This window comes from Streptomyces sp. NPDC050658, assembly GCF_044457025.1.
GTDB lineage: Bacteria > Actinomycetota > Actinomycetes > Streptomycetales > Streptomycetaceae > Streptomyces.
This window is the reverse complement of the sequence record NZ_JBITGM010000001.1, coordinates 1,191,344-1,249,014: the sequence shown is the minus strand read 5'-3', so window position 1 is coordinate 1,249,014 and position 57,671 is coordinate 1,191,344. Positions and strand designations below refer to the sequence as shown.

Annotated in this window: 45 protein-coding genes, 1 tRNA gene and 1 pseudogene (2 of these 47 running past the window's edge); 27 read left to right on the top strand and 20 right to left on the bottom strand. The window is 71.5% G+C overall.

Annotation, left to right across the window (positions count from 1 at the left end):
• Positions 1–276: the 5' portion of a glycoside hydrolase family 3 protein gene (locus ACIBKX_RS05535; RefSeq protein ID WP_363271831.1), read on the bottom strand. Its footprint begins 1,560 nt before the window's first position; 276 of the gene's 1,836 nt are visible here — the first part of the coding sequence; the start codon lies at positions 274–276; its stop codon lies beyond the left edge, outside the window.
• Positions 277–651: 375 nt separating this feature from the next.
• A complete protein-coding gene (locus ACIBKX_RS05530) occupies positions 652–1,605 on the bottom strand; it encodes a LysR family transcriptional regulator (RefSeq protein WP_363271830.1) in 954 nt (317 codons plus the stop codon).
• A 92-nt stretch (positions 1,606–1,697) separates the two neighbouring features.
• Here ACIBKX_RS05530 and ACIBKX_RS05525 point away from each other — a divergent pair.
• A pseudogene (locus ACIBKX_RS05525) lies at positions 1,698–2,648 on the top strand (EamA family transporter); the annotation flags it as partial.
• On the opposite strand, the gene ACIBKX_RS05520 reads toward ACIBKX_RS05525, so the two are convergent.
• The 3 genes from ACIBKX_RS05520 to ACIBKX_RS05510 form a co-directional block, all read right to left on the bottom strand.
• On the bottom strand, positions 2,548–3,351 hold the full coding sequence (locus tag ACIBKX_RS05520) for a sugar phosphate isomerase/epimerase family protein (RefSeq protein ID WP_363271829.1): 804 nt from the start codon (positions 3,349–3,351) through the stop codon (positions 2,548–2,550). The pseudogene ACIBKX_RS05525 and the gene ACIBKX_RS05520 overlap by 101 nt on opposite strands.
• 169 nt (positions 3,352–3,520) lie before the next feature.
• Positions 3,521–4,468, bottom strand: coding sequence for a bifunctional helix-turn-helix transcriptional regulator/GNAT family N-acetyltransferase (locus tag ACIBKX_RS05515; RefSeq protein WP_363271828.1), 948 nt, complete (start codon positions 4,466–4,468; stop codon positions 3,521–3,523).
• A gap of 205 nt (positions 4,469–4,673) precedes the next feature.
• Positions 4,674–5,732 carry a LacI family DNA-binding transcriptional regulator gene (locus ACIBKX_RS05510; protein WP_363271827.1) on the bottom strand — a complete coding sequence of 353 codons (1,059 nt, stop codon included), beginning with the start codon at positions 5,730–5,732 and terminating at the stop codon, positions 4,674–4,676.
• Positions 5,733–5,869: 137 nt separating this feature from the next.
• On the opposite strand from ACIBKX_RS05510, the gene ACIBKX_RS05505 reads away from it, so the two are divergent.
• The 5 genes from ACIBKX_RS05505 (at position 5,870) to ACIBKX_RS05485 (ending at position 13,089) form a co-directional block, all read left to right on the top strand.
• Positions 5,870–7,045 carry a Gfo/Idh/MocA family oxidoreductase gene (locus ACIBKX_RS05505; RefSeq protein WP_363271826.1) on the top strand — a complete coding sequence of 392 codons (1,176 nt, stop codon included), beginning with the start codon at positions 5,870–5,872 and terminating at the stop codon, positions 7,043–7,045.
• Positions 7,042–8,148 carry a dihydrodipicolinate synthase family protein gene (locus tag ACIBKX_RS05500; RefSeq protein ID WP_363271825.1) on the top strand — a complete coding sequence of 369 codons (1,107 nt, stop codon included), beginning with the start codon at positions 7,042–7,044 and terminating at the stop codon, positions 8,146–8,148. Before ACIBKX_RS05505 ends, ACIBKX_RS05500 begins: the two co-directional genes overlap by 4 nt.
• Positions 8,145–8,975, top strand: a complete 831-nt coding sequence (locus tag ACIBKX_RS05495) for a sugar phosphate isomerase/epimerase family protein (protein WP_363271824.1) — start codon at positions 8,145–8,147, stop codon at positions 8,973–8,975. Before ACIBKX_RS05500 ends, ACIBKX_RS05495 begins: the two co-directional genes overlap by 4 nt.
• 336 nt (positions 8,976–9,311) lie before the next feature.
• Positions 9,312–11,618, top strand: a complete 2,307-nt coding sequence (locus ACIBKX_RS05490) for an ATP-dependent RecD-like DNA helicase (protein WP_363271823.1) — start codon at positions 9,312–9,314, stop codon at positions 11,616–11,618.
• Between the two features lie 181 nt (positions 11,619–11,799).
• The gene (locus ACIBKX_RS05485; protein WP_363271822.1) at positions 11,800–13,089 is read left to right on the top strand and encodes a citrate synthase; all 1,290 of its coding nucleotides are present in this window, start codon (positions 11,800–11,802) and stop codon (positions 13,087–13,089) included.
• Between the two features lie 474 nt (positions 13,090–13,563).
• Here ACIBKX_RS05485 and ACIBKX_RS05480 read toward each other — a convergent pair whose 3' ends face one another.
• The 5 genes from ACIBKX_RS05480 to ACIBKX_RS05460 form a co-directional block, all read right to left on the bottom strand.
• Positions 13,564–15,807, bottom strand: coding sequence for a heavy metal translocating P-type ATPase (locus tag ACIBKX_RS05480; RefSeq protein WP_363271821.1), 2,244 nt, complete (start codon positions 15,805–15,807; stop codon positions 13,564–13,566).
• A gap of 99 nt (positions 15,808–15,906) precedes the next feature.
• On the bottom strand, positions 15,907–16,233 hold the full coding sequence (locus ACIBKX_RS05475) for a heavy-metal-associated domain-containing protein (protein WP_363271820.1): 327 nt from the start codon (positions 16,231–16,233) through the stop codon (positions 15,907–15,909).
• Between the two features lie 164 nt (positions 16,234–16,397).
• Positions 16,398–16,595 (bottom strand): MarR family transcriptional regulator, encoded by a 198-nt coding sequence (locus ACIBKX_RS05470; RefSeq protein WP_363271819.1) that lies wholly within the window; start codon positions 16,593–16,595, stop codon positions 16,398–16,400.
• 497 nt (positions 16,596–17,092) lie between these two features.
• On the bottom strand, positions 17,093–18,064 hold the full coding sequence (locus ACIBKX_RS05465; RefSeq protein ID WP_363271818.1) for a helix-turn-helix domain-containing protein: 972 nt from the start codon (positions 18,062–18,064) through the stop codon (positions 17,093–17,095).
• A gap of 12 nt (positions 18,065–18,076) precedes the next feature.
• Positions 18,077–18,976, bottom strand: a complete 900-nt coding sequence (locus ACIBKX_RS05460; protein WP_363271817.1) for a sugar phosphate isomerase/epimerase — start codon at positions 18,974–18,976, stop codon at positions 18,077–18,079.
• Positions 18,977–19,148: 172 nt separating this feature from the next.
• On the opposite strand from ACIBKX_RS05460, the gene iolC reads away from it, so the two are divergent.
• The 8 genes from iolC (at position 19,149) to ACIBKX_RS05420 (ending at position 30,782) form a co-directional block, all read left to right on the top strand.
• On the top strand, positions 19,149–20,078 hold the full coding sequence (gene iolC / locus ACIBKX_RS05455; RefSeq protein WP_363272045.1) for a 5-dehydro-2-deoxygluconokinase: 930 nt from the start codon (positions 19,149–19,151) through the stop codon (positions 20,076–20,078).
• Positions 20,075–20,974: a deoxyribose-phosphate aldolase gene (locus ACIBKX_RS05450; RefSeq protein ID WP_363271816.1), complete on the top strand. Its 900-nt coding sequence runs from the start codon at positions 20,075–20,077 to the stop codon at positions 20,972–20,974. The genes iolC and ACIBKX_RS05450 overlap by 4 nt, the downstream gene beginning before the upstream one ends.
• Positions 20,975–20,983: 9 nt before the next feature.
• Positions 20,984–21,799 (top strand): 5-deoxy-glucuronate isomerase, encoded by an 816-nt coding sequence (gene iolB / locus ACIBKX_RS05445; RefSeq protein WP_363271815.1) that lies wholly within the window; start codon positions 20,984–20,986, stop codon positions 21,797–21,799.
• A 16-nt stretch (positions 21,800–21,815) separates the two neighbouring features.
• Positions 21,816–23,741 (top strand): 3D-(3,5/4)-trihydroxycyclohexane-1,2-dione acylhydrolase (decyclizing), encoded by a 1,926-nt coding sequence (gene iolD / locus ACIBKX_RS05440; protein ID WP_363271814.1) that lies wholly within the window; start codon positions 21,816–21,818, stop codon positions 23,739–23,741.
• 55 nt (positions 23,742–23,796) lie between these two features.
• Complete coding sequence (gene mmsA / locus ACIBKX_RS05435) at positions 23,797–25,299, top strand: CoA-acylating methylmalonate-semialdehyde dehydrogenase (protein ID WP_363271813.1); 1,503 nt, start codon at positions 23,797–23,799, stop codon at positions 25,297–25,299.
• A gap of 161 nt (positions 25,300–25,460) precedes the next feature.
• Positions 25,461–28,112 (top strand): alpha/beta fold hydrolase, encoded by a 2,652-nt coding sequence (locus ACIBKX_RS05430; RefSeq protein ID WP_363271812.1) that lies wholly within the window; start codon positions 25,461–25,463, stop codon positions 28,110–28,112.
• Positions 28,109–28,963: an ABC transporter permease gene (locus ACIBKX_RS05425; RefSeq protein WP_363271811.1), complete on the top strand. Its 855-nt coding sequence runs from the start codon at positions 28,109–28,111 to the stop codon at positions 28,961–28,963. The genes ACIBKX_RS05430 and ACIBKX_RS05425 overlap by 4 nt, the downstream gene beginning before the upstream one ends.
• 106 nt (positions 28,964–29,069) lie before the next feature.
• Positions 29,070–30,782 carry a von Willebrand factor type A domain-containing protein gene (locus tag ACIBKX_RS05420; RefSeq protein WP_363271810.1) on the top strand — a complete coding sequence of 571 codons (1,713 nt, stop codon included), beginning with the start codon at positions 29,070–29,072 and terminating at the stop codon, positions 30,780–30,782.
• 6 nt (positions 30,783–30,788) lie between these two features.
• On the opposite strand, the gene ACIBKX_RS05415 is transcribed toward ACIBKX_RS05420, so the two are convergent.
• The 3 genes from ACIBKX_RS05415 to ACIBKX_RS05405 all read right to left on the bottom strand — a co-directional run bounded on the left by ACIBKX_RS05415 (position 30,789) and on the right by ACIBKX_RS05405 (position 34,286).
• Positions 30,789–32,495: a hypothetical protein gene (locus tag ACIBKX_RS05415; protein WP_363271809.1), complete on the bottom strand. Its 1,707-nt coding sequence runs from the start codon at positions 32,493–32,495 to the stop codon at positions 30,789–30,791.
• Between the two features lie 78 nt (positions 32,496–32,573).
• Positions 32,574–33,791: an acyl-CoA dehydrogenase family protein gene (locus ACIBKX_RS05410; RefSeq protein ID WP_363271808.1), complete on the bottom strand. Its 1,218-nt coding sequence runs from the start codon at positions 33,789–33,791 to the stop codon at positions 32,574–32,576.
• A 12-nt stretch (positions 33,792–33,803) separates the two neighbouring features.
• Entirely contained in the window at positions 33,804–34,286 is a 483-nt protein-coding gene (locus ACIBKX_RS05405; protein ID WP_363271807.1) for an SCP2 sterol-binding domain-containing protein, read from the bottom strand.
• 181 nt (positions 34,287–34,467) lie between these two features.
• Between ACIBKX_RS05405 and ACIBKX_RS05400 the strand changes: the two genes are divergently transcribed.
• The 3 genes from ACIBKX_RS05400 (at position 34,468) to ACIBKX_RS05390 (ending at position 39,025) form a co-directional block, all read left to right on the top strand.
• Complete coding sequence (locus tag ACIBKX_RS05400; protein WP_363272044.1) at positions 34,468–35,070, top strand: TetR/AcrR family transcriptional regulator; 603 nt, start codon at positions 34,468–34,470, stop codon at positions 35,068–35,070.
• A gap of 213 nt (positions 35,071–35,283) precedes the next feature.
• A complete protein-coding gene (locus tag ACIBKX_RS05395) occupies positions 35,284–37,206 on the top strand; it encodes an AMP-dependent synthetase/ligase (RefSeq protein WP_363271806.1) in 1,923 nt (640 codons plus the stop codon).
• Positions 37,199–39,025 (top strand): GMC family oxidoreductase, encoded by a 1,827-nt coding sequence (locus tag ACIBKX_RS05390; protein ID WP_363271805.1) that lies wholly within the window; start codon positions 37,199–37,201, stop codon positions 39,023–39,025. Before ACIBKX_RS05395 ends, ACIBKX_RS05390 begins: the two co-directional genes overlap by 8 nt.
• Here the strand turns inward: ACIBKX_RS05390 and ACIBKX_RS05385 are convergent.
• Positions 39,011–39,826 carry a response regulator gene (locus ACIBKX_RS05385; protein ID WP_399375671.1) on the bottom strand — a complete coding sequence of 272 codons (816 nt, stop codon included), beginning with the start codon at positions 39,824–39,826 and terminating at the stop codon, positions 39,011–39,013. The genes ACIBKX_RS05390 and ACIBKX_RS05385 overlap by 15 nt on opposite strands.
• Positions 39,827–40,506: 680 nt before the next feature.
• On the opposite strand from ACIBKX_RS05385, the gene ACIBKX_RS05380 reads away from it, so the two are divergent.
• Complete coding sequence (locus ACIBKX_RS05380; RefSeq protein WP_363271804.1) at positions 40,507–41,181, top strand: DUF998 domain-containing protein; 675 nt, start codon at positions 40,507–40,509, stop codon at positions 41,179–41,181.
• On the opposite strand, the gene ACIBKX_RS05375 is transcribed toward ACIBKX_RS05380, so the two are convergent.
• From ACIBKX_RS05375 to ACIBKX_RS05365, 3 genes are all read right to left on the bottom strand, one after another.
• Positions 41,159–41,884 carry a hypothetical protein gene (locus tag ACIBKX_RS05375; protein WP_363271803.1) on the bottom strand — a complete coding sequence of 242 codons (726 nt, stop codon included), beginning with the start codon at positions 41,882–41,884 and terminating at the stop codon, positions 41,159–41,161. The two genes, ACIBKX_RS05380 and ACIBKX_RS05375, sit on opposite strands and share 23 nt — an antisense overlap.
• A gap of 246 nt (positions 41,885–42,130) precedes the next feature.
• A complete protein-coding gene (locus ACIBKX_RS05370; protein WP_363271802.1) occupies positions 42,131–42,988 on the bottom strand; it encodes an LAETG motif-containing sortase-dependent surface protein in 858 nt (285 codons plus the stop codon).
• A gap of 175 nt (positions 42,989–43,163) precedes the next feature.
• A complete protein-coding gene (locus ACIBKX_RS05365) occupies positions 43,164–44,609 on the bottom strand; it encodes an MFS transporter (RefSeq protein ID WP_363271801.1) in 1,446 nt (481 codons plus the stop codon).
• Positions 44,610–44,734: 125 nt separating this feature from the next.
• On the opposite strand from ACIBKX_RS05365, the gene ACIBKX_RS05360 reads away from it, so the two are divergent.
• Positions 44,735–45,094, top strand: coding sequence for a metalloregulator ArsR/SmtB family transcription factor (locus tag ACIBKX_RS05360; RefSeq protein WP_363271800.1), 360 nt, complete (start codon positions 44,735–44,737; stop codon positions 45,092–45,094).
• A gap of 139 nt (positions 45,095–45,233) precedes the next feature.
• Positions 45,234–46,004, top strand: coding sequence for a methyltransferase domain-containing protein (locus ACIBKX_RS05355; protein ID WP_363271799.1), 771 nt, complete (start codon positions 45,234–45,236; stop codon positions 46,002–46,004).
• A 95-nt stretch (positions 46,005–46,099) separates the two neighbouring features.
• Here ACIBKX_RS05355 and ACIBKX_RS05350 read toward each other — a convergent pair.
• Positions 46,100–46,172 (bottom strand) — tRNA-Arg (locus tag ACIBKX_RS05350).
• Between the two features lie 306 nt (positions 46,173–46,478).
• Here ACIBKX_RS05350 and ACIBKX_RS05345 point away from each other — a divergent pair.
• The 7 genes from ACIBKX_RS05345 (at position 46,479) to ACIBKX_RS05315 (ending at position 55,363) form a co-directional block, all read left to right on the top strand.
• Positions 46,479–48,125, top strand: coding sequence for a dynamin family protein (locus ACIBKX_RS05345; protein WP_363271798.1), 1,647 nt, complete (start codon positions 46,479–46,481; stop codon positions 48,123–48,125).
• A 5-nt stretch (positions 48,126–48,130) separates the two neighbouring features.
• Positions 48,131–50,026: a GTPase gene (locus ACIBKX_RS05340; RefSeq protein ID WP_363271797.1), complete on the top strand. Its 1,896-nt coding sequence runs from the start codon at positions 48,131–48,133 to the stop codon at positions 50,024–50,026.
• Between the two features lie 235 nt (positions 50,027–50,261).
• Positions 50,262–50,681, top strand: a complete 420-nt coding sequence (locus tag ACIBKX_RS05335) for a single-stranded DNA-binding protein (protein ID WP_363271796.1) — start codon at positions 50,262–50,264, stop codon at positions 50,679–50,681.
• 311 nt (positions 50,682–50,992) lie between these two features.
• Complete coding sequence (locus ACIBKX_RS05330; RefSeq protein WP_399375644.1) at positions 50,993–52,456, top strand: Cys-Gln thioester bond-forming surface protein; 1,464 nt, start codon at positions 50,993–50,995, stop codon at positions 52,454–52,456.
• Positions 52,457–52,588: 132 nt separating this feature from the next.
• Positions 52,589–54,253, top strand: coding sequence for an energy-dependent translational throttle protein EttA (ettA, locus tag ACIBKX_RS05325; RefSeq protein WP_363271795.1), 1,665 nt, complete (start codon positions 52,589–52,591; stop codon positions 54,251–54,253).
• Between the two features lie 7 nt (positions 54,254–54,260).
• The gene (locus tag ACIBKX_RS05320) at positions 54,261–54,698 is read left to right on the top strand and encodes a thioesterase family protein (protein WP_363271794.1); all 438 of its coding nucleotides are present in this window, start codon (positions 54,261–54,263) and stop codon (positions 54,696–54,698) included.
• Positions 54,695–55,363, top strand: a complete 669-nt coding sequence (locus ACIBKX_RS05315) for a hypothetical protein (RefSeq protein WP_363271793.1) — start codon at positions 54,695–54,697, stop codon at positions 55,361–55,363. The genes ACIBKX_RS05320 and ACIBKX_RS05315 overlap by 4 nt, the downstream gene beginning before the upstream one ends.
• Before the next feature lie 106 nt (positions 55,364–55,469).
• Here ACIBKX_RS05315 and ACIBKX_RS05310 read toward each other — a convergent pair whose 3' ends face one another.
• The gene (locus ACIBKX_RS05310) at positions 55,470–56,450 is read right to left on the bottom strand and encodes an ABC transporter ATP-binding protein (protein ID WP_363271792.1); all 981 of its coding nucleotides are present in this window, start codon (positions 56,448–56,450) and stop codon (positions 55,470–55,472) included.
• Positions 56,447–57,671 carry the 3' portion of an FtsX-like permease family protein gene (locus ACIBKX_RS05305; RefSeq protein WP_363271791.1) on the bottom strand. Its footprint extends 1,538 nt past the window's final position, so the window shows 1,225 of its 2,763 coding nt (coding positions 1,539–2,763); its start codon lies beyond the right edge, outside the window; it ends in the stop codon at positions 56,447–56,449. The genes ACIBKX_RS05310 and ACIBKX_RS05305 overlap by 4 nt, the downstream gene beginning before the upstream one ends.

Genomic DNA, 57,671 nt, shown 5'->3' with positions numbered 1-57,671 from the left:
GGCGACGGCCTCGGCGGCGGTGCGGACGCCGAGTTCCCTGAGGTTGGCGTCGATGTCCGCCTGGTCGGGCTCGGTGGCGGAGTGGCCGTACACATGCATCACGAAGAGCTGGCCGACCTTCTCCTCCAGGCTCATCCGGGAGATGCGCTCGCGGAGCCTCCGGTCACGTTCGCGGTCGCCGCTGCCCGCCGCGTGCGCGGAGGGTGCGGCCAGGGCCGTCGCGGCGACGGCGGTGGCGGCGAGGAGGGTGCGTCTGGAGGCGTTGCGGTGGGACATGTGTGCTCCTTCGGGGACGGATGCCGGACCGGAGCCGGGCCGTGGCCCGGTGGCAGCCGGGCTGGGGAAACCGGCTGAAGGAAACTTCCCGAGTGCCACGGATATCCCGAAGATTTCTGCCGGTCAAGTGATCCGGCGGCCACTGTGGAGGTGGGAGGGGCCGTCACCGGTGCTGTTGGAGGGGGGCGCACCGGTGACGGCATGCTGCCGGCCGCGGGCGGCGGAGAGGGTGGTCAGCGTTCGCAGCCAGCAGCGATGCCGACACCGCCTCGCGGAGACTCACCCGGCAGCACGCCCGTTGGACGGTGGCGCCTTCTCGTGGGTTCCCGGCCGGGGGCGTATTTCCGGAAAGTGGTACGCCCGTGAGAGCTGGGCTCAGTGAGCCGCTTCGGGGGCAGCTCCGGAGCGCGTTTCCGGGGTCGCTTCGGACGTCGCTTCGGGCCAGTGCGCCTGGAGCGTCCGTACCGTCTCGGCGATGGCGGGCCGCCGCGACGCCCCGGCCCGCCACAGCGCGTACAGCCGCCGCACCGGCACCGGATCGAGCCGCACGGTGACCGCGCCCGCCGGGATCGGGCCGCGGCCCAGGCGCGGGATGAGCGCGATGCCGAGCCCGGCGGCGACCAGCGCGACGAGCGTGGGGTTCTCCTCCGCCATGTGCGCGATGTCCGGTTCGCAGCCCGCCTCGCGCAGGGTGCGGACCAGCCACTCGTGACAGACGAGCCCCGGCGGCTGGGTGATCCACCGCTCGCCCTTCAGCTCCTCGCGGCGTACGGCGGCGCGCCCCGCGAGCGGATGCCCCGCCGGCACGACGAGGTCGCAGAAGTCGTCCCCGATGACGGCCTGTTCGACGCCGGGAGGCGTGGGGAGCGGCGCGATGTCCCAGTCGTGCACGACGGCCAGGTCCACCGCGCCCTTGGCCACCAGGTCGACGGAGAGATGCGGGTCGATCTCCGAGAGGCGGGCGTCGAGGGCGGGGTGCCGCCGGGCGAGATCCGCGAGTACGCCGGGCAGCAGTCCGCGCGCGGCGGAGGCGAACGCGACGACGGTCAGCCGCCCCGCGGGCACCCCGCGCCGCTCCTCCAGCTCGGTCTCGGCCCGCTCGACGATGGCCATCAACTCCCGTGCGGTCTCGGCGAGATGCCGCGCTTCCTCGGTGAGCGCGACGCCCCGCCCGCGCCGCTCCAGGAGCGTGGTGCGGGTCTCCCGCTCCAGCTTGGCGATCTGCTGCGAGACGGCGGAGGGCGTGTACCCGAGCGCGGTGGCTGCGGCGCCGACGGTGCCGTGCACGGACACGGCGTGCAGGGCGCGGAGGCGGGCGAGGTCGAGCATCGGAGAACCCCCCCATTCATTAGCGTTGCTACATCCCATCATGCAGAGATCCGTGCTGGTCCTACACGGTCGTGCCGGGTGATCCTCGACGCATGCGACCCGTCCACGTCTGCCTCGCCGTCCTCGTCGCCGCCGTATGGGGCGCCAATTTCGTCGTCATCGAGCTGGGGCTCGACCACTTTCCGCCGCTGCTCTTCTCCGCCCTGCGGTTCCTGGTGGCGGCGCTGCCCGCGGTGTTCTTCGTGGGGCGGCCCAAGGTGGCCTGGAAGTCGATCATCGGCGTCGGGCTCGTCCTCGGGGTCGCCAAGTTCGGGCTGCTCTTCATCGGGATGGACGCCGGGATGCCGGCCGGGGTCTCCTCGCTGGTGCTGCAGATCCAGGCCGTGTTCACGGCCGTCTTCGCCTTCGCGGTACTCGGTGAACGGCCGGGCCGGGTGCGGGTGCTCGGCATGGCCGTCGCGCTCGCCGGTATCGGTGTCGCCGCCGTCGACGAGGGGGAGTCGGGGCCGCTCACGGCCTTCGCGCTGCTGATCGCCGCCGCGGCCTGCTGGGGCGCCTCCAACGTCCTGACCCGCAAGGCGTCCCCGCCCGACTCCCTCAACTTCATGGTCTGGGTGAGCACGGTCCCGGTGCTGCCGCTGCTCGCCCTCTCGCTCCTCTTCGAGGGCCCGTCGCGCGACCTCGAGGCTCTCCGCTCCCTGGACTGGCAGGGCGCCGGGATCATCGTCTACGTCGCGTGGATCACGACGGTCTTCGGCTTCGGCGCCTGGGGTTATCTGCTGCGCCGCCACCCGGCGTCCACGGTCGCGCCCTTCTCCCTGCTCGTCCCGGTCTTCGGCATGTCGGCGGCGGCCCTGTTCCTGGGCGAGTCGGTGTCCGGGCTCGGCTGGTGCGCCGCGGCGCTCCTCGTGGGCGGCGTCGGGCTCACCTCCTTCGCCGGGGTCAGGTCGCGCGGTTCAGCAGCCGGGACAGGAACTCCCGTCCGGGGCCCAGGAGTTCGGGAAGCGGCGCCGCCGCCTCGTACCACCGCTTCTCGTACTCCCAGCACAGCCAGCCGTCCCGGTGCTCCCCGCTGAGCAGGACGTCCACGGAATCGGCGAGCGGCAGCACGCCGTCGCCGAGCGCACAGGGAGTCGTGTCGGCCGCCGACGCGATGTCCTTCACCTGGACGTAGCCGAGGTAGGAGGCGAGCGCCGCATAGCTCTGCGCGGGAGTCTCGCCGCCGAGCCAGGTGTGCATCACGTCCCACAGCGCGCCCGCGTTGCGGTGCCCGACCGCGCCGAGCACACGGGTCGCAGCGGCGCCGGTGCGGTGCGAGTCGTGGGTCTCCAGGAGGATGCGTACGCCGCAGTCCGCGGCGTACTCGGCGGCGGTACCGAGCCGCCGGGCCGCCGTCGCGTCGGCCTCCTCGGCGCTCTGCTCGGTGCCGCCGCCGGGGAAGACGCGGACGAACGGGGCGCCGAGGTCGCGCGCGAGGCCGAGCAGGGTCCGTATCTCGGCGAGCACGGGACCGTCCTCGCCGGGCGCCGCCACGCGCGCGTACCCGGCGACACCGAGGATCTCGACGCCGGCGTCCTTGAACCGGGCGGCGGCGTCGGCCCGTTCGGTCAGCCCGATCCCCGGATGCACCGGCTCTTCGGGGTGCGCGCGCAGCTCGACGCCGTGGAAGCCGTGGGTGGTGGCGAGGCCCAGCACTTCGGCGAGCGGCAGTCCGGGCACGCCGAGGGTGGAGAAGGCGAGTTTCATGACGCAGACCCTAGGGCCTGTCCGGCGGATCTGGCCGACTCCTGTGGGCGGTGCCTCGTCTCTGCCGCAGATGCGCGTGCCAGGCCGCCGCGTCCCGGGCCGCCGCGTCCCAGGCGAGATCCGCCGGACAGGCCCTGGGCACATCTCATGCCGGAGACCTGGACACATCTCACGCCGGTGAGCCCAGATGCAGCCGCCAGTCCTGCCCGACGAGGTCCGCGCCGAACGAGCGGTGCGGCTTCTCGGCGAGGAGGACGAAGCCGTGCCGCTGATAGATGCCGCGGGCCGCGCTCAGCACGTCATTGGTCCACAGAACCAGCTCGCGATAGCCGACGCCCCGCGCGAACTCGACGCAGGCGGCGACCAGTTGGTCCCCGATGCCGTGCCCCCGCGCGTCCGGTTCGACGAGCAGCAGCCGAAGCCGCGCCGTCCCCGGCGCCTCGTCCCGTACGCACATCACGCATCCCACGGGCCGCCCCTCCAGCTCGGCGATCCACACCCGCTCCAGATGCGGGTCGTGATCCTCCGCGAAGTCGGCGACGATCCGGGCGACCAGACCTTCGTAGTCGGCGTTCCACCCGAACTCGGCGGCGTACAGCGCGGCGTTGCGCTGCACGATCCACCCGAGATCCCCGGCCCCGGGCTCCCGCAGTACCGCCCGCGCGGCCTCTTCGCCTTGGTCCCGCGCCAGGATCTCCCGCACGGTCCGCATCGCCTCCGCGAGCCGGGGCCGCTCGCCCGCCGGGACGGTCGAAAGCAGCGAACCGACGGCCTCCCTCGACCGCTCGTCGAGCAGATCCGCGGCCTCCCGCCCCTTCGCGGTGAGCGTGATGCGCTGACGCCGCGGATCCCGCTCGGACGGCGCCCGCTCGACCAGCCCGCCCTTCTCGAACTTGCCGAGCAGACGGCTCAAGTACCCGGCGTCAAGCGAGAGTTCGGCCCGCAGATCGGCGGCGTCGGTGCGGGGCGAGTGGGCGAGTTCGTAGAGCACACGGGACTCGGTGAGGGTGTACGGCACGTACAGATGGCGGCTGTAGTCGAGCGCGCCGATGAGGTTCGTGTAGAAGCGGTTGAAGGCGCGGATCTCTTGGACGGGCGCATCGGAGGCGTACGGCATCGCGGATCACTCCGGAGGTCATCTGGGCACATCACCTTTGACTGAGTCAACGGTACGCCGCGCCTCCCATGACCGCCATGCCCGCGGGAGGTCAGTCCAGGTCGCCGGCCTTGGGGAACCCGTCGGTCGCGATGGTGATGTCACGCCCGGCGAGCGGCGGGACCAGGTTCTGGCCGAAGGGGACCGCCACCTCGTCCGCCAGGCCTCACCGACACGGCGGCGCAGTGGACCCCCGCACCATCAGCTCCGCCCCGATCGTCGCCACGCCCCCCGGCGGCGGCTCCTCCGAACCCGTGGCCAGGCGACCCGCTCGGGCGCCCGCCTCGTGGAGCGGGAGGCGGACCGTCGTCAGGGCCGGGACCGCGTCCACCGAGAAGGGGAGGTCGTCGAAGCCCGCCACCGAGATGTCCTGCGGGATGCGCAGGCCGCGGTCGCGCAGGGCCGCCGACGCGCCGAGGGCCACCGTGTCGTTGGCGGCCACGATCGCCGTCAAGTCGGGGGAGCGGCGCAGGAGTTCGACCGTGGCCTCGTAGCCGGACTGGCGGGTGTAGGGGCCGTGGACGGTCAGGGCGGTCTGGTCGCCGTGGTCCCTCCCGGACGCCGCGAGCGCCTCCCGGTGGCCCTCCAGGCGGTGGCGGGTCGTCGTCCGTTCCGCCGGGCCCGCCACGTAGCCGATCCTGCGGTGTCCCAGGGTCAGCAGGTGCTCGGTCAGGCGCCGGCCGCCGCTTCGGTTGTCGAAGGTGAGGGTGGCGAGCGCCGCGTCCGTGTCCGCGAGCGGCGGCCTGCCGCACAGCACGATCCGGGTGCCCGCGTCCGCGAGGCGCGTCAGCTTGGCCGACATCGCCGCCGCGTGGGCCGGGTCCTCCAGCGCGCCGCCGGTCAGGATGACCGCCGCGGCCCGCTGCCGCTGCAGCAGGGTGAGGTAGGTCAGCTCGCGCTCCGGGGAGCCCCCGGTGTTGCAGACCACCGCCATCCGCTCGCCGCCCGCACGCCCGCCGGGCCCGCCGATCTCGGACTGGACCGCGCCCGCCATGATCCCGAAGAACGGGTCGGCGATGTCGTTCACAAGGATGCCGACCAGGTCGGAGGTGGCCGCGGCGAGCGCGCTCGCGGGCCCGTTGAGGACGTAGTCGAGGTCGTCGACCGCCCGCAGGACGCGCTCCCGAGTGGCCGCGGCCACCGGGTAGTTGCCGTTCAGCACGCGGGAGACGGTCGCGGGGGAGACCTGGGCGCGGGCCGCCACGTCCGCCAGGGTCACGGTCATCTCGTCGTCCTCCGGTCGCTGCGCTGGTCCGAAAGTCCGAAGCCCTTGTCCGAACCTTGTGCGGCAGGCTAGCTTCTCCCTGGATAGAAAGCGCTTGCTATGTTAGCTATGCGCCTAGTGCGTACGGAGGGACTTCTGTGACTCGTAAGACGGTGCGCATCGCCATGAACGGTGTGACGGGACGCATGGGCTACCGCCAGCACCTGGTCCGCTCGCTCCTCGCCCTGCGCGAACAGGGCGGCCTCCCCCTGGGTGACGCCGACGGCACGGTGCTGTGGCCCGAGCCCGTCCTCGTGGGCCGCAGAGAGCACGCACTGCGGGAGATCGCCGTGCGGCACGGACTCGACCCGGAAGCGGCGGTCTCGACGGACCTCTCGGCGGTCCTCGCCGACCCCACCATCGACATCTACTTCGACGCCCAGGTCACCTCCGCGCGCGAGGACGCCATCAAGCGGGCCATCGCGGCGGGCAAGCACGTCTACACCGAGAAGCCGACCGCCACCGGCCTGGCCGGCGCCCTCGAACTCGCCGCCCTCGCCAAGGCCGCCGGCATCAAGCACGGCGTCGTACAGGACAAGCTCTTTCTGCCGGGCCTGCTGAAGCTGAAACGCCTGGTGGACGGCGGCTTCTTCGGCCGAATCCTGTCCATCAGGGGCGAGTTCGGCTACTGGGTCTTCGAGGGCGACTGGCAGAGCGCCCAGCGCCCGTCCTGGAACTACCGCACCGAGGACGGCGGCGGCATCGTCGTCGACATGTTCCCGCACTGGGAGTACGTCCTGCACGAGCTGTTCGGCCGCGTCCGCAGCGTCCAGGCACTCGCCGCCACCCACATCCCGCAGCGCTGGGACGAACAGGGCAAGCCCTACGACGCCACCGCCGACGACGCCGCGTACGGCATCTTCGAGCTGGAGGGCGGCGCGATCGCGCAGATCAACTCCTCCTGGGCGGTCCGCGTCAACCGCGACGAACTCGTCGAGTTCCAGGTCGACGGCACTGAGGGCTCGGCGGTCGCGGGCCTGCGCAACTGCCGCGTACAGCACCGCGCCGCGACCCCCAAGCCGGTCTGGAACCCGGACCTGCCCGCCACCCACACCTTCCGCGAGCAGTGGCAGGAGGTCCCCGACAACCAGGGCCCCGACGGGTACGACAACGGCTTCAAGGCCCAGTGGGAGCTGTTCCTGAAGCACGTCTACGCCGACGCGCCCTACCACTGGGACCTGCACGCCGGCGCACGCGGCGTGCAACTCGCCGAGCTGGGCCTCAAGTCCTCCGCCGAGGGCCGCCGCATCGACGTACCGGAGATCGCCCAGTGAGCCCGGACGCCCCCCGGCCGCCCCGGCCGCCCCTCACCTCCCGCACCGTCTTCTCCGCGGCCCACGTCGTCGCGGACCCCCGCGCCGACGTCTCCCCGGACTCCCCGGCGGCCGTCGACTGGGACGCCACGCTCGCCTTCCGCCGCCACCTGTGGGCGCAGGGCCTGGGCGTGGCCGAGGCGATGGACACAGCACAGCGCGGTATGGGCCTGGACTGGACGGGCGCGGCGGAACTGATCCGGCGCTCGGCGGCCGAGGCGAAGGCGGTGGGCGGCAAGATCGCCTGCGGCGTCGGCACCGATCAACTGACGGGCCCGGCGGACCTGTTCACGGTCCGTGCCGCGTACGAGGAGCAGCTGGCCCTCGTCGAGTCGGCCGGATCCCAGGTGATCCTGATGGCATCGCGGGCCCTCGCGGCGGCCGCGAAGTCGCCGGAGGACTACCTGGAGACGTACGGCGAACTGCTGCGGCAGGCGAGCGAACCGGTGATCCTGCACTGGCTCGGCCCGATGTTCGACCCGGCGCTCGACGGCTACTGGGGAAGCGCCGGCCTGGACGCGGCGACGGAGACCTTCCTGGAGATCATCAAGGCGCACCCCGACAAGGTGGACGGCATCAAGATCTCCCTGCTCGACCCCGGGCGCGAGATCGCCCTGCGCCGCCGCCTCCCGGACGGCGTCCGCTGCTACACGGGCGACGACTTCCACTACCCCGAACTGATCGCGGGCGACGAGCAGGGCTTCAGCCACGCGCTCCTCGGCATCTTCGACCCCCTCGCGCCCTTGGCGGCGCAGGCGGTGCGCGCGCTGGACACCGGGGACACGAAGGCCTTCCGCGCCGTCCTGGACCCCACGGTCGAGCTCTCCCGGCACCTCTTCGAGGCGCCCACCCGCTTCTACAAGACGGGCGTGGTCTTCCTGGCGTGGCTCGCGGGCCACCAGGAGCACTTCACGATGGTGGGCGGGCTGCAGTCGGCGCGTTCGCTGCCACATCTCGTCCGGGCGTATGAACTGGCGGGCGGCCTGGGACTCTTCCCGGATCCGGACCTCGCCGAGTCGCGGATGAATTCCCTGATCGCCGTCTACGGAGGAGGCCGCCGATGAGCGAGGCCTTGGCCCGCTTCTCCATCAACCAGATGACGGTCAAGCAGCTGTCACTGCCGGAACTGGTCGCGGCGTGCGGCGACTTGGGCATCTCCGGAGTGGGCCTGTGGCGCGAGCCCGTCCAGGCCTACGGGGTCGAGAAGACCGCCGAGCTGGTACGGGACGCGGGGCTGACCGTGACCACGCTCTGCCGGGGCGGCTTCCTCACCGCCGTCGACCCCCACGCGCGCGTGGCGGCCGTCGACGACAACAGGGCGGCGATCGACGAGGCGGCGGCGCTGGGCACGGAGACGCTGGTGCTGGTCTCCGGAGGGCTGCCCGCCGGGTCGAGGGATCTGCGGGGCGCGCGGGAGCGGATCGCCGACGGGCTCGCGGAACTCGCCCCGTACGCGGCGTCTCGGGGCGTGCGGCTCGCGATCGAGCCGCTGCACCCGATGTTCGCCTCGGACCGCTGCGTGGTGTCCACGCTGACCCAGGCACTCGACCTGGCCGAGCGGTTCCCCGCCTCGCAGGTGGGGGTGTGTGTCGACACGTACCACGTCTGGTGGGACGACCGGGCGCCCGCGGAGATCGCGCGGGCGGGGGCCGGCGGCCGACTGCACGCGTTCCAACTGGCCGACTGGGTCACGCCGCTGCCACAGGGCGTGCTGAACGGGCGGGGGCAGCTGGGGGACGGGGCGGTGGACTTCACGGAGTGGCGGGGTTACATGGAGGAGGCCGGGTACGCCGGTCCTGTCGAGGTCGAGCTGTTCAACGAGGAGCTCTGGGCCCGCGACGGGCGGGAGCTGCTCTCCGAGACGGTGCAGCGGTACGCCGCCCACGGGTGAGGCCTGCTCGCGGGTGCGCCCTTCCTGCGGGGTGAGCCCTGCTCACTGCGGGCGACAGGGGGGGCTTCGAGGGGGGGACTCAACCGAGGGGAAATTCGTCCGCCGAGGGGAAATTCGTCCGCACCTCCCGTGCAACCCTTCCCACCCTTTGCGGGTCGTACTTGGTGTCAGAGCTTCCGCAGGGGGGATCCGGGGGGATCCGGGGGGATTCGCGGAGGGTCTGTCGGGGAGGGGAGACCCGAGGGGGCCCGGTCGCAGACCGGGCCCCCTCGGGTCTTCAGGGCAAGTTGTCCACAGGCTTTCCGCGCTGTCAGTGGGCGGCGGTAGCGTCGGACCATGTCGAGTCCCACAGGAGTCGCGGCGCGGGCCGCTGTGGTGGAGGGGGTCCTGGAGCGGATCACCTACGCCAACGAGGAGAACGGGTACACGGTCGCGCGGGTCGACACCGGCCGCGGCGGCGGCGACCTGCTCACCGTCGTCGGTTCGCTGCTCGGCGCCCAGGTGGGCGAGTCGCTCCGGATGGAGGGGCGCTGGGGCTCCCACCCGCAGTACGGCAAGCAGTTCACGGTCGAGAACTACACGACGGTCCTGCCGGCCACGATCCAGGGCATCCGCCGCTATCTAGGCTCGGGCCTGATCAAGGGCATCGGCCCCGTCATGGCCGACCGCATCACCACCCACTTCGGCGTGGACACCCTCGATGTCATCGAGACCGAGCCCAAGCGCCTCGTGGAAGTCCCCGGCCTCGGCCCCAAGCGCACGAAGATGATCGCCGCGGCCTGGGAGGAGCAGAAGGCCATCAAGGAGGTCATGGTCTTCCTCCAGGGAGTCGGGGTCTCCACCTCCATCGCGGTGCGGATCTACAAGAAGTACGGCGACTCCTCCATCTCCGTCGTGAAGAACGAGCCCTATCGCCTCGCCGCCGACGTCTGGGGCATCGGATTCCTCACCGCCGACCGCATCGCCCAGTCCGTCGGCATCCCGCACGACAGCCCGGAACGCGTCAAGGCAGGCCTCCAGTACGCACTCTCGCAATCCACCGACCAGGGCAACTGCTATCTCCCCGAAGAGCGCCTCATCGCGGACGCGGTGAAGCTGCTCCAGGTCGACACGGGCCTGGTCATCGACTGCCTCGCGGAGCTGGCGGGCGACGAGGAGGGCGTCGTACGGGAGACGGTGCCGGGCGGTCCCGACGGCGAGGAGGAGGTCACCGCCGTCTACCTGATCCCCTTCCACCGGGCCGAACTCTCCCTCTCCGCCCAGCTCCTGCGCCTCCTGAGGACCACGGACGACCGCATGCCCGGCTTCCGGGACGTGGACTGGGGCAAGGCCCTGACCTGGCTGGCCGGCCGCACCGGCGCCGAGCTGGCCCCCGAGCAGGAGTCGGCCGTCAAGCTCGCGCTGACCCGGAAGGTGGCCGTCCTGACCGGCGGCCCCGGCTGCGGAAAGTCCTTCACGGTCCGCTCGATCGTGGAGCTGGCCCGCGCCAAGAAGGCGAAGGTCGTGCTCGCGGCGCCCACGGGCCGCGCGGCCAAGCGCCTCGCCGAGCTGACCGGGGCCGAGGCGTCCACCGTCCACCGCCTCCTGGAACTGAAGCCGGGCGGGGACGCCGCGTACGACAAGGACCGGCCGCTCGACGCGGACCTGGTGGTCGTCGACGAGGCGTCCATGCTGGACCTCCTCCTCGCCAACAAGCTGGTGAAGGCGGTGGCGCCCGGCGCGCATCTGCTCTTCGTGGGCGACGTGGACCAGCTGCCGAGCGTCGGCGCGGGCGAGGTCCTGCGGGACATGCTCGGCGACGGGAGCCCCGTCCCCGCGGTCCGGCTGACCCGCATCTTCCGCCAGGCCCAGCAGTCCGGAGTGGTGACCAACGCCCACCGGATCAACTCCGGGCTGCCGCCCGTCACCCAGGGGCTCGGCGACTTCTTCCTCTTCGTCGAAGAGGAGACGGAGGACGCGGGGCGGCTCACGGTGGACGTGGCGGCGCGCCGCATCCCGGCGAAGTTCGGCCTCGACCCGCGGCGCGACGTCCAGGTGCTCGCGCCGATGCACCGCGGCCCGGCAGGCGCGGGGAATCTGAACGGGCTGCTCCAACAGGCCATCACGCCCAGCAGACCGGACGTCCCGGAGAAGCGGTTCGGCGGCCGGGTCTTCCGGGTCGGCGACAAGGTCACGCAGATCCGCAACAACTACGAGAAGGGGCAGAACGGCGTCTTCAATGGCACCGTCGGAGTGGTGACCGCGCTCGACATCGACGAGCAGCGGCTCACGGTCCTGACCGACGAGGACGAGGAGATTCCGTACGAATTCGACGAGCTGGACGAGCTGGCGCACGCGTACGCCGTGACCATCCACCGCTCGCAGGGCAGCGAGTATCCGGCGGTGGTGATCCCGGTGACCACGGGCGCCTGGATGATGCTGCAACGGAATCTGCTCTATACGGCCGTGACGCGTGCCAAGAGGCTGGTCGTCCTGGTCGGTTCGCGCAAGGCTCTGGGACAGGCGGTACGGACGGTCTCGGCGGGCAGACGCTGTACGGCCCTGGGTTTCCGGCTCGCCGGAGGCCGGGGAAGTACCCCTGGACCAACCCCCGGATTCACCCCTGGTTCCACCCCCGGAAATTTTGATCGATCAAACGAGTAGGAAAGGTCACACAGCACTTCCGCAAGCCGGGCGAACGGGGCAGGATGAGCAGGTTGGCGGCACTGAGTGCCGCCATTAGGCCCAATGGTCGACCCCGAGTGCACTCTCCAGGGCCAAATGGGGGATGGTAGAGACAGTCAGGGCACCTCGAAGAAGAGGCACAACGTCGGTGAGGGATGACGTGAGCGACAACTCTGTAGTACTGCGGTACGGCGATGGCGAGTACACCTACCCGGTGATCGATTCGACCGTCGGCGACAAGGGCTTCGACATCGGGAAGCTCCGCGCCCAGACCGGTCTGGTGACCCTGGACAGCGGCTATGGCAACACCGCCGCCTATAAATCCGCCATCACCTATCTCGACGGTGAGCAGGGGATCCTCCGGTACCGCGGCTACCCGATCGAGCAGCTGGCCGAGCGCTCCACCTTCCTCGAGGTGGCGTACCTGCTGATCAACGGCGAGCTGCCGAAGGTCGACGAGCTTTCCACCTTCCGCAACGAGATCACGCAGCACACCCTGCTGCACGAGGACGTCAAGCGGTTCTACGACGGCTTCCCGCGTGACGCCCACCCGATGGCGATGCTGTCGTCCGTGGTCAGCGCGCTGTCGACGTTCTACCAGGACAGCCACAACCCGTTCGACGAGAAGCAGCGTCACCTCTCGACGATCCGCCTTCTCGCCAAGCTTCCGACGATCGCGGCGTACGCGTACAAGAAGTCCGTGGGCCACCCGGTCGTCTACCCGAGCAACAACCTCGGCTACGTCGAGAACTTCCTGCGCATGACGTTCTCCGTGCCCGCCGCGGACTACGAGCTCGACCCGGTCGTCGTCTCCGCGCTGGACAAGCTGCTCATCCTGCACGCGGACCACGAGCAGAACTGTTCGACCTCCACCGTGCGTCTGGTGGGCTCCTCGCAGGCGAACATGTTCGCCTCGATCTCCGCCGGCATCTCCGCCCTGTGGGGCCCGCTGCACGGTGGCGCCAACCAGTCCGTCCTGGAGATGCTCGAGGGCATCAAGGCGGACGGCGGCGACGTCGACACCTTCATCCGCAAGGTGAAGAACAAGGAAGACGGCGTGAAGCTCATGGGCTTCGGGCACCGCGTCTACAAGAACTTCGACCCCCGGGCGAAGATCATCAAGGCGGCGGCGCACGACGTCCTCTCGGCCCTCGGCAAGTCCGACGAGCTGCTCGACATCGCCCTCAAGCTGGAGGAGCACGCGCTGGCCGACGACTACTTCGTCGAGCGCAAGCTCTACCCGAACGTGGACTTCTACACGGGCCTCATCTACCGCGCGATGGGCTTCCCGACCGAGATGTTCACCGTGCTGTTCGCGCTGGGCCGCCTGCCGGGCTGGATCGCGCAGTGGCACGAGATGATCAAGGAGCCGGGTTCCCGCATCGGCCGCCCGCGCCAGATCTACACCGGCGAGGTTCTCCGGGACTTCGTCCCGGTCGAGGGTCGCTGACCCTCGGGCTCACAGCCCAAGCGAAGGCGCACCAAGCGAAAAGCGCCCCGCCGCCGATCCCCCCACGGGTCGACGGTCGGGGCGCTTTCCTTTTTCCCGGTTCGGATTCCCCCCACGGGATCCGGCCGGGCGTCTGTGGCAGCGCGCCAGCGCTTCGTGCTGCGAACTGCCGGGACCCGCACCTACCGGGAGGGCCGCTCAAGCTCCCCGGTGGACGTGCCCCGGCCAACGCTTCCCCCGGCCTCGCGGCCGGGGTTTTCCCCTTCAGGAACATCCCCCAAGATGTCCCCGATGTCTAGAGACGTCCCCCAAGACGTCCCTGGCATCGCACTCTTAGACTCGCGAGCCCCCCCAATGGTTACGTTCAGATCTATGTGATCTGCGTCTCTTGCATATGTCCCGAACTGATGCAAGAGCCCCGATATGCCGATCGGGACTCAGACGTGAGAATGCTGCGGACGGGATGTGAAGAGGCTATGTAAACGTCCTCAGGCGGAGGCTGTTGCTCACCACGAAGACCGACGAGAACGCCATCGCGGCACCCGCGATCATCGGGTTCAGCAGTCCGGCCGCCGCGAGCGGCAGCGCCGCCACGTTGTAGCCGAAGGCCCAGAAGAGATTGCCCTTGATCGTGGCGAGGGTCCTGCGGGAGAGCCTGATCGCGTCGGCCGCCGAGCGCAAGTCCCCGCGCACCAGCGTCAGATCGCTCGCCTCGATCGCCGCGTCCGTGCCCGTGCCCATCGCGAGGCCCAGATCGGCGGTGGCCAGCGCCGCCGCGTCGTTGACCCCGTCCCCGACCATCGCCACGACCCGGCCCTCGCCCCGCAACCGCCGTACGACATCGACCTTGTCCTCCGGCAGCACCTCGGCGTACACGGCGTCCGGTGCGATGCCGACGGCGTGCGCCACCGCCTCGGCGACGGCCCTGTTGTCACCCGTCAGGAGTACCGGCGTCAGACCGAGCGCCCGCAGCTCCCGCACCGCCTCGGCGCTGGTGTCCTTCACGGTGTCGGCGACGGTGAGGACACCGCGCGCCACGCCGTCCCAGGCGACCAGGACGGCCGTACGCCCCGACGCCTCGGCCCCGGCCCTGAACGCGGCCACCGACGCGAGCCCCGAGACCCCCGCCTCCGCGAGCAGCCGCTCCCGGCCGACGAGCACCTCGTGCCCCTCCACCGTGCCGCGCACGCCCGTCCCCGCGGCGTTCTCGAACCGCTCCGCAGCGGGCAGCTCCGCGACGCCGATGCCGAGCCGCGCGGCCGCGCCCGCCGCCACGGCCCGTGCCACCGGATGCTCGGAGGCATGCTCCAGGGCGCCCGCGAGCCGCAGCAGCTGCTTCTCGTCCGTGCCCTCTGCGGCGTACGCGTCGCGCAGTTCCATCCGGCCGGTCGTCACCGTCCCGGTCTTGTCCAGGACGACCGTGTCGACACGGTGCGTGGACTCCAGGACCTCCGGGCCCTTGATGAGGATGCCGAGCTGCGCGCCGCGCCCCGTGCCGACCATCAGGGCGGTCGGCGTCGCGAGGCCGAGCGCGCACGGGCAGGCGATGATCAGGACCGCGACGGCCGCGGTGAAGGCCGCGGTCGCGTCACCGGTCGCGCCGAGCCACGCCCCGAGCGTGCCCGCGGCTATCAGCAGCACCACCGGCACGAAGACCCCGGCGATCCGGTCGGCGAGCCGCTGCACCTGCGCCTTGCCGGTCTGCGCGTCCTCGACGAGCCGCGCCATCCTGGCCAGTTGGGTGTCGGCGCCGACACGGGTCGCCTCGACGACCAGCCGCCCCGAGACGTTCGTGGTCGCCCCGGTCACCGCGTCGCCCGCCGCGACGTCCACCGGCACGGACTCGCCGGTCAGCATCGAGGCGTCGACCGCGGAGTGCCCCTCGACGACGGTGCCGTCCGTCGCGACGGTCTCTCCGGGGCGTACGACGAAACGGTCGCCGACCACGAGCCGGGAGACCGGGACGCGCACCTCGCCGCCGTGCCGCAGCACGGCGGCGTCCTTGGCGCCCAGTTCGAGCAGCGCCCGCAGCGCGGCGCCCGCCTTCCGCTTCGAGCGGGCCTCCAGCCAGCGGCCGAGCAGGATGAACGTGATGACGCCCGAGGCGACCTCGAGATAGATCGTCGACGCCGCGTCGGCGCGCGACACCGTGAACTCGAAGGGGTGCCGCATCCCCGCCATCCCCGCGTCCCCGAGGAACAGCGCCCACAGCGACCAGCCGAACGCGGCCAGCGTGCCCACGGACACCAGCGTGTCCATCGTCGCCGCGCCGTGCCGCAGATTGGTGAACGCCGCCTTGTGGAAGGGCAGCCCGCCCCATACGACGACGGGCGCGGCCAGCGTCAGCGAGAGCCACTGCCAGTACTCGAACTGCAGCGAGGGGATCATGGCGAGCAGCACGACGGGCAGCGAGAGCAGCGCGGAGACGATGAGCCGCTGCCGCAGGGTGTCGGGCTCGGTGATGTCGGCGGTGGTGGGCCGGTCGGCTGCCTCGGGCTCAGGCGGCTCGGGGACGATCTCGCGCGCGGTGTAGCCGAGCTTCTCGACCGTCGCGACCAGCTGCGCGACCTCGGTCCCGGCCGGGTACGAGACTTTCGCCTTCTCCGTGGCGAGGTTGACCGAGGCGGTCACGCCCTCCATGCGGTTCAGCTTCTTCTCGATGCGGGCCGAGCAGGAGGCACAGGTCATGCCGCCGACGGCGAGTTCGACTTCGTTCATGGCTCTTTCGTACTACGGGGTGGTGTGGCTGCGGGGCGATGTGGCTGAGGGCCCTGTGGCGGACTCGCCACAGGGCCCGGGTACCCGGCCGGTCGTCGTTCAGGCGCCGGCGACACCGGTCAGCTCGTAGCCCGCCTCGTCGACCGCGGCGCGCACCGCGGCCTCGTCGAGCGGGGCGTCCGAGATCACGGTCACCTTGCCGGTGGAGGCGACGGCCTTGACGGAGCTGACGCCGGCGATCTCCGAGATCTCGCTCGAGACGGCGCCCTCGCAGTGACCACAGGTCATGCCGGTCACGTCGTAGACGGTCGTCACGGCGCCCTGCGGCGTCTCGGCGGCGCCGCCGGAGTGGCAGGAACCGCTGGGGGAGCAGCAGGAGCCGGTGGCCTCGGTGTCGGCCTGCGGGAGCTCGGTCTGGGCGCTCATGTCGTTCTCCTCGGTGAGGGTGCGGCGTATGTGCGTGCGTATGCGACGTAATGTGCAGGAGGGGCCCCGGAGTCCCCGAGCACCTCCTGACACTCACTACTGTATACCCCTAGGGGGTACTTCTCAACGAGGGGTGGGTGCGGGCCCGCGGCCCGTGTCCGGCGTCAGTCCCTGCGTCCCCGGTTGCCGGGCCGCGCGGCGACCCAGGTGCGGATGGTGTCCGCGTACCAGTAGGGCTTGCCGCTCTCCACGTGGTCGGGGTCCGGCAGCAGGCCGTGCTTGCGGTAGGAACGCACGGTGTCGGGCTGCACCCGGATGTGTGCGGCGATCTCCTTGTACGACCAGAGCCTTCGGTCCGTCATCAGTGGCACCTCCCTGCGGGCGCCGCAGGAGCGGCTCTGGGGAGCCGTCGGGGGAGCTGCGGCGCGACGCTGGCGATCACTCAGCCTGTGCCCGGTGAACGACGCGGAGTGAGCGCAGGAGGGTGGCTGTCGTCTCCCTGTGACGGAAGACCCGCGTAGGCGCGACATGTGTGACAGGAAGAGGGTGTTTGTGACGTGTGTGATGCATCCAGGGGGCGCGTCCGCGTGGCGCGTTACCGGCGCACTGTTGCGGAGCGTGGACGGACACGGGGTGGGGGCCGCCCGCCGGGCCGACCTGCCGGCGGGCGGGCGAAGCGAGGTGGGCCGGGCCTGCTGCGCCAGGTCCGGCCCACCGGCTTCCCCGCAACCCCCGTGCCGCTCGGGCACCGAAGGGTTCCCCCTCGCCATGTGGCTCGAAGGCAACAGCCTGCCGTCGGCGCGGGCCGCGGGTATTGGAAAAATGCGCGGCGCACGGAGGTTGCGCGGCCCGCGGGGTTTCAGGGCAGGACGAGGCTCGTCGGCTGGTCCGCGATCCGGTCGGCCGACGGCGGGCCGCCGCGCGGCCGGGCGGTGCGCCGCACCGCGGCGAACTCGCGCGGCGTGCAGCCCGTCATCGCCTTGAACTCGCCGCTCAGATGCGACTGGTCGTAATAGCCGCAGACCGCCGCCGTCTCCGCCTGGGTGCGCCCCGCCGCGAGCAGCCGCCGCGCACGCTGGAGCCGCAGCACCCGGCCCGCGGCCTTTGGCCCGATGCCGATCCGCTCCCGGAAGCGGCTCTCCAACTGCCGTACGCTCCAGCCCACTTCATCGGCGATGTGCCCGACCGGGGCGGCGCCCCCGGTGCGCACCAGCTCGCCCCAGGCCCGCACCGTGCGCTCGCAGGGCGGCGGTCCCGCGGCGGACCAGCGGTCGAAGGCGTCGTCCAGGAGGGCGAACCGCGTGCTCCAGGAGGGCAACGCACCCAGCGCCGAGGCGAGTTCGGCGACGCTGCCCCAGCGGCCGGGCTCCGGGCGGACGCCGAGCGCGTCCGGATCGACGTTCAGGTCCGCCAGTTCGTGCAGTTCGTGCAGGGCCGTGCCGAAGAGGGTGAACGCGGCCCACGGGGCGAGCAGCACCTCGATGCCCGCGATGTCGCCGTCGTGCTCGCCGATCACCGGCGTCGTGCCGAGCCCCGAGAGCACCGAGACCAGCGACACGGACGCCTGCTCCTTTTCGGCGGAGTCAGCGGAGTCGGCAGAGTCAGCCAAGTCGGCCAAGTCGGGGAGTCCGGATATCCGCACCGGACGCGCGAAGCCGAGCATCAGCGTCACCGCGCCGATCGGCACCTCCAGCCTGCGCCGCGGCCTGCCCAGTGCCAGCCGGATCCCGCGGTAGCTGATGACCCCCGGCCGCAGCCGGGGGTGCGGGGCGGCGAGGGCCACCTCCCAACTGCCCAGGGGACAGCGCGCGTACCGGGTGCCCGAGGCCATCGGCGCCGGCCTCTAGGCGCCGCAGGAGCGCAGGAAGGAGCGGGTGCGGCGGGCGATCGGCAGCGGCCTGTCCGGCGGGCACGGGTACATGTCCTGCTCGACGATGGCGAACAGGTCCACGTCCAGCTTCTGGGCCGCCGCGAGCACCGGTTCGAGCGCGGGCACCCCGGTCGGCGGCTCGCACATCACGCCGCGCGCGACGGCGGGGCCGAACGGCAGCTCCTGCGCCCGCACTTCTGCGAGCACCGCCGGGTCGACCTGCTTGAGGTGCAGATAGCCGATGCGCTCGCCGTACGTCTCGATGAGTTCGACGCTGTCGCCGCCGCAGTAGGCGTAGTGCCCGGTGTCCAGGCAGAGCGAGACGAGGTCCGCGTCGGTCGCGTCGAGGAAACGGGTCACGTTCTCCTCGCTGTCGATGTGCGTGTCCGCGTGCGGATGGACGACGACCCGCAGCCCGTACCGCTCGCGCACCTCGTACGCCAGGCGCTCGGTCTGGACCGTGAGCTGACGCCACTGTTCGGACGTGAGCGTGCGGTCCTCCAGGACCTCGCCGGTCTTGTCGTCGCGCCAGAAGGAGGGGATGACGACCAGATGCCCGGCGCCCATCGCCTGCGCGAGGGAGGCGTTCTCGGCCACATGGGCCCAGGTCCTGTCCCAGACGGCGGGCCCGTGGTGCAGGCCCGTGAAGACCGTGCCCGCGGACACCTTGAGCCCGCGCTTGTGCGTCTCGGCGGTCAGCGTCGCCGGATCGGTGGGCAGATAGCCGTACGGACCCAGCTCGATCCACTCGTATCCGGACTCCGCGACCTCGTCCAGGAAGCGGCTCCAGGGGACCTGGGCGGGGTCCTCGGGGAACCACACGCCCCATGAGTCGGGTGCCGAGCCGATGCGGATGCGGGACAGCGTCGTCATGTCGGCAAGCTTTCAGGGCGGCGGAGAACAGTGTCAAGGAGTAGTCCGAATGTAAGGACAATGTGTTGACAGGGTTCGTGGGGCGGGATTAGACCTAGGGGTGGGCGACGCCGAGAGGGAGTGCAGGGTGACCGATCCGCACGACGAGACCGATCCGTACGACGTCATCACCATGGGCCGGATCGGCGTCGATCTCTACCCCCTCCAGGCCGGTGTGCCGCTCGCCGAGGTCAGCACGTTCGGCAAGTTCCTCGGCGGCTCGGCGTCCAACGTGGCCGTCGCGGCGGCGCGGCTCGGCCGCCGGGTCGCGGTGCTCACGCGGACCGGCGAGGACCCCTTCGGGGAGTATCTGCACCGGGCGCTGCGGGAGTTCGGGGTCGACGACCGGTGGGTGACGGGGGTCGCGGGCCTCCCCACGCCGGTCACCTTCTGCGAGGTCTTCCCGCCCGACGACTTCCCGCTCTACTTCTACCGGCAGCCGAAAGCGCCCGACCTGGAGATCCACGAGGCGGAACTCGACCTCGGTGCGATCACCGCCGCACGGGTGTTCTGGATGACGGGCACGGGGCTGAGCGCCGAGCCCAGCCGCTCGGCGACCCTGGCCGCGCTGGCCGCCAGGGCGCGGCGGGGCGTCACGGTCTTCGACCTGGACTGGCGGCCGATGTTCTGGACCGACCCGGCACAGGCCCGCCCCTTCTACGCCGAGGCCCTGCGGCACGCGACCGTCGCCGTCGGCAATCTCGACGAGGTCGAGGTCGCCACGGGGGAGCGCGAGCCGTACGCGGCGGCGCGGGCGCTGCTGGCGGCGGGGGTCGAGCTGGCCGTGGTGAAGCAGGGCCCCAAGGGGGTGCTCGCGATGGACCGCTCCGGGGAGAGCGCCGAGGTGCCGCCGCTGCCGGTGACGGTCCTGAACGGGCTCGGGGCGGGGGACGCGTTCGGCGGGGCCCTGTGCCATGGGGTGCTCGGGGGCTGGGAGTTGGAGCGGACCATGCGGTACGCCAACGCGGCGGGGGCGATCGTCGCCTCCCGCCTGGAGTGCTCGTCCGCCATGCCGTTCCCCGACGAGGTCGAGGCGGCGGTCGCGGCGGGGGCGGTGACGTGAGCCTTCCCGAGCCGCTGATCGATGTCGCGGAGCTCTCCCGTACGCGGGCGTCCCGGCCGGAGGCCATCGCGGAAGCCGCCGCCCGGCGCACCCGGCGGCCCCTTCTGGGTGACAGCGGGCGGCTGATGGTCGTCGCCGCCGATCACCCCGCGCGGGGCGCCCTCGCAGTGGGCGGACGTCCGCTCGCCATGGCCAACCGCGGGGACCTCCTGGAGCGGCTCTGCCTCGCGCTCTCGCGGCCCGGCGTCGACGGGGTGCTCGCCACCGCCGACATCCTCGAGGACCTGCTCCTGCTCGGCGCCCTCGACGGGAAGATCGCCATGGGGTCCATGAACCGGGGAGGGCTCGCGGGGGCCGCCTTCGAGCTGGACGACCGGTTCACGGGGTACCGCGCCGAGGACCTGGAGCGGCTCGGGTTCGACGCCGGGAAGCTGCTCCTGCGGGTCGACTACGAAGACCCCGGATCGCTCGCCACCATGGACGCCGCCGCCCGCGCCGTCGACGCGATGGCCGCGCGGAAGCTGCCCCTCTTCGTCGAGCCGTTCCTCTGCCGCCGCCCGGCGGACGGCGGACCGCCGCGCAACGATCTGAGCGCCGACGCGGTCACCACGTCCATCGCCATCGCGTCCGGTCTCGGCGGGACATCGGCGTACACCTGGCTGAAGGTCCCCGTCACCGAGAACCCGGACGACATGGCGCGGGTCATGGAGGCCTCCACGCTGCCCGCCGTGCTGCTCGGCGGCGACCTCGGGGACGACGGCGACGCCGCGTACGAGAAGTGGCGGGGCGCGCTCCAACTGCCCACCGTGCAGGGGCTCGTCGCGGGGCGCACGCTGCTCTACCCGGCGGACGGTGACGTGGCGGGCGCCGTCGACACCGCCGTCGGACTGCTGTAGGAGGACCACATGACGTACGTACCGAAGGGCAGCGCGATCGAGGGGCCGTACTCACTCGACCTCGACCACAAGCGGAGCGGACTGAACCATTCCGTCCTGCGGATCGTCGAACTGGAGCCCGGAGCCACCCACTCCTTCGCCACCGGAGAGAGTGAATGGATCGTGCTCCCGCTGACCGGCGGCTGTACGGTGCACGCGGAAGGCGGGATCATCGAACTGCTGGGCCGGGAGAGCGTGTTCAGCGGGGTCAGTGACTTCGCGTACGTGCCCCGTGACGCCCAGATCCAGATCGCCTCCGGCGCGGGAGGCCGCTTCGCCCTGGCAGGAGCGAAGTGCGAGCGTCGACTCCCCGCCCGCTACGGCTCCGCGCCGGAGGTCTCCGTCGAACGGCGGGGAAGCGGCAACTGCACCCGTGAGGTGCGCAACTTCGCGTCCGCCGACGCCTTCGACTGCGACCGGCTGATCGCGGTCGAGGTGATCACGCCGGGCGGCAACTGGTCCTCGTACCCGCCGCACAAGCACGACGAGCACCGGCCGGGCGTCGAGACCGAGCTCGAAGAGATCTACTACTTCGAGATCGAGGAGACACCGGACGGGCGCGCGGGGTTCGGCTACCAGCGGGTCTTCCCGTCCCGGCCCGGCGGCACCGACGTCCTCGCCGAGGTCAGGAGCGGTGACGCCGTCCTCGTACCCGACGGCTGGCACGGTCCTTCGATCGCCCAGCCGGGGCACGCCATGTACTACCTGAACGTGATGGCGGGACCGGGGCCCGAGCGGGAGTGGCGGATCTGCTTCCACCCCGATCACACGGAGGGGTACCGATGAACCCGGAGGGATACCGATGACCTCGACCCACCCGGTGCGGCTCAGCACCGCGCAGGCGCTCGTCCGCTTCCTGTCCCGGCAGTTCACCGAGCGGGACGGCCGGCGGCAGCGGCTCATCAACGCCACCTGGGGCATCTTCGGGCACGGGAACGTGGCGGGGATCGGCCAGGCGCTCGTCGAGTACGCCACTGTGCCTTCTGGGGGGACACCCCCCAGAAGCCCCGCGATGCCGTTCCACCAGGGCCGCAACGAACAGGCCATGGTGCACGCGGCCGTCGGGTACGCCCGTCAGTCGGGCCGGATGTCCACGCACGCGGTCACCACCTCCATCGGCCCCGGCGCCACCAACCTCGTCACCGGCGCCGCACTCGCGACCATCAACCATCTCCCGGTGCTCCTGCTGCCCGGCGACACCTTCGCGACCCGGCCCGCCGACCCGGTGCTCCAGCAGCTCGAAGTGCCGTACGCGGGCGATGTGTCCGTCAACGACTGTCTGCGCCCGGTGTCCAAGTACTTCGACCGGATCACCCGGCCCGAGGCCCTGATCCCGGCCGCGCTCGCCGCGATGCGGGTGCTCACCGACCCGGCCGCCACCGGCGCCGTCACGCTCGCCCTGCCGCAGGACGTGCAGGCGGAGGCGTACGACTGGCCCGAGGAGTTCTTCGCCGAGCGGACCTGGGCCGTCCGCCGCCAGGCGCCCGACCCGCGTGAACTGGCCGCCGCGGCACGGGCCGTACGGGACGCCACACGCCCCCTGATCGTCGCGGGCGGCGGAGTGCACCACAGCGCCGCCGAGGACGCGCTGCGGGAGCTCGCGGACGCCACCGGCATCCCGGTCGCCTCGACCCAGGCGGGCAAGGGCTCCCTGCGCTTCGACCACCCCGCGGACGTCGGCGGCATCGGGCACACCGGCACGGCGACCGCCGACGAACTGGCCTGCACCGCCGACCTGGTGATCGGCGTCGGCACCCGCTACAGCGACTTCACCACCGCATCCGGGACGCTCTTCGCGGCGCCCGGAGTCCGCTTCCTCAACCTCAACATCACGCCTTTCGACGGCCACAAGATGGCCGGCATGCCGCTGATCGCGGACGCTCGGGCCGGCCTGGAGGCCCTGACCGGAGCCCTCACCGGATACCGCGTCGCCGACGCGTACGCCGCCGAGTACACCGACGGCAAGGTCCGCTGGGAGCGGCTCGTCGACAAGGCCTTCGCGGTGTACGCGGCCGACGAACCCGACGCGCGGCCCACCCAGACCCAGGTCCTCGGCCTCCTCGACGAGCTGGTCACCGAGCGGGACGTGATCATCAATGCCGCGGGCTCGCTCCCCGGCGACCTGCACAAACTGTGGCGGACGCGGTCGCCGCGCCAGTACCACGTCGAGTACGGCTACTCCTGCATGGGATACGAGATCCCCGCCTCGATCGGCGTCGCGCTCGCCGCACCGGAGCGGCACGTCTGGGCGCTGGTCGGCGACGGGACGTATCTGATGATGCCCACGGAAATCGTCACGGCCGTCCAGGAGAACATTCCGGTCAAGGTGGTCATCCTGCAGAACCACGGGTACGCCTCCATCGGCGGCCTCTCCGAGTCCGTGGGCGGCGAGCGCTTCGGCACCGCCTACCGCTTCCGGGCGCCGGACGGGACGTACACGGGCGGTCCGCTGCCCGTCGACCTCGCGGCCAACGCGGCGTCGCTCGGGATGCGGGTGATCCGCGCCAAAACCGTCGGTGACCTGCGGGATGCCCTCGCCGAGGCGCGGGCGGCCGACGGTCCCACATGTGTCTACGTCGAGACGGAAACGGCAGACACAGTGTCGGGCCCTCCCCCGGCGCAGGCGTGGTGGGATGTGCCCGTGGCCGAGACGTCGACCCGACCGTCGGCGGTCAAGGCCCGAGAAGAGTACGACCGGCACGTCACAGCCCGACGCCGCCATCTGTGAGACCTGTGAGACCTGTGCGAGTGCCGACGCCAGCTGAGAGTAGGGATGCTTGATCATGACGAAGACCGTCAATCACTGGATCGGTGGGAAGACCGTCGAGGGTGCGTCGGGTACGTACGGTCCGGTGACCGACCCGGCGACCGGCGCCGTCACCACGCAGGTCGCCTTCGCGTCCGTCGACGAGGTGGACGCGGCCGTGGCCTCCGCGAAGGCGGCCTACGAGACGTGGGGCAAGTCGTCCCTCGCCAAGCGCACGGCGGTCCTCTTCACGTTCCGCGCGCTGCTCGACGCCAACCGTGACGCGATCGCCGAGCTGATCACCGCCGAGCACGGCAAGGTGCACTCGGACGCGCTCGGCGAGGTCGCGCGCGGCCTGGAGATCGTGGACCTGGCCTGCGGGATCACGGTGCAGCTGAAGGGCGAGCTGTCGACGGAGGTCGCCTCCCGCGTGGACGTCTCCTCGATCCGCCAGCCGCTCGGCGTCGTCGCGGGCATCACGCCGTTCAACTTCCCGGCGATGGTGCCGATGTGGATGTTCCCGCTGGCCATCGCCTGCGGCAACACCTTCGTGCTGAAGCCGTCGGAGAAGGACCCCTCGGCATCGATGAAGATCGCCGAGCTGCTTTCGGAAGCCGGGCTCCCGGACGGCGTCTTCAACGTCGTGCACGGCGACAAGGTGGCCGTGGACGCGCTCCTGGAGCACCCGGACGTGGCGGCGGTCTCCTTCGTGGGCTCGACGCCGATCGCCCGCTACATCCACACCACCGCCTCCGCCAACGGCAAGCGCGTCCAGGCGCTCGGCGGCGCCAAGAACCACATGCTGGTCCTGCCGGACGCCGACCTGGACGCGGCGGCGGACGCGGCCGTCTCCGCCGCGTACGGCTCCGCGGGCGAGCGCTGTATGGCGATCTCGGCGGTCGTCGCGGTCGGTTCGGTCGGCGACGAGCTGGTCGCCAAGATCAAGGAGCGCGCCGAGAAGATCAAGATCGGCCCGGGCAACGACCCGACCTCCGAGATGGGCCCGCTGATCACCGCCGCGCACCGCGACAAGGTCGCCTCGTATGTGACGGGGGCGGCGGCCGAGGGCTGCGAGGTCGTCCTCGACGGCACCGGCCACACCGTCGAGGGCCACGAGAACGGCCACTGGATCGGCCTCTCGCTCCTGGACCGCGTGCCGACGTCCGCGAAGGCCTACCAGGACGAGATCTTCGGTCCGGTCCTGTGCGTGCTCCGTGTCGACACCTACGAGGAGGGCGTGGCGCTCATGAACGCCTCGCCGTTCGGCAACGGCACGGCGATCTTCACGCGGGACGGCGGCGCGGCGCGGCGCTTCCAGCTGGAGATCGAGGCGGGCATGGTCGGCGTGAACGTCCCGATCCCGGTGCCGGTGGGTTACCACTCCTTCGGCGGCTGGAAGGACTCCCTCTTCGGCGACCACCACATCTACGGCAACGACGGCACGCACTTCTACACGCGCGGCAAGGTGATCACCACGCGCTGGCCGGACCCGTCGGACGCGCTGGCCGGGGTGGATCTGGGGTTCCCGCGTAACCACTGAGGGCTGTGCCCTTACCCCCGGGGAGGTAGCGCTTCCCGGGGGCTCGGGGATTTCGTACCGCAGGCGTGGTACGGCGGGGCGTCCGCGTACTCCCCAGGTAGGCACCGGGGTTCAGACCACCGGCTGCCTCGGATGTCAGCCCTCGCCCGTACGGTTGACGCATGGATCTACGACTGCCCAGGCGCAGACTGCTCGCCACCGCCGCCGCCCTCGCGGTGCTCGCGGTCGGCGGCACGTGGACGGCCGTCGCCTCCGACGACGCCCCCGCCGTGCACCGCGCCGACCGCGTCATGGAGATGAAGGGCGCGGGCGGCGCGGAGATCGACACGTCGTACTTCACCGCGGGCGACCCCGACACCAAGCGCCCCGCCGTCCTCATCGGCCACGGCTTCGGCGGCAGCAAGGACGACGTACACGACCAGGCGGAGGACCTCGCCCGCGAGGGGTACGCGGTACTGACCTGGTCCGCCCGCGGATTCGGCAGGTCCACCGGCAAGATCGGGCTGAACGACCCGAAGGGCGAGGTCGCCGACGTCTCCCGCCTCATCGACTGGCTCGCCGACCGCCCCGAGGTCCAGCTGGACAAGGACGGCGACCCCAGGGTCGGCCTCACCGGTGCGTCGTACGGAGGAGCGGTCTCCCTCCTCGCCGCGGGGCACGACCCCCGCGTGGACGCCATCGCCCCCCAGATCACGTACTGGAACCTGAGCGAGGCCCTGTTCCCCGACGGCGTCTTCAAGAAGCTCTGGGCCGGCCTCTTCTTCAGCACCGGCGGCGGCTGCGACCAGTTCGAGAAGCGGCTGTGCGAGATGTACGACAGGGTCGCGGTGGCCGGGAAGCCCGACGCCGCGGCGACCAAGCTGCTCGCGGCCCGCAGCCCTTCCGCCGTGGGCGACCGCATCAAGGTCCCCGCCCTGATCGTGCAGGGCCAGACGGACTCCCTCTTCCCGCTGGGCCAGGCGGACGAGATGGCCAAGGCGATCCGCGGCAACCACGCGCCCGTGTCCGTCGACTGGATCAACGGCGGTCACGACGGCGGCGACCGCGAGACGGGCCGGATCAACGCCCGAATCGGCTCGTGGTTCGACCGCTACCTGAAGGACGACAAGAGCGCGGACACGGGCCCTGCCTTCCGTGTCACCCGCACCGGAGGCATCGACTCCACCGACGGCGCCGCGACTCTGCGGGGCGCGAGCGGCGACCGCTATCCGGGCCTGGCGAGCGGCGTGCGCGACGTGCCGCTGACCGGCCGCGAGCAGACCTTCGAGAACCCGGCGGGGGCATCGCCGCCCGCCATCTCCACGCTCCCGGGTGTCGGAGGCGGCGGCGGACTCGCCCAGCTGTCGTCGCTCGGCGTCGGCGTCTCCCTCGACTTCCCCGGCCAGAACGCCCGATTCGACTCGGCGCCGCTGAGGGACGACGTACGGATCACCGGATCCCCGACGGCACGGGTGCACGTGAAGTCGGAGAGCGACGACGCCGTCCTGTTCGCGAAGGTCTACGACGTCGGACCGGGCGGCGGCGCCCAGCAGGTGCTGCCCGCACAGCTGGTCGCGCCGGTCCGGGTGGCGGACGCCAAGCGGGGCAAGGACGTCGACCTGACCCTGCCGGCCGTCGACCACGACCTGCAGAAGGGCCACCGCCTGCGCCTCGTCCTCGCCTCGACGGACCTCGGATACGCCTCTCCGGCGGAGCCGACGACGTACACGGTGTCCCTGAAGAGCGACCTCTCCGTCCCCACCGCGCCCGGAGTGAAGACGGCGGCGGCCCCGCTGCCCGCCTGGGTGTGGTGGCTGCCGATCGCCGGAGCGGTGGTCGCGCTCGCGCTGCTGCTGACCGCGCGGCGGCGGACGGCGGCGCCGGAGCCCGACCCGGACCTCGCGGAAGTGCCGCTGCAGATCACGGACTTGAGCAAGCGGTACGCGAAGTCGACGGACCGTTACGCGGTGCGTGATGTCTCCTTCCGCGTGGAGAAGGGCCAGGTCCTCGGCCTCCTGGGGCCGAACGGCGCGGGCAAGACGACGACCCTGCGCATGCTGATGGGCCTGATCCGGCCGGACGAGGGCGAGATCCGGGTCTTCGGCCAGGCAATCCGCCCGGGCGCACCGGTCCTCTCCCGGGTCGGCGCTTTCGTGGAGGGCGCGGGATTCCTCCCCCACCTCTCGGGCCGCGAGAACCTGGAGCTGTACTGGAAGGCGACGGGCCGCCCGCCCGAGGACGCCCATCTGGAAGAGGCGTTGGAGATCGCCGGCCTGGGCGACGCGCTCGCCCGAGCCGTGCGGACGTACTCCCAGGGCATGCGGCAGCGCCTCGCCATCGCCCAGGCCATGCTGGGCCTGCCGGACCTGCTGATCCTCGACGAACCGACGAACGGCCTCGACCCGCCGCAGATCCGCGAGATGCGCGAGGTGATGATCCGGTACGCGGAGGACGGCCGCACGGTCATCGTCTCCAGCCACCTCCTGGCCGAGGTCGAGCAGTCCTGCACCCACCTGGTGGTCATGGACCGCGGCCGACTCGTCCAGGCGGGCCCGGTCGCCGAGATCGTCGGCTCCGGGGACACGCTCCTTGTGGGTCTCGCGGAGGACATCTCCGACCCGCTGGTGGAGAAGGTCGCCGCGCTGCCCCGCGTGGCGTCGGCGGTCCGCGCTCCGGACGGCGGCCTGCTGGTCCGGCTCGACGGCACGGAAGGCGCGAGCGCCGCCCGGCTGCTGCCCGACCTGGTCCGCCTGGAGTTGCCGGTGGAGTCACTCGGCCCGCACCGCCGCCTTGAGGACGCCTTCCTGACTCTGATCGGAGGGGACGCCGCATGAGCGCCCTTGCTGAGACCGCGCCCGGCTACCGGCCGGGCCGCACGCTGCCGCTGCGGGTGGAGGCGGTGCGGCAACTGAAGCGCAGGCGGACGCTGGTGATGGGCGCGGTGATGGGCCTGCTGCCCTTCGTCCTCCTCATCGCCTTCGCCGTGGCCGGATCACCGGGGGCCGAGAACGGCCGGGTGACGCTGATGGACACGGCCACGGCATCCGGGGCGAACTTCGCGGCGACGTGTCTGTTCGTCTCGGCGGGCTTCCTCCTGGTCATCCCGGTCGCGCTCTTCTGCGGGGACACGATCGCCTCGGAGGCGAGCTGGTCGTCGCTGCGGTACTTGCTGGCGGCACCCGTGCCTCGGGCCCGCCTCCTCTGGTCCAAACTGGCCGTGGCGCTCGGCCTCAGCGCGGCCGCCATGGTGCTGCTCCCACTGATCGCCCTGGCGGTGGGTTCGGCCGCGTACGGCTGGGGCCCACTGGAGATTCCCACGGGCGGCACCCTGCCCGCGGGCACGGCGGCCCAGCGTCTCGTCATCGTCGTGGCGTACGTCTTCGTGTCCCAACTGGTCACGGCGGGCCTGGCGTTCTGGCTGTCGACGAAGACGGACGCTCCGCTGGGCGCGGTCGGCGGAGCGGTCGGCCTGACGATCGTCGGCAACGTCCTGGACGCGGTGACGGCGCTGGGCAGCTGGCGCGACTTCCTCCCGGCGCACTGGCAGTTCGCGTGGGCCGACGCGATTCAGCCGCGGCCCGAGTGGGGCGGAATGATCCAGGGCGCGGTGATCTCGGCGACGTACGCGGTCGTGCTGTTCGCGCTGGCGTTCCGGGGTTTTGCGCGGAAGGACGTGGTTAGTTGAGGGGTCCCCGTAGCCGCATCGAGACTCTTCCGCAACGATTTCGAGCGATCGTTCGCCGTTGCCCCGGCGTCACAGTCATGTGAATCGACGACGCAAGGGGGACGGGATGGGGACCTGGAAGATGCGGCAGGCGTTGCTTGCCGGGGTCGTGGCCGGGGGGCTGGTGCTCACCGGGTGCAGTGGCGGCAGCAGTGAACGAGCCTCCGATACCGCCGACAAGAGCCGACGGGGAAGCGGTGGTGGCGCCACCGCGCCGCTGCCCGCCCCCGCCCCCACCTCGCCGGGCGAGCAGCGGGACGGGAAGCAACCCGAAGGCGACGAGCGGGAGTTCGCGCCGCCCCCCGACTACCTCTCCACCTTCGCCCTCGACGTCGACACCGCCTCCTACGGCTTCGCGCGCCGCACCCTCGCCGAGGGCAGGCTCCCGGACCCGTCCACCGTGCGGCCCGAGGAGTTCGTGAACAGCTTCCGGCAGGACTATCCGCGGCCCGAGGGGGACGGGTTCTCCGTGAACGTGGACGGGGGGCGGACCGATGAGGAGGGGTGGTCGTTGATGCGGGTCGGGCTTGCCACCCAAGGCGGCGAGAAGGAGAGTGAACGGCCGCCCGCCGCCCTCACCTTCGTCATCGACGTCTCCGGTTCCATGGCCGAGCCCGGCCGGCTCGACCTGGTCAAGGAGTCCCTCGGGATCATGACCGACCAGTTGCGCGACGACGACTCCATTGCTCTTGTCACCTTCAGCGACAGTGCCGAGACCGTGCTGCCCATGACCCGGCTCGGGGACCACCGTGGGCGGGTGCATGACGCCATCGACGAGATGGAGCCGACTCAGTCCACCAATCTTGAAGCAGGCATCACCACCGGGTACGACACCGCCGTCGGCGGGCGGCGCGACGGTGCCACCAACCGCGTCGTGCTGCTCTCCGACGCCCTCGCCAACACCGGTGACACCAGCGCCGACGGCATCCTGGAGCGGATCTCCGACGCCCGCCGCGAGCACGGCATCACCCTCTTCGGGGTGGGGGTCGGAAGTGACTACGGGGACGCGCTGATGGAGCAGCTCGCCGACAAGGGTGACGGCCACACCACCTACGTATCGGACAGCGAGGAAGCCCGGAAGGTCTTCTGCGAGCAGCTGCCGGCCAACATCGAGCTGCGGGCGCGGGACGCGAAGGCGCAGGTCGCCTTCGATCCGCAGACCGTCGAGCGGTTCCGGCTCATCGGGTACGACAACCGGCAGGTCGCCGACGACGACTTCCGCGACGACAGTGTGGACGGCGGCGAGGTCGGTCCGGGGCACACCGTCACCGCGCTGTATGCCGTGCGGATGAAGCCGGGCGCCAGTGGGCACGTGGCCACCGCCAACGTCCGCTGGCTCGACCCCGACAGCCGCGCCCCGCACGAGGAGTCCAACCAGATCGAGGCCGGGGACTTGGAAGGCGGGCTGTGGGACGGTGATCGCGGGCTGCGGACCGCCGCCGTCGCCGCGTACTTCGCGGACGCCCTGCGGCACGGGTCCGCCCCCTCGGCCGAGCCCGGCGACCCCGCCGTGCGGCCCGACAGCCGTACGACGAGCAGTGCCTCCGGCCGTCCGACGTCCACAACCTCGGACTACGACCGTGACCATGCCTCCCACTCCGACCCCGGCACGGACTCCGGCCCCGGCGGCCGGCAGTCCGTACCCGGTGGGCCCACGATGGGCGAACTGATCGTTCAGGCCAAGAAGTTGGCCATCGGCGGTGACAAGTCCCTGCGCGATCTCGCCACCGCCGTACAGCAGGCGGACCGGCTCACCGGCGGCGGGGGAGGGACGGACTGAGGCAGGTCACCGCCCGCAGAGCTGCCGCTCCGCCCGTACCGGGTCGTTCGGGAAACGGAACGCGGTGCGCTCCCAGGATCCGGTGATGTTCCGCCAGAACCGGTCCGGCGTCATCGGGTCCCGCGTCGCCGCCCGCAGCTCCGCGAGCGGCCCGCAGGACAGTGCCCGGCGGGCGGCGGCGACGCCCGTCGGGTCGAGGCCGGGCGGCAGCTGCCCGTGGCCCCGGTCGGCGAAGATCCACGTGTCGGGCAGCCGCTTGTCGTGGCCCACCCGGCCGTTGATCCGCTCCGAGTGCGCCGCCAGCGGATAGGCGAGCCCGATCGGGTCGAGCGCGGCCCCGTTCAGCGGGACGACCGTGCCGCTGAAGCCGAGCGTGCTGTAGACGCCGGTCACGGCGTGGGAGTTGGCGGTGACGGGAGTCCGGCCGAGCAGCAGCGTGGGCGTGCCCTCGCGGGCGGCGTCGCGGACCAGGCGGGCGTAGTCGGCGTTGGCCGGGTAGCCCGCGAAGTAGTGGTGGAGGGGGTGCGGGGCCGCGTTCTGCTGGACGTACACCCCGCGCTCGTCCGCCACCCCGCCGGGCCCGATCCGCCCCTCGTAGGGAATGCGCAGCCAGCCCGCGCAGACCAGCGCCCACGCGCCGACGCCCACCCCCGCGATCGCCCACGCGCGTGTGAGCGGTACCAGGAAGACGGGCAGCAGCATCAGCAGCAGGCCCGGCAGGAACATCCGGCCGTGCATGAAGTCGCCGCCCACCTTGATGACGTACGCCCAACAGAGAACCCCGGCGACGACGGGCGCGAACGCGGGGACCAGCGGCGGCGAAACGGTCCAGCCGCGGCGCGCCGGAAGCACCGCCACGAGGATCAACAGGGCGGGCATCCACAGCAGATAGGGCCCGGCGAAGTCCACGAGGTAGGACAGCCCCCGCGTCCACAGGCTCTGCGAGGCCTCCTTGGTCACGCCCGGCAGCGGCATCAGCTGCCCGTAGTAGCCGACCCGGAAGACCTCGTACGCGACCGGAAGCGCGAGCGCCGCCCCGAGGCCGCCCAGTGCGGCCCACCGCGAGGGGCGCACCATCAGCCACTGCGCGCCGAGGAACACGACGGAGACCAGCGCCAGGTCCGGCCGGACGAGCGGACCGAGGCCGATCACCACGCTGCTGACCACCGAATACGGCCGGGTGACGAGCAGCAGCCAGGCCCCCGCGATCCAGCACGTGGCGAGGCCCGTCTCCAGGCCGGACGTGGCGAAGTCCCAGACGGGCGGCAGGGCGAGGAGCACCAGGCAGCCGAGGGGGAGGACCGTCCGGTTCGTCGAGTACAGCCGCAGCGCGCCGAGCGAGGCGAACGCGAACCCGGCGGCGGTCAGCAGCAGTCCGCCGTACATCGCCGCCGTCGCGACGTCGATGCCGGGCAGCCCCGCGAGGGCGAGCAGCCACTGCCAGAGGGTGCCGGTGGAGGACTCGGCGCGCTCGCCCGCGTTGAAGACGGGGCCGTTGCCCGCGAGGATCTGCCGGACCGTACGGACGTAGATGTGCCCGTCGTCGGACATCCACCGCCGCCGGAATCCCGCGACCAGGACGAGCAGGGCGGGCAGCAGGCAGAGGGCGGCGCGTACGTAGGGGCTTGGGGCGGTGAGGGGGCCGCCGCGGTGGCTGTTGAGCAGCCCGAGGGCGGCGTCGGGCTCACGCCTGTAGGAGTGCGTCGACGTCATGATCTTTTCATCGGCGCAGGTCAGGCGCGGCTTGAACGGGACGGCGCGTCGCCCTCGGGCCCACGGCCCGTGGGGGCCTCAGCGGATGTGCCGCCCCGAGATCGCCCGCGCGATCACGAGCCGCTGGATCTCGCTGGTCCCCTCGAAGATCGTGTAGATCTTCGCGTCCCGGTACATCCGCTCCACCGGATGCTCCCTGCTGTACCCCGCGCCGCCGAGCACCTGCACCGCCTTCTCGGTCGCCGCGACCGCCAGTTCGCCGGCCCGGAGCTTGGACATCGAGCCCTGGCCCGCGTCGAACGTCTTGTCGTTGCGCGCCATCCACGCCGCCTGCCAGATCAGCAGCCGTACGGCCTCGATCTCGGTCCGCAGGTCGGCGAGGGCGAAGGCGATCGACTGGTTCTCGATGATCGGCCGCCCGAAGGCGACCCGCGATCCCGCGTACTCCAGCGCGTATTCGTACGCCGCCCGCGCGATGCCGAGCGCCTGCGCGCCCACCGTCGGCCGGCTCACCTCGAAGGTCGCCATCGCCGCCTGGCCGCGCTGCCGCGTGCCGCCGCCCTCACGGACCCGCGCGAGCCGTGCGTCGAGGCGTTCCTTCCCGCCGAGCAGACAGTGTCCGGGCACGCGTACGTCGTCGAGGAAGACATCGGCGGTGTGCGAGGCGCGCAGCCCCAACTTCTTGATCTTCCGGGCGCCTTCGAGACCCCGCGTGCCCGGCGGCACGATGAACGCCGCCTGCCCGCGTGCCCCGAGGGCGGGGTCGACGGACGCGACCACGACGTGCACGTTCGCTATGCCGCCGTTGGTGATCCACGCCTTCTGGCCGGACAGGGTCCACTCGTCGCGCGCTTCGTCGTACGTCGCACGCGTCCGCATCGCCGACACGTCCGAGCCCGCTTCGGGCTCGGACACGCAGAACGCCGCGAGCTTGGGGTCGTCCTCGTCGCCGAAGCACTGCGGAACCCACTCGGCGAGCTGGTCGGGCGTACCGGCGGAGAAGATCCCCGCCACGGCGAGCGAGGTGCCGAACAGGGCCATGCCGATTCCGGCGTCGCCCCAGAACAACTCCTCGTTGGCGATCTGGAGGGAGATCCCCGACGGGTCGCCGAACAGGTCGGCGAGGGACTCGAAGCCGTAGAGGCCGATCTTCGCGGCCTCCTGGATGACGGGCCAGGGAGTCTCCTCGCGCTCGTCCCACTCGGCGGCGGCCGGACGCACCACGCCCGCCGCGAAGCCGTGCACCCAGTCCCGCAGGTCCCGCTGTTCCTCGGTCAGTTCGAAGGAGAAGGGCATCGCGGGGTCACCTCACGCCTTCGGGATGTCGAAGTAGCGGGTGAGGCCGGCCGCGAGTGCCACGTCGCCCGCGACCTTGAGCTTGCGCATCATGAACATCGTGACGGGATTGGCGTTGCCCGAGACCAGCTTGAGGAACTCGGCGTCGGACATCACGAGCGTGACGCGCGGCTCGGCGTCCGTGCGGCCCTCGCGGACGGTGCAGGTGCCCTCCGAGATGTCCGTCTCGTAGACCGCCTCGTCGACGCCGGTGATCTTCCAGCGGATCAGCGCCTTGAGCGAGCCCGCCGTCTCCGGCCTGAACTGCCGCCCCATCCGCCCGAAGACCTCCGAGAGGACGCGGGCGCGCAGCTCGGCGTCCTGTGCGATCTCGGTGATCTCCTTGCCGGACAGGCCCTTCACGATCCTCGCGAACTCCTCGGGGGTCACGCTCGCGAAGTCCAGGCCGGCCAGACCGTCCGCGCCGCCGATGGAGCCGATGCCGCCGTCCGCCATGGCAATCTCCTTACTCTCCAGTAAACTTACTACGGGGTAAGGTAAACCCGGGCGGAGAGGCTGACAAGGCGGAGGGGCCGACAAGAGTGACCGAGCTGGAAGGCTGGCAAGGGTGACGGCGAACCAGAGCCCCGAGGGGCGCAGGCGGCGGGTTCCGCGCCAGGAGCGCGAGCAGCAGATCATGGACGTGGCGGTGACGGTCTTCGCCAAGCGTGGCTATCACGCCGCGTCCGTGGATGAGATCGCCGAGCTCGCCGGGATCTCCAAGCCGATGGTCTACCTCTACCTCGACTCCAAGGAGGGCCTCTTCCTCGCCTGTCTGCGCCGCGAGGCCGACCGCCTGGTCGCCGCCTTCCAGGGCGCCGCGCGGGGCGGCGGCGCGGCGCCCGAACTGCGGCTGTACGCGGGCCTGTCGGCGTTCTTCGCCTTCGTCGCCGAGCGCCGCGACAGCTGGGTCGTGCTGCACCGCCAGGCCTCGGAGCTGAGCGAGGCGATCGCGGCCGCCGTCGCCGACGCCCGGCGCGCGGTGATGGCCCAGGTCGCGGGTCTTGTCTGGGACGGCATCACGGAGAGCGGCGGCGGCTCGCCCGGTGGCCGGCTCTCCGCCGAGGACGCGGATTTCGTGGCCCATGCGCTGGTCGGCGCGGCGGACTCGCTGACCGACTGGATGGGCAGCCACCCCGGCCAGTCGCCGGAGGGCGTCACGCTGCGGCTGATGAACATGGTGTGGGTGGGGATGGGGCGCGTACTGGAGGGGGAGGTGTGGATGCCGCCGCGGGAATGACTTCGACCGCGCCCGCACCTTGAGCGTGTCCGCGCCCGCACTTTGAGCGTGTCCGCGCCAGGGAAGTGACGGTGTCCGTGCCAGGGAAGTGACCGTGTCCGCACCATTGAACTTTCCCTACGCTCAAGTAAGTTGACCTCCCAGTAAGTACGCACCGCACCACCTCTGCACGATCTCCGCACGTCAGCTGGTAGCCGGGAGCCGGGAGCCGTCATGGGCGTACGCAAGGATCTGAAAAGGGCACAACGCCACAGTGAGCTGGCGGAGCGCACCACCGTCGACCTCGTCCGGGACGAGCACGGGACCGTGCGCGAGGCGCGCGTCGCCCCGCTCGCGGCGAAGGCCACCGCGGGCAGCACCGCCGACATCCCCTTCACCAACGCCACAGAAGCACCCGACGCCGTGGTGCTGCGCCGCAAACAGGGCGGCCAGTGGCGGCCGGTCACCGCTGCCGCCTTCGCGCGCGAAGTGACCGCAGTGGCCAAGGGGCTGATCGCTGCCGGGCTCGAACCGGGCGGGCGGGTCGCGCTGATGTCCCGTACCCGGTACGAGTGGGCCGTACTGGACTTCGCGATCTGGGCGGCGGGCGGGCAGAGCGTGCCCGTGTACGCGACGTCGGCGGCCGAGCAGATCGAGTGGATCGTGCGGGACTCGGGCGTCCGGTTCCTGATCGCGGAGACGGCCGAGAACGTGGCGACGGCCGATGCGGCGGTCGCCGACCTCGACGAGCCGCCCCGCGTGCTCTGCCTCGACGACGGCGCCGTACTCGAACTGGTCGACCTGGGCCGGGAGTTGTCCGACGAGGAGGTCACCAAGCGGCGGTCGGCACTCACCCCGGACTCCATCGCCACCGTCTGCTACACCTCGGGGACCACGGGCAAGCCCAAGGGCTGCGTCCTCACCCACGGCAATCTGCACGCGGAGGCCGCGAACACGGTCGACCTGCTGCACCCCGTCTTCAAGGCGATCACCGGACAGATCGCCTCCACCCTCCTCTTCCTGCCGCTCGCCCACATCCTGGGCCGCACCATCCAGATCGCCTGCATGCTGGCGCGCATCGAACTCGGCCACTGCCCGAGCATCAAGCCCGACGAACTCCGCCCCGAACTCCGCTCGTTCCGGCCCACGTTCGTCGTCGGCGTGCCGTACCTCTTCGAGAAGATCCACGACACCGGGCGGGCGACCGCCGAGAAGATCGGGCGCGGGGCCTCCTTCGACCGCGCCGAGGGGATCGCGGTCCGCTTCGGAGAGGCGTATCTGAACAAGTTCCTCGACAAGCGCGGGCCCGGACCCTCGCTCGGGCTCTACCTCGGCTGGGCGCTGTACGAGCTTCTCGTCTACCGGCGCATCCGCAAGGAGGTCGGCGGCCGGCTCCGCTACGCGATCAGCGGCGGTTCCCCGCTGGACCGCCGGCTCAACCTCTTCTTCTACGCCGCCGGGATCATCATCTACGAGGGGTACGGACTGACGGAGACCACGGCCGCCGCGACCATCACCCCGCCGCTGAAGCCCCGCCCCGGCACGGTGGGTCTGCCGGTGCCGGGCACCGCGATACGCATCGCGGACGACGGGGAGGTGCTCATCAAGGGCGGCATCGTCTTCGGCTCGTACTGGAACAACCCGGCCGCCACCGACGCCGTGCTCCAGGACGAGTGGTTCGCCACCGGCGACATCGGGGCCCTCGACGACGACGGCTACCTCACCATCACCGGGCGCAAGAAGGACCTCATCGTCACCTCCGGCGGCAAGAACGTCTCCCCGGCGATCCTGGAGGACCGGCTGCGCAGCCGGGCGCCGGTCGGCCAGTGCATCGTCGTCGGCGACAACCGGTCGTACGTCGCAGCGGTCATCACCCTCGACCCGGAGGCCGTCGAGCACTGGCTCGCCGTGCGCAAGCGCCCCAAGGACACCCCGCTCGCCGAGCTGTGCCGGGACCCGAAGATGATCGCCGAGATCCAGAAGGCCGTCGACTACACCAACCAGGCGGTCTCACGCGCCGAGTCCATCCGCAGATTCACCCTCGTCGAGGGCGAGTTCACCGAGGACAACGGGCTGCTCACCCCCTCGCTGAAGATCAAGCGGCACGCGGTGGCGGCGGCGTACGCGGAGGAGATCGAGGCGCTTTACGGTGAGTGAGGCGAGCGATTCCTCCCGAGGCGCGGCTGGGGCCTCCCAGGACGCGTACGACTTCGATGTGCTGGTCGTCGGCTCCGGCTTCGGCGGATCCGTCGCCGCGCTCCGGCTGACCGAGAAGGGCTACCGGGTCGGCGTGCTCGAAGCCGGGCGGCGGTTCACCCGCGAGACGCTGCCCAAGGACTCCTGGGACCTGCGCAACTACCTCTGGGCGCCCCGGCTCGGGCTCTACGGAATTCAGCGCATCCATCTCCTCCGTAACGTCATGGTGCTCGCGGGCGCGGGTGTGGGAGGCGGCTCGCTGAACTACGCGAACACCCTCTACGTGCCGCCGCCCGCCTTCTTCGAGGACAAGCAGTGGGCGGGCATCACGGACTGGCGCTCGGAACTCGCCCCGTACTACGACCAGGCCCGGCGCATGCTCGGCGTACGCCAGAACCCGACCATCACCGAGGCCGACGAACATCTGCGGGCGGCGGCGGACCGGATGGGCGTGGCGGACACCTTCCGGCTGACGCCCGTGGGCGTGTTCTTCGGCGACGGGGCGGACGCGGGCGGGCGTGATGGAGGTGGCAACGGCAATGGCGGTGCCGGTGGCGCCACCGGCACCAGTCGTTCAACGGACGGACCAGGGGCGGAAGTTCCCGATCCGTACTTCGGGGGCGCCGGCCCCGCCCGTACCCCCTGCACCGAGTGCGGCTCGTGCATGACCGGCTGCAAGGTCGGCGCCAAGAACACCCTCGTGGAGAACTATCTGTATCTCGCCGAGCGGGCCGGCGCCGAGATCCGCGCGATGACCACCGTCGTCTCCGTGCGCGAGGCAGCCGGCGGCCACGAGGTCGTCACCGTTCCCACCGACCGCCGCCGCAGAGGCCCCCGCACCACGCTGCGCGCCCGCCACGTCGTCCTCGCCGCCGGGACCTACGGCACACAGACCCTGCTGCACCGCATGAAGGACGAGGGTCTGCTGCCCCGCCTCTCGGCCCGGCTCGGCGGGCTCACCCGCACCAACTCCGAGGCCCTGGTGGGCGCGGTCACCTTCCCGCGCCGCTACCGAAAGAAGCGCGGCGCGAGCCGCCCCCTGGACTTCACCCGTGGCGTCGCCATCACCTCCTCCATCCACCCGAACCCCACCACCCACATCGAGAACGTCCGTTACGGCAAGGGCTCCAACCTGATGGCGCTGATCTGCGTCCCGCAGTACCGCCGCAACCTCCCCAAACCGCTGGCCGCAGCGCTCGCCTTCCTCAGCCATCCGGTCCTCGTCGCGCGCGTGGCGTCGACCCACCGCTGGTCGGAGCGGACCATCATCGGCCTGGTCATGCAGACCCACGACAACTCCCTCACCACACGGCTCGGGCGCCGCCGACTGCTGACCGCCGAACAAGGGCACGGGGCGCCCAACCCGGTGCACATCCCCGAGGGCTGGGAGGCGGCGGGCCTGGTCGCCGAGCGGATCAACGGCTTCGCGGGCACGAACCTGGGCGAGCTGCTCAACAAGCCCCTGACCGCGCACTTCCTGGGCGGCTGCCCGATCGGCGACTCGGCGGAGTCGGGCGTGATCGATCCCTACCATCGGCTGTACGGCCATCCGGGGATCTCGGTGGTCGACGGCGCCGCGGTCTCCGCGAACCTGGGAGTGAACCCCTCGCTCACCATCACGGCACAGGCCGAGCGGGGGATGGCGTACTGGCCCAACAAGGGGGACGCGGACGGGCGTCCGGACCAGAACGCGGGGTACGCGCGCGTGCCGGCTGTTTCGCCAAGGACACCTGCGGTGCCGAAGGGGGCGTACGGAGAGCTGCGGCTACCACCGGGCTGACGGGCTCTCCCTGGGGTTCACCAGGCCTGCTTCGTAGGCGAGGAGCACCGCCTGGGTGCGGTTGTTGGCGTCCAGCTTCGTCAGGACGTTGCCGACGTGCGTCTTGACGGTCTCCAGGCTGACCTTCAGCCGCGCCGCGGTCTCCCGGTTGGAGAGGCCGAGGGCCATCAGCCGGACGATCTCGATCTCGCGCGGGGTGAGGGTGTCGGTCCGCGAGTCGGTCCGTGAACCGGTCCTTGTGCCGGTCCTTGTGCCGGTCCGAGGCTCGGGGCGGCGGGGCCGTTCGGCGGCCAACTCCCGGATGCTGTCCGGGAAGAGCACGGAGTCTCCGGTGGCGACCAGACGGACGGCGTGTGCGATCTGCGCGACGGGAGCGCGCTTCCGGATGAACCCGCTGGCACCGGCGCGCAGTGCGTCGTACACGTACTCGTCGTTCTCGAAGGTGGTGATGACGACGACCTTCGGCGGCTTCGGCAGCCCGGCGGCCCGCAGCCGCCGCGTCGCCTCGATGCCGTTCATCTCGGGCATGCGTACGTCCATGAGCACGACGTCGGGCTGCGACGCGACGACCAGCGGGAGCACTTCGGCCCCGTCGGCGGCCTCCGCGACCACGTCCAGGTCGGACTGGGCGGAGAGGAGGGTGCGGAGGCCGGTGCGGGTGAGCGCACGCCGCGCGGCGGCCGGGTCGCTGTCCATCAGCTCCCCGGCGACGGCGGCCTGGATGGTGGACGCGGTGAGCGTGTGGCCGATGGAGTCGTGCAACTCCTGGGCCAGGGCGTTCCGTCGGGCGAGTACGCGCATCTCCTGCTCGGCGGCGGCAAGGCGCTCCGCGGCGCGCGGCCCGAGCAGTCCGCGGGCGGCGACCCGCAGCAGGGCGGCCCCGCCGAGCACGGCGCACACCGCCACGGCGAGGCACACGACGGCGACGACCGCGGCCCACGCGCCCGACCACCCGCCGCGCACCCGCAGTTGCGCCCCGAGCCAGTCCATCTCCCCGCCCCCGCCCAGCCAGACGGCGGGGAAGACCGCCGCCGCGAAGGCCAGCAGTCCCACGGCGACGGTGACCGTGCCGCCGACGGCCATGTGCGCGCCGAGATAGGCGGCCGTGCGCACCCGGTCGACCGGCGCGATCCGCGGCTCCGTCGGCGCGGGCAGCCCGACCCCCAACTGCCGTCCGGCCAGCCGCACATGCCACCGCCGCGCCCCGCCGGCCGCCCCCATGGCACCCACCACGAGGACCGCCGAGAGGCAGAACCCCACGACGCGTACGACCGCCGGGAACTTCGGCGACGCGACGAGGAGCGCCACGGCCAACGGCACCGCACCCAGGACGGCGCCGAGGACGGCGTACGCCATGTATCGCACGTATCTGCTCACCATCCGCCGAACGCTACCGGTGCCCCCGTAGCCGCACCTCCCCCGAAAGAGCCAGCTCAGGACAGCGATGTGCGTGGCCCGCCGGGCCTGCCAAGGTGCCCCGCATGAAAGCAGAGCGGGCAGTATGGGCAAGAACCGGAGCGATCGTCTGGGTCGCGAACGCCGTGCAGTTCCTGGCGGTGCAACTGATCGTGGGCGCCGCCTGGGACACCCCCTACAGCTGGACGGCCAACAACATCAGCGACCTCGGCAACGTCCACTGCGGGGTGTGGGACGAATCCCGGCCCCGCTATGTCTGTTCGCCGATGCACGACGCGATGAACGTGTCCTTCGCGCTGTACGGCGTACTCCTCCTGGCGGGAATCGTCCTGACGGCGGCGGGCGGCCTCTGGGGCGCGGGACGCGTGTCGCGCGCCGCCCAGCTGCTGTTCGTGCTGAACGCGGGGGCGTGGGTGGTGGTGGGCCTCGCCCCCGCGGACGTGGACGAGGACCTGCACGTCCTGGCCGCGTTCGTCATCATGGGCCTCGGCAACATCGGCCTCGCACTCACCGCATGCGCCCCGCGCGGCACGCCGCTGGGCACTCTCCGCCCCGTCTCCCTCGCCGTCGCGGCGACCGGAATCGTCGGCGCCTGGCTGTTCTTCGCCCAGTGGGATCCGGGGGCGTGGCTGGGCCTCGGCGGCCTCGAACGGCTCGCGGCGTTCGCGCCGGGCGTCTGGACCCTGGCGGCGGCCGGCGCGGCGCTCTCCGGGCGGGTCAGGAGCGCGGTGCCCGCTTGATCCGGTCGAGCTGCTTGTCGATCACCGTCTCCAGCGGGAAGCGGGGGTCGAGCTGGGCGCCGCGGTCGCTGAAGTCGGCGGTGAGGCCGCCCACGCGTACGACGATGTGGCGGTCGATCACCGGGTTGCCCTTCGCGTCGTCCATGCTCAGGTCGAAGGCGACGGCCTCGTCGCCGAGCCGGGGCGCCTTGCGCACGGTGATCCGCGAGTCGAGTTTCTTCTCCGGGGTCTGCCCGGTCAGGGACTTACACGTCTTGAGCCCGTCGGCCAGCCCCCGGAACTGCTCGGCGGCCCCGTCCCCGGCGTACGAGCCGAGCCAGGTACGGCCGCCCCAGCGGTCGGTCTGCCACCAGAAGTCCTGGATCATGTTGGTGTCCGAGTCGTGCATGACCAGCGCGTCGTACACCCCTTGGCAGCCGCGGCCCGCCATGACGGACGGCGGATCGTTCTTGGGGACGGGCCCCTGGGTGGGCGCGCTGTCGACCTCCGGTACGTCGTCGGCGTGCAGGAAGAGGGCCTTCAACTGGGCGGTGGTCAGGGGCTTTTCGGTGGCGGGGGAGGCCGAGGGTGACTCCGACGGCGAGGCCGAGCCCTTGGCGTCACCGCCATCACCGGCATCCTTGGACGCGTTGGGCGCGTCGGGTGTTTTGTCCGCGCCCTGAGTGTCGTCCGCCGGCAGGCATCCGACGAGAAGCAGGGCCATCGAGCCGACTGCCGCGACGACAGCGGCACTTGCCGCCCCGCGGGTTCTCTTCCGTACCGCCATCACCGCTGTTGCCCCCTGGGCCCCTGATCCGCTGATCCGCCACGCCGAGATCTCCTGCGATCTCCTTGAACCCCTACATGTACATGATGAGGGCTCACGCGGCGAACGCCCGCACGGGTACGCCGGTGCGGGCGCTGGTGGGACTTCGCCGCGTGAGTCGGCCGGCAGTATCAGACGGCCGTATCAGACCCCTGTCGAGGCCTTGCGGCGGCGTACGGCGAACAGGACGCCCGCGCCCGCGACGACGGTGGCGCCACCGGCGGCGGCGACGAGCGGCGCGCTGCCGGAGGCGCCGGTCTCGGCGAGGTCGTCGTGGGCCGACGCGGAGATGCTGGCGTGCTTGACCTCCTGGCGGCCCGTGCCGCCCTGGGCGTGGTTCCGGTCGACGACGGCCTGGTCGTCCTTGCTGCCCGGCTTGCCCTCGGCGTCCTCGACCTTGCCGGGCTCACTGCCCGCGGCCAGGACCGTGAAGTCGAACTGGCTGATCTTGTCGAAACCGCACTGGCCGTCCTCGCCGTACGAGTGGGCCGTGGTGAAGAAGTACCCGGAGCCGGCCTTGGCGTCCGCGGCGATCTTGATGCGGAGCTTGGAGTCGACGTACTCGCCGGGAGCGATGCTGCCCACGGTGGCGAAGTCCTGGTTGTCGTTCCAGCCTGCGCCCCCGCCCTCGACGGGCTTCCACGCGCCGGTCTGCGGGTCGAACCACTCGACGGTGACGCCGAGTTCGGCCACGTCACCGATGGCCGGGTCGGCGGTGCCGAGATAGAAGCTGAGGTCGGCCTCCATCACCTTGACCGTGGAGACGTTGCTGACGCGGTAGGTGTACTCGTGCCACCCCGACCCCGCGACGATCTTCCCCGGCAGATCACGCAGCTCCGTCTTGCCGCGGTCCTCCTCGGGAATGCCGGAGCAGAACGCGGGACGGGTGTACGTCGGCGAGGGGCTGGCGTCGCTCGCGTACGCGGAAGGGCCGGCGAGCAGGGACGCGGAACCGATGGCGAAGGCGACAGCGGCAGTCGCCAGGGCACGGTGGGGCCTCATGGATGCCTTTCTTGAAGACTGAAGCAGGGGGCGCATACATGACCCCCGTCCCGCCGATCGGGTTGCACGCGAGAGGGACCCAATCGGCGTGATCTACCTCACGTCTCTGCTCGCTGTCGCCCGCTGTTGCGTGCTGTCGTGAGCCGTCGCGAGCCGCCGCTAGCCGTCGCGAGCTTCAGAGGCTGGCGTGCAGCTCGTCCGTCACGAGCCGATGGCTGTGCCGCCAGCCGTCGGCGTTGAGGAGGTGCGGGTGGTCGGACGCGAGGTCGCTGTGCTCGTGCTCGACCACCGGAGCCGCTGCGGCTGCCGCTGCGGCTGTGACTGCGGCTGTAGCTGTGACTGTGGCTGTAGCTGTAGCTGTAGCTGTAGCTGTGACTGTGACTGCGGCTGTAGCCGTGACTGTGGCTGTGCTCCGGGTCCGTGCTGGCCACAGTCGCGACGCGAACGCCGCCGAGCCCAGGGTGATGCCGCCGAGGACGGCCACGGCCCAGCCGAGTCCCGCCGTCGCGCCCACCCAGCCGGCCAGCGGGTACGTCAGCAGCCAGCACGCGTGCGAGAGGGAGAACTGCGCCGCGAAGGCCGCCGTACGCTCCTCGGGCGGCGCCGCCCGCCGGATCAGCCGCCCGGTCGGCGTGAGCACCAGCGAGCCCCCGGCGCCGAACGCCGCCCAGGCCCCGAGCAGCGCGGGCCAGCGCCAACCGCCGCCCGGCGCGAGGGTGATGAGGCCGAGCCCGCCGAAGGCCGCCACCAGCAGCAGAGCGCCGCCCAGCATCACGGCCCGGTCGGTGACCCGGTCGAGGAGGCGGGGCAGCAGCAGGGCGACCGCCATCGACCCGGCGCCGTAGACGCCGAGCGCGAGGGACAGCGCCCCGACCGACAGGCTGAACACTCCTCGCGCGTACACCACGGAGTTCACGGTCACCATGGCGCTCGCGGCGGCCACCGCCAGGTTCAGCGCCAGCAGGGAGCGCAGCTGCGGCAGCCGGAAGAAGAGGCGGCTGCCGGCCGTGGACCTGGCGTAGACGCCACCGGTGCGGTCCGGGGCGGGGGCCGGTTTGGGCAGGGCGGCGGCGAGCACCAGGGCCCCGGAGCCGAGGAAGCCCAGCATGGTGCCGGTGAAGAGCCAGTTGTACGTCATGACGGTGAGCAGCAGTCCCGCGAGCGCCGGACTGAACAGGCTCTCCAGGTCGTAGGCGAGCCGGGACAACGACAGCGCCCGCGTGTAGTCGCGCTCCTCGGGCAGTACGTCGGGGATGACGGCCTGGAAGGTGGGCGTGAACGCCGCCGATGCGGCCTGCAGCAGGAAGATCAGGACGTAGACCTGCCAGACCTCGCCGACGAAGGGCAGGCACAGGGCGACCGCCGCCCGGATCAGATCGGCGCCCACCATCAGGGTCCGGCGCGGCAGCCGGTCCGCGACGGCGCCGATCGCGGGGGCGATGAGCACATAGGCGGCCATCTTGATCGCGAGCGCGGTGCCGAGCACCTGACCGGCGTCGTCGCCCGCGATGTCGTACGCGAGCAGGCTGAGCGCGACCGTGGCGAGGCCGGTGCCGGTCAGGGCGATGACCTGGGCGGTGAACAGGCGTCGGTAGGCGCGGTTGCGCAGGACGGACAGCATGCGGCGGTCTCCCTGGCGGACGGAGTCTCGGGCAGCGGCTTCTGCCGACCAGTGTAGTTCTCATGTGCGCATCTGCGCACATTTTGACGAGACCCGATGGGCCGCCCCGGCTCTAGGCTGGGCGCATGCCCGAACGCAATCCCGTCCCAGCTGCATCCCATGCGCACCTACGGGATCCCGACAGCGCCCGGCTCGCAGAGGCGACACGGGTGTTCGCGCTGCTCTCGGACTCCACCCGGCTCCATGTCCTGTGGCTGCTCGCGCTGGACGAGGCGGACGTCGGCTCCCTCACCGAGCAGTGCGCGGCCTCCCGCACGGCCGTGAGCCAGCACCTGGCGAAGCTCCGTCTCGCGGGCCTGGTGGAAACCCGCAGAGAGGGCCGCCACGTCTACTACCGCCTCACCGACGGCCACTTGCGCCGCCTGGTCATGGAGGCGCTCAGCCACGCGGACCACAGGGTGACGGGCCAGGCCCCGCACGACTGAGGGTCGGCCCCCTGCTCCGGCCGAATGGCGAGACACTCCCGGAACCGTCCGCCGGACGCCCCCGTCACAACTGGGTGTCCAAGTCCGAGATCTGACGATCTGTCTGCGGATCTGTCAGACGACCTGGGGGGAAAGCCTGATGAGCGCAGTAGGGAGGGGCACGTCGTGGGCGAAGTCCGGGGTCAAACGGCTCCTGGGACGTGCTGGATTCGACATCGTGCGGAGCACCAACAACAGGGGTGGTGTGGAGGACTTCTTGCCGTTCGAGCCGACGATGCGGGCCGCGCGGGCGGCGGGCATGTCGGTCGGCGACTACCTCGACGAGGTCATGAACGGAACGCCCGGCGCCACGCGGTCCACGATCGACGAGCTCCGCGCACTGGGCGTCTTCGCCGCCGACCCGGCCACGGTGCTTGAGATCGGCCCGGGTTCCGGACGGTACCTGGAGAGGACGCTGAAGGAGTGCTCGCCGGCCCGCTACGAGATCTACGAGACGGCGGCGCCGTGGGCCGACCACCTCGTGGAGACGTTCGGCGTGATCGCCCGCCCGACCGCGGGCTGCACCCTCGCATCGACACCCGACGGCAGCATCGACCTGGTCCAGGCCCACAAGGTCTTCAGCAGCGTGACGTTCCTCTGCTCGGCGCGCTACTTCTCCGAGATGGCGCGCGTCACCCGACCGGGCGGCCGGATCGTCTTCGACGTCATGACGGAGACCTGCCTGGACCCGGCCGCGGTCCACACCTGGGCGACACGGGGCGACGAGGGACACGGCCCCTACCCGGCCGCCATGCCCCGCCGAACCTGCGTGGACCTCTTCGCAACCCTCGACTGCACCCTGGAGGCCGACTTCCTGGCCCCGCTGGGCGTCGGCACCACGGAGGTGCTCGTCTTCAGAAAGGCGTCGTGACGGGCAACAGCAAGAAGCCCTCCTGAAGGGAGGGCGAAAGGCCGCACGGGAGAGCGAGACACCGCACGGAGCGCAAACACCGCACGCTCAAAAAGCGCCCCCGGCAGGACTCGAACCTGCGGCCAAGCGCTTAGAAGGCGCCTGCTCTATCCACTGAGCTACGGGGGCCGGGTGGTGGCCGGTGGCCTGGAGCCCGGGTGGGACGAGCCGTGACCTTGCCGGGGACAAGGATAGGGCTCCGGGGTCCTTGTCCCTGGTGCTTCGCCTCCGCCGCACTATGTGGAGGTTCGGTGAAGCGGTCCTGATAATCGCAGGCAGGTACGAATCCTGCATCGCTTTTGGCGTCTCACGCCCCGGGTGTTGTGCACTCGTTATGCCTGCGCCCCAGTCGCCCCTTCCGTCCCATGTGTCCGATCGGCGCGCAGAGACGCTCATATGCTTCAGAAAGCCGCCAAAATTGGGCATTCTTCGCATGTGGTGACCTTGGACGTACGGCCTCAACTGCTCGACGCACTCTCCGCCCTGCGCGAGCGTGTCGCCGCCGCACGCTTTCCGCTCCCCCTCGCGGGGGCGCCACGCGCGCGTGCCAACCGCGACGAGCTTCTCGCGCAGCTCGACGACTACTTGGTGCCCCGGTTGCGGGCCCCCGAAGCACCGCTCCTCGCGGTGATCGGGGGTTCCACCGGAGCCGGCAAATCGACACTCCTCAACTCCCTCGTGGGACGGCAGGTCAGCGCGGCCGGCGTGCTGCGCCCGACCACCCGCACGCCCGTCCTCGTATGCCATCCGGAGGACCACCACTGGTTCGCCGGAATGCGTGTACTGCCCGACCTCACGCGCGTGTGGCTGCCCCGGCCCGAGCCCGCGGAGGGGGACGAGGCCGACGACGAGGACGGCGACGACCTGCTGGCACCCGGCCCCGAAGGCGAGCGCGCGCTGCGCGTCGAGACCGTGGAGACCCTCCCCAAGGGCCTCGCCCTCCTCGACGCCCCCGACATCGACTCCCTCATCTCCGAGAACCGGATCCTCGCCGCCGAGCTGATCTCCGCGGCCGACATCTGGGTCATGGTGACGACCGCGTCCCGGTACGCCGACGCCGTGCCCTGGCATCTGCTGCGTACCGCCAAGGAGCACGACGCCACCCTCGTCACCGTCCTCGACCGCGTCCCGCACCAGCTGGTGACCGAAGTCTCCCGGCAGTACGCGGCGCTGCTCACCAAGGCGGGCCTGGGCGAAGTGCCCCGGTTCACCGTGCCCGAGCTGCCCGAGTCCACCGGCGGCGGCGGACTGCTCCCCGCCACCGCCGTCGCCTCCCTGCGCGCCTGGCTCACCCACCGGGCGCAGGAACCCACGGCCCGCGCCCAGGCCATCGTGCGCACCGCGAGGGGCGTCATCCAGTCCCTCGACGTACGACTGCCCGAGCTCGCCGGAGCCGTCGCCGCGCAGTACGCCGCCGCTCTGCGCCTCACCTCCGCCGTCGACGAGGCGTACGAGAGCGAGCACGCGCGCGTGCGGGAACGTCTGCAGGCGGGAGCCGTGCTCGCGGGCGACGCGCTGAAGCGGTGGCGCAGCTACCCCCTGGACTGCGGCGCCGACGAGCTCCTGGACGCCGTGTCGGAGAGCCTGGAGGCGCTGCTGCTGTGCGCGGTGACCGCCGCCGACGAACGGATCGACGAGGCCTGGCGGCGCGAGCCCGCCGCCGCGGCCCCCGGACTCATGGACCGCGTCCGCGCCCCCGAGAGCGCGGAGGACCGCATCGGGATGGCGGTCCGGCGCTGGCGGCGCGTCCTGGAGGAGTACGCCGAGGACGAGGTCCGCGGCCTCGACAAGCTGGAGAAGAACCTCGTCCCCGACTCCGAAGTGGTCGCCGCCCTGCTCGCCACCGCCCTGCTCGGCGGCCGCCGCGCGCGCTCCGCGGGCGAGACCCTCGCCGAGCGGATCGGCGCCCACGGAGCGCTCCGGCTGCGGGACCGCGGCGGACGCCTCCTCAGCAGCTATCTCGACAACGTCCTCGGCGCGGAACGGGAGCGGCGCCTCGCTCCTCTCGACGCGCTCGACGTGAACCCCGAACCCCAGGCCGAACTGATCGCCGCGCTGTCCGTACTGCAGAAGGAGAGGTGACCGCGGTGACTGCCGTCACTGATCACACCGAGCACGACGAGCGCTCCGAAGGGCCCGAGGAGACGGGGACTTCTTCCGGAGGCCGCGCCTCCGAAGGAGCCTGGGACGACGGGCTCATCGCGCGGCGGGGCCCCGACAGGAGCGAACGGACGGATCGGATGGATCGGGCCGATCGGGCTGACGGGGCCGCACGGGCCGAGCGGGCCGAGCGGTCTGATGGGTTCGGGGCGGTGGACGGAGAAGCGGGGGCCGCGTCCACCACTTCCACCACCTCCACCACCTCCAGCGCCTCCACCGCGTACGACGGACCCCTGCGCACCCGCCTCGACGCCCTGCGCGAGCTCGTCGGGCTCTCCCGCACCCGCCTCGACAGCGCGACCCTCGCCGAGGCCGGCCGGGTGCTCGACGAGGCGGCGGCCCGGCGCAGGCTCTCCGACCGGCACACCGTCGTCGCCATCGCGGGTGCCACCGGGAGCGGAAAGTCGACCCTCTTCAACGCCCTCGCCGGGGTGACGATCTCGGACACCGGCGTCCGCAGGCCGACCACCGCCGCCCCCATCGGCTGCAGCTGGACCGACGGCGCGGCGGGCCTCCTGGACCGGCTCGGCATCCCGGGGCGGCTGCGCAGACGCCCGCTCCAGGGGCCCGACACGAAGACGCTGCAGGGGCTCGTCCTGATCGACCTGCCGGACCACGACTCGGCGGTCGCCGAACACCGCGAGCACGTGGACCGGATCCTCGGGCTCGTCGACGCGGTCATCTGGGTCGTCGACCCCGAGAAGTACGCCGACGCCATGCTGCACGAGCGCTATCTGCGCCCCATGGCGGGCCATGCCGAGGTCACCTTCGTCGTACTGAACCAGGTGGACCGGCTGCCGGGAGACGCCGCCGACCAGGTGCTCGACGATCTGCGGCGGCTGCTCGACGAGGACGGCATCGCGCTCGGCGAGCACGGCGAACCGGGCGCCACGGTGCTCGCCCTCTCCGCGCTGACCGGCGACGGGATCGGTGAACTGCGCGAATCCCTCGGCCAGTTCACGCAAGAACGCACTGCCGCGGCACGGCGCATCGAGGCCGACCTGGACGCCGCCGCCGACCGGCTCTGGCCGGTGTACGCGGCCGGCGGGCCCGGCGGGCGGGGCCCCACGCGGATCGGGCTCAGCGAGGAGGCCCGTGACGAGTTCGCCGACCGCCTCGCGGACGCGGTGGGCGCGGCGGCGGCGGGGCAGGCCGCGGAACGGGCCTGGAGGCGCAACGCCGGCAAGGCGTGCGGCACGCCCTGGCTCAGGCTCTGGCGTTGGTACGAGGCTCAGCGCACCCCGCAGTACGTCGGCTGGCCCGTGCCGCCGACCCCGGCGGACGAGGAGGCCACGGCCCGCCAACGGGTGGAGAACGCCGTGCGCTCAGTGGCCGACGAGGCCGCGTCGGGCCTGCCCACCCCCTGGGGGCAGGCCGTGCGGGAGGCGGCGGTGCGAGGTGCGGAGGGGCTGCCCGAGGCGCTCGACGAACTCACCGCGAAGGCCGGAGTGCCCGCGGGACGGCCGCCGCGCCCCGGCTGGTGGCCGGTCGCGGTGCTCGCGCAGGCGGCGATGACGATGCTCCAAGTCCTGGGCGGGCTCTGGCTCGTGGCCCAGATCATCGGGATCGCGGTGCCGAACCTGGGGGTGCCGGTGCTGCTGATGCTGGCCGGCATCGTGGGCGGCCCGTGCGTGGAGTGGGCGAGCCGGATGGCGGCGCGGGGCCCGGCGCGGCGCTACGGCCAGGACGCGGAACGAAGACTGCGGGAGGCGGCCGCGGGGTGCGGGCGGGCGCGGGTCCTTGATCCGGTGGCGGCGGAACTGCTGCGGTATCGGGAGGTGCGGGAGCAGTACGTGCGGGTGACGGGGGTGGGGGTGGGCTGATCGATCGGGAGTCGGCCGGGCCCTGAGCGGGGCTCGGCCGGACGGATGTCCCCGCACCGGGAGCCGGTCGGCCCCTGATCGGGTGAGGGAGTTTTCCACAACCTCCCGCCGGTCCACAGGGCTCAGCGGACTCACGCCGACGCGTGCACTCTGAGATCGCAGCCGCGACGCACGGCGATGGCGGTGCCGGTGGCTGCGACAGCGCAAGTGGAGTGGACGAGGGAGGGGTTCGATCATGAACGAGACCTTGGTGACGGTGGTGGGGAATGTCGCGACGACGCCCGTGTTCCGGGAGCTGCCCTCCGGGCCGGTGTCCCGGTTCCGGCTCGCGGTGACCTCGCGGTACTACGACGGGGTGCAGAAGGCCTGGGCCGACGGGCACACCAACTTCTTTACGGTGTGGGCCAATCGGGCGCTCGGGGCGAATGTGCAGGCCTCGCTGGCGATCGGTGAACCGGTGATCGTGCAGGGGAAGTTGAAGGTGCGCGACGAGGAGCGGGGCGGTCAGCACTGGACGTCGGCGGACATCGACGCGACGACGATCGGCCACGACCTCTCGCGCGGTACGGCCGCGTTCAGGCGGGTGCTGAAGGCGAGCGCCACGCTCGCGGATCAGCCGGTGACGCGCGAGCCGGAGCCCGAACCGACGGGGTGACGGTCCGTCACGGGCGGCCCGACCGATCTGCGGCTTATCGGCGAATGGCAACCGTTGATTTGTCGATAAGCCCTGCTCGCAAAGGGTGTTGGCGATAACGATTCCGAGTCGGATCGGTTATCGAACGGCAGTACAGGGCATCGCGGTCTGCCGCGTCCCTAGGATGCCGGACGTAGCTCACGGGGCAGTTGGCAGTGGATGCCACGCAGGTGGCAGGTGATTCTGCCCCTTTCAATCTGCTGGCGGGACCACCCCCCTCGTTGTGAACGGGTCCCGTCCGGAGGGGAATTCTGGTGCATTTCGCGCGTTCTGTGTTCTCTGCGTTCTCGGTACTCTCCGCGGCCACCGCGGGTCGTACGGGTTCCGGGCGACCTGCCGCGACCTCGCGCAGACGCGGCAGGTCCCGGCTCGCCGCGCTGACCGTGGCGACCGGTCTGGTGGCGGCGGGCGCGACGGCCACCGCGGGTGCGGCCGTGGCGGACGAGATGCCGCAGCACCGGGGCGGGGCGACCGCGACGCTGGGCGGGCTCCAGGCGTACGGCCAGGCGGTCGTCCGCGACCAGGGCGAGATCCAGCAGGTCCCGGCCGGACTCTTCGAGATGTCGGTGGACGGCGGCGGCACGCTGCAGACGTACTGCGTCGACATCCACAACCCGACGCAGAAGGACGCGAAGTACCAGGAGACCCCCTGGAGCGGGACGTCCCTGAACCAGAACAAGGACGCGGGCAAGATCCGCTGGATCCTGCAGCACTCCTACCCGCAGGTGAACGACCTGGCGGCGCTGGCCGAGAAGGCGGGCGCGCGCACCCTCACCGAGCAGTCGGCGGCGGCCGGTACGCAGGTGGCGATCTGGCGCTACTCGGACGGCGCGGACGTGGACGCGCTCGACCCGCAGGCCGAGAAGCTCGCCGACTACCTCTACAGGAACGCCCGCGCGACGACCGAGCCCAAGGCGTCCCTGACGCTCGACCCGCCGGCGGTCTCCGGACGCGCGGGGGAGCGGCTCGGCCCGGTCACCGTGCACACCGACGCGGACGCGGTGTCGATAACGCCGCCGGCCGACTCGGCGGTGACGGGCGTGAAGATCGTGGGCAAGAACGGCAAGCCGCTGACGTCCGCCGTCAACAACAGCCGGCTCTTCTTCGACATCCCCAAGGACACCCCCGACGGCTCGGCGGCGCTGACCGTGCAGGCGTCGACGACGGTGCCGGTGGGCCGGGCCTTCACCTCGGAGACCAGAAGCCAGACGCAGATCCTCGCGGGCTCCAGCGAATCCACGGTCTCCGCGACGGCGACCGCGGCCTGGGCCAAGCAGGGCGCGATCCCCGCCCTGTCCGCCGAGAAGAACTGCGCCAAGAGCGGCGTGGACATCACGGCGAGCAACAAGGGCGACAAGCCCTACGCCTTCCGCCTGATGGGCTTCAAGCACACGATCGAGGCGGGCACGTCGCGCACCGTCACGATCCCCCTCCAGGAGGACCAGCCCTACGACTTCACGATCAAGGGCCCGAACGGCATGGAGAAGCGCTTCAAGGGCGTACTCGACTGCCAGACGGAAGCCAAGACGATCAACAACAAGACCCAGCCCCTCCCCGACCCGAGCCCCGCGTCGGCGGGCGGCGGCACGGGCGGCGGCGACCTGGCGGAAACGGGCGGCTCCAGCGCGACCCCGATGATCGCCCTGATAGCCGTGATCATGGTCGCGATCGGCGCGGCGGCCATGTTCCTGCTCCGCAAGAAGAAGGACCCGGCGCAGCCGTCGACGGAGGAGTGAACGCGCGGTAGCCGCCCGGCTACCGTACGGGACGCTCGCCCCCGGTGAAGGGAGAACCGGTTTTCGCCGGGGGGTGGCCGTACGGCAAGATGGGGTGTATCTGCCCACTCACTGATTGCCGGACGGTTTCTCTTGGCTGAGTACATCTACACCATGCGCAAGACGCGCAAGGCGCACGGCGACAAGGTGATTCTTGATGATGTCACCCTGAGCTTCCTGCCCGGCGCGAAGATCGGTGTCGTGGGACCCAACGGCGCCGGTAAGTCCACGGTGCTGAAGATCATGGCCGGTCTTGAGCAGCCGTCCAACGGTGACGCGTTCCTCTCGCCCGGGTTCAGCGTCGGCATCCTCATGCAGGAGCCGAAGCTCGACGAGTCGAAGACCGTCCTGGAGAACGTGCAGGACGGCGCCGCCGAGATCATGGGCAAGCTCAAGCGCTTCAACGAGGTCGCCGAGCTCATGGCGACCGACTACTCCGACGCGCTCATGGAAGAGATGGGCAAGCTCCAGGAGGACCTGGACCACGCCAACGCGTGGGACCTCGACGCCCAGCTCGAGCAGGCCATGGACGCGCTCGGCTGCCCGCCCGGCGACTGGCCCGTCGTCAACCTCTCCGGTGGCGAGAAGCGCCGCGTCGCGCTCTGCAAGCTGCTGATCGAAGCGCCTGACCTGCTCCTCCTCGACGAGCCCACCAACCACCTCGACGCCGAGTCGGTGAACTGGCTGGAGCAGCACCTGTCGAAGTACGCCGGCGCCGTTGTCGCCGTCACGCACGACCGGTACTTCCTCGACAACGTGGCCGAGTGGATCCTCGAGCTGGACCGCGGCCGCGCCCACCCCTACGAGGGCAACTACTCCACGTACCTGGACAAGAAGGCCTCGCGCCTCAAGGTCGAGGGGCAGAAGGACGCCAAGCGCGCCAAGCGGCTCAAGGAAGAGCTCGAGTGGGTGCGGTCCAACGCCAAGGGGCGTCAGGCCAAGTCCAAGGCGCGTCTGGCGCGCTACGAGGAGATGGCCGCCGAGGCCGACAAGATGCGGAAGCTGGACTTTGAAGAAATTCAGATTCCGCCGGGGCCGCGGCTCGGTTCGATCGTCGTCGAGGTCGAGAATCTGTCCAAGGCCTTCGGCGACAAGGTTCTCGTCGACGACCTGAGCTTCTCGCTGCCCCGCAACGGCATCGTCGGCATCATCGGTCCCAACGGCGCCGGCAAGACCACGCTGTTCAAGATGCTCCAGGGCCTGGAGCAGCCTGACTCCGGCAGCATCAAGATCGGCGAGACGGTCAAGGTCTCGTACGTCGACCAGGGCCGCGCCAACATCGACCCGAAGAAGACCCTCTGGGCCGTCGTCTCCGACGAGCTCGACTACATCAACGTCGGGCAGGTCGAGATGCCTTCCCGCGCGTATGTGTCTGCCTTCGGGTTCAAGGGGCCCGACCAGCAGAAGCCTGCCGGTGTGCTCTCCGGTGGTGAGCGCAACCGCCTCAACCTCGCGCTGACCCTCAAGGAGGGCGGCAACCTGCTGCTCCTCGACGAGCCGACCAACGACCTCGACGTCGAGACCCTGTCGTCGTTGGAGAACGCCCTGCTCGAGTTCCCGGGTGCGGCTGTCGTCATTTCCCACGACCGGTGGTTCCTCGACCGCGTCGCCACGCACATCCTCGCCTACGAGGGTGACTCCAAGTGGTACTGGTTCGAGGGCAACTTCGAGTCGTACGAGAAGAACAAGATCGACCGGCTGGGTGCGGACGCGACCCGGCCGCACCGTGCCACCTACAAGAAGCTCACTCGGGGCTGAACACGTCATGAGTCGGCATATCTACAGCTGCCCCCTCCGGTGGTCGGACATGGATGCCTTCGGGCACGTCAACAACGCGGTCTTCCTGCGGTACTTGGAAGAGGCGCGGATCGACTTCATGTTCCGGCTCGCGCCGGGGGACGGCAGCCCGTCGTTCTCCGGCGGGTCCGTCGTGGCCCGCCATGAGATCGACTACGTACGGCCGTTGGTGCACCGGCACTCGCCGGTGACCATCGAGTCGTGGGTGACGAAGATAGGCGCCGCGTCGCTCACCATCTCGTACGAGGTCAAGGACCCCGAGCAGGTGTATGTGCGGGCCTCGACCGTCGTCGTCCCCTTCAACCTGGAGGCGCAGCGGCCGCGGCGGATCACCGCCGAGGAGCGGTCCGTCCTCGAGGGGTACATGGACGACAGCGCCGGTGGTGCGGAGGCGCTCGTCGCATGACGGCGCAGCTGCACTTCGCCGATGCCGGGGAGGCGGCGGATCTCGCCGCCTTCCTGGCACGGCTGATCCACTACGACAAGGCCGCGGCGGTCCGGCTGCAGGCCTCGGAGGACGCCCTCGCCGTGTTCGGGCGGCCGCCGTCGTTCGAGGTCCTCGCGATTCGTACGGCACGGCTTGCCAAGCCGTACGAGTACGGGCTCGACACGTCGCTGGATGTCACCGTGTCGGCGGGGGAGCTGCTGGAGTCCCTGGAGCCTACGGGCTCTGTCGTCGTGCCGCGGGCCGTCACCGGGCCGCCGTGGGCCGGGGTGCTTCCGCCTCGGGGCGGGTGGCAGGCGGAGGCCGGGCTTCCGGGGATGGTGGAGCTGCGGGGGCTCGTGGCCGCCGCCGTCACCGAATTCAAGGCTCGGGTGGAGGAGTTGCCGCCGGAGCAGAGGGTTCGGGCCGAACTGGATCGGCTGGGGCGGGAGATTTGGTCCCGGTCGGTCGGGGGGACGGGGCTGCCTGTTCGGGTTGCGCATGCCGCGCAGGCCTTGGGGTTCTTGAGGGGCGAAACGCTGGACCTGTTGTCCAGTGGGGCTTGGCTTCGGTTGCGGACTGACTACGGGTCTGTTGCCGTGCGGCGGGCCGGGGGTGTCGCGGGGCTTTCCGTGTCGCCTGTTTGAGCGGCAGAGGCGGCGGCCGGGTGGGATTCGTCGTGCGGGGCGTCGTGCGGGGCGTCGTGCGGGGCGTCTGCCCACCAGCGGGGGCGGCCGGTAAGTGAGGCGCCGCCTAGCGCTCCTCGTCCGGCCAGACCCCGATATGGTCCCGCTCCAGTTCCAGCGCCACCCTGTCCCGCATCCGCAGTGCCTCCGTGTACTCCGACGGGAGTTGGAGGCGGCCCGCCCTGTCCAGCATCGCGTATTCGCGGGACGTCACCGACTCCTTGCCCGTCGTCTCGTCCACCTCTGTGCGGCGTAGGACCTCCGTCGACGTGCGGCCGTCGCGGATGGCCACCGTACGGCGGACCTCGGAAGCCACCGCCTGGTCGTGGGTGACGACGACGATCGTCGTGCCCAGGTGTTCGTTCGCCGTGCGGAACGCGGCGAAGATCTGCTCGGCGGTGTGCGAGTCCAGCTCTCCGGTGGGTTCGTCGGCCAGCAGGACCGAGGGGTTGTTGGCCAACGCCACCGCGATCGCGACGCGTTGCTGCTGGCCGCCCGACAGCTGGCGCGGGCGCCGGTCCGCGCAGTCCGCCACGTCAAGCAGCTCCAGGAGCTCCGACGCCCGTCGGGCCTTGCGCGTACGGCTCGTGCGTCCGCGCAACTGCATGGGCAGCGCCACATTCTGAGCCGCCGTCAGATACGGCAGCAGGTTCCGTCCCGTCTGCTGCCACACGAAGCCGACGACCTCCCTGCGGTAGCTCAGCCGTTCCTTCGCGCCCATCGTGAGGAGGTCGCGGCCCGCCACCCGCGCCGCGCCCGCGGTCGGCTCGTCGAGCCCGGCGAGGATGTTCATCAGGGTCGACTTGCCGCTGCCCGACGCGCCCACCAGCGCCATCAACTCGCCCTCGCGGACCAGGAGATCGAGCCCCTGGAGGGCCTGCACCTCCACCCCGTCCGTCGAGAAGACGCGGACCAGGCGGTCGCAGGTGATCAGCGCGTCATGGCCGTACGCGGGGCGGTCGCGATAGGCCTTGGCCCGTGCCTCCAGTTCCGCCAGCGAAGACGGTGACATCGTGGTGGTCGTACGGGGTGTGCTGCTGCCGGTCATGGGGTCTCTCCCGTCCTCAGCTGTGTCGAGGTCTGCCGTCGCGTCGTCCACCGCGCCCGTCTTCGCGTCGTCCACCACGCCTGTACGAAGGCGACCCCCGCCGTCAGGACCACCACGCCCGCGGCAGGCAGCAGCAGCGACCAGGGGTCCGCCCGCAGGGTCACCGCGCCGAGGCCCGAGACCGGGCGGCCCGGCCCCGTCAGGGCGATGCGGGCCAGGTCGATTCCCGGCGCGAGGAGGGCAATCGCCGCCCAGCCCGCCACCGCCCCGCCGCACGCCGCGAGCAGCGCCTGCGGCAAGGACTCAAGGACCAGGAGGCGGCGCCCCTGCCCGGTGCTCAGGCCCAGGGTGCGCAGGCGGGCGAGCAGGGCCGCGCGACGCGGGGCGGAGTGCAGCAGGGCGAGCAGTACGGCGAGTACGGCGTAACCGGCGCCCGCCGCGACCGCCGCCGCGTAGCAGCGCTCGGCGCCGGACTGGAGGGGCGAGTCGGTGAGCGCGGCGCGTTCGGCGGCCCGCGAGCGCACCTCGACGCCGGTACCGGCGGCCCGCTCCAGCGCCGCCGTGTCGATCCGCTGCCCCGAAGCCGCCGTGGCCAGGAGCGCGGTGCTCGGCGGGCTCTCCAGGTGCCGCCGGTCGATCAGCAGGAACGCGCTGCCCGCGGGAAGCGCCGGAGTGTTCTCCCGAACCGCCCCGACCGCCGCCCGGAAGCTCCCCGTCGGGGTACGGAAGGAGTGCGCGCCCTTGCCGAGCCGCCGTGCCACGTCCGGCGAGGCGACGGCGGGCAGCGTCCCCCGCGGATCGTCGCCCGCCGCCAACTCGGCCTCCCCGACCGGCCCGAGCCCCGTCGAGCGGGTGAGCCGGGAGTAGGCCGCCGGATCCACCGCGACCAGCGGCACGGTCGACTGGTCCGGCAGCCGCAGATACCAGTCCACGTGCACGGACGTCACCTCCCCGACCCCCGGCGCCCGCCGCACCTCCGCGGCAAGCGACCCCGGCAGCGCGCCGTCGCCCCGCTCCACGCGGACATCCGCGCCGACCGCCAGGAGTGCCGTCCGGTCACGGGCGTCGGCGACCCCGGCGAGCACCGAACCACCGAACGCCGCCGTCGTCAGGGCCAGCAGCAGTCCGAGCAGCGGCAGCGCCTGCGTCGCGGAGGCCCGGCCCGCGCTCGCCATGGAGAGGAAGCCGAGGGCGCCGCGGCTGCGGGCGAGAGGGCGCAGG

Coding starts and splice junctions, on each gene's coding strand:
- ACIBKX_RS05530 (WP_363271830.1), bottom strand. CDS start 1,605: ATGCTCGACCTCGCCCGCCTCCGCGCCCTGCACGCCGTGTCCGTGCAC.
- ACIBKX_RS05520 (WP_363271829.1), bottom strand. CDS start 3,351: ATGAAACTCGCCTTCTCCACCCTCGGCGTGCCCGGACTGCCGCTCGCC.
- ACIBKX_RS05515 (WP_363271828.1), bottom strand. CDS start 4,468: ATGCCGTACGCCTCCGATGCGCCCGTCCAAGAGATCCGCGCCTTCAAC.
- ACIBKX_RS05510 (WP_363271827.1), bottom strand. CDS start 5,732: ATGACCGTGACCCTGGCGGACGTGGCGGCCCGCGCCCAGGTCTCCCCC.
- ACIBKX_RS05495 (WP_363271824.1), top strand. CDS start 8,145: ATGAGCGAGGCCTTGGCCCGCTTCTCCATCAACCAGATGACGGTCAAG.
- ACIBKX_RS05490 (WP_363271823.1), top strand. CDS start 9,312: ATGTCGAGTCCCACAGGAGTCGCGGCGCGGGCCGCTGTGGTGGAGGGG.
- ACIBKX_RS05480 (WP_363271821.1), bottom strand. CDS start 15,807: ATGAACGAAGTCGAACTCGCCGTCGGCGGCATGACCTGTGCCTCCTGC.
- ACIBKX_RS05475 (WP_363271820.1), bottom strand. CDS start 16,233: ATGAGCGCCCAGACCGAGCTCCCGCAGGCCGACACCGAGGCCACCGGC.
- ACIBKX_RS05470 (WP_363271819.1), bottom strand. CDS start 16,595: ATGACGGACCGAAGGCTCTGGTCGTACAAGGAGATCGCCGCACACATC.
- ACIBKX_RS05465 (WP_363271818.1), bottom strand. CDS start 18,064: ATGGCCTCGGGCACCCGGTACGCGCGCTGTCCCCTGGGCAGTTGGGAG.
- ACIBKX_RS05460 (WP_363271817.1), bottom strand. CDS start 18,976: ATGACGACGCTGTCCCGCATCCGCATCGGCTCGGCACCCGACTCATGG.
- iolC (WP_363272045.1), top strand. CDS start 19,149: ATGGGCCGGATCGGCGTCGATCTCTACCCCCTCCAGGCCGGTGTGCCG.
- iolB (WP_363271815.1), top strand. CDS start 20,984: ATGACGTACGTACCGAAGGGCAGCGCGATCGAGGGGCCGTACTCACTC.
- iolD (WP_363271814.1), top strand. CDS start 21,816: ATGACCTCGACCCACCCGGTGCGGCTCAGCACCGCGCAGGCGCTCGTC.
- mmsA (WP_363271813.1), top strand. CDS start 23,797: ATGACGAAGACCGTCAATCACTGGATCGGTGGGAAGACCGTCGAGGGT.
- ACIBKX_RS05430 (WP_363271812.1), top strand. CDS start 25,461: ATGGATCTACGACTGCCCAGGCGCAGACTGCTCGCCACCGCCGCCGCC.
- ACIBKX_RS05425 (WP_363271811.1), top strand. CDS start 28,109: ATGAGCGCCCTTGCTGAGACCGCGCCCGGCTACCGGCCGGGCCGCACG.
- ACIBKX_RS05420 (WP_363271810.1), top strand. CDS start 29,070: ATGGGGACCTGGAAGATGCGGCAGGCGTTGCTTGCCGGGGTCGTGGCC.
- ACIBKX_RS05415 (WP_363271809.1), bottom strand. CDS start 32,495: ATGACGTCGACGCACTCCTACAGGCGTGAGCCCGACGCCGCCCTCGGG.
- ACIBKX_RS05410 (WP_363271808.1), bottom strand. CDS start 33,791: ATGCCCTTCTCCTTCGAACTGACCGAGGAACAGCGGGACCTGCGGGAC.
- ACIBKX_RS05405 (WP_363271807.1), bottom strand. CDS start 34,286: ATGGCGGACGGCGGCATCGGCTCCATCGGCGGCGCGGACGGTCTGGCC.
- ACIBKX_RS05400 (WP_363272044.1), top strand. CDS start 34,468: ATGGACGTGGCGGTGACGGTCTTCGCCAAGCGTGGCTATCACGCCGCG.
- ACIBKX_RS05395 (WP_363271806.1), top strand. CDS start 35,284: ATGGGCGTACGCAAGGATCTGAAAAGGGCACAACGCCACAGTGAGCTG.
- ACIBKX_RS05385 (WP_399375671.1), bottom strand. CDS start 39,826: ATGCGCGTACTCGCCCGACGGAACGCCCTGGCCCAGGAGTTGCACGAC.
- ACIBKX_RS05380 (WP_363271804.1), top strand. CDS start 40,507: ATGAAAGCAGAGCGGGCAGTATGGGCAAGAACCGGAGCGATCGTCTGG.
- ACIBKX_RS05375 (WP_363271803.1), bottom strand. CDS start 41,884: ATGGCCCTGCTTCTCGTCGGATGCCTGCCGGCGGACGACACTCAGGGC.
- ACIBKX_RS05370 (WP_363271802.1), bottom strand. CDS start 42,988: ATGAGGCCCCACCGTGCCCTGGCGACTGCCGCTGTCGCCTTCGCCATC.
- ACIBKX_RS05365 (WP_363271801.1), bottom strand. CDS start 44,609: ATGCTGTCCGTCCTGCGCAACCGCGCCTACCGACGCCTGTTCACCGCC.
- ACIBKX_RS05360 (WP_363271800.1), top strand. CDS start 44,735: ATGCCCGAACGCAATCCCGTCCCAGCTGCATCCCATGCGCACCTACGG.
- ACIBKX_RS05355 (WP_363271799.1), top strand. CDS start 45,234: ATGAGCGCAGTAGGGAGGGGCACGTCGTGGGCGAAGTCCGGGGTCAAA.
- ACIBKX_RS05335 (WP_363271796.1), top strand. CDS start 50,262: ATGAACGAGACCTTGGTGACGGTGGTGGGGAATGTCGCGACGACGCCC.
- ACIBKX_RS05320 (WP_363271794.1), top strand. CDS start 54,261: ATGAGTCGGCATATCTACAGCTGCCCCCTCCGGTGGTCGGACATGGAT.
- ACIBKX_RS05315 (WP_363271793.1), top strand. CDS start 54,695: ATGACGGCGCAGCTGCACTTCGCCGATGCCGGGGAGGCGGCGGATCTC.
- ACIBKX_RS05310 (WP_363271792.1), bottom strand. CDS start 56,450: ATGACCGGCAGCAGCACACCCCGTACGACCACCACGATGTCACCGTCT.